Source organism: Aeromonas sp. QDB23, from assembly GCF_027707745.1.
Lineage (GTDB): Bacteria > Pseudomonadota > Gammaproteobacteria > Enterobacterales > Aeromonadaceae > Aeromonas > Aeromonas allosaccharophila.
The window spans coordinates 1-55,706 of sequence record NZ_JAPCJA010000033.1 but is presented as its reverse complement, the minus strand read 5'-3'; the positions used below and the strand labels follow the sequence as shown (position 1 = coordinate 55,706).

38 protein-coding genes, 3 tRNA genes and 2 pseudogenes are annotated in these 55,706 nt (G+C 60.7%); 21 read left to right on the top strand and 22 right to left on the bottom strand.

Going from position 1 to position 55,706, the window contains the following annotated elements; genetic code table 11:
- Positions 1-80: 80 nt before the first annotated feature.
- A pseudogene (locus PG888_RS14540) lies at positions 81-1,637 on the bottom strand (amidohydrolase); the annotation flags it as partial.
- Positions 1,638-1,854: 217 nt separating this feature from the next.
- Here PG888_RS14540 and PG888_RS14535 point away from each other — a divergent pair.
- Positions 1,855-2,550 (top strand): TetR/AcrR family transcriptional regulator, encoded by a 696-nt coding sequence (locus tag PG888_RS14535; protein WP_232093544.1) that lies wholly within the window; start codon positions 1,855-1,857, stop codon positions 2,548-2,550.
- A gap of 40 nt (positions 2,551-2,590) precedes the next feature.
- Here PG888_RS14535 and PG888_RS14530 read toward each other — a convergent pair whose 3' ends face one another.
- The 9 genes from PG888_RS14530 to nrfA all read right to left on the bottom strand — a co-directional run bounded on the left by PG888_RS14530 (position 2,591) and on the right by nrfA (position 11,732).
- Positions 2,591-3,043 (bottom strand): NUDIX hydrolase, encoded by a 453-nt coding sequence (locus tag PG888_RS14530; protein ID WP_182937597.1) that lies wholly within the window; start codon positions 3,041-3,043, stop codon positions 2,591-2,593.
- A 54-nt stretch (positions 3,044-3,097) separates the two neighbouring features.
- The gene (locus PG888_RS14525; RefSeq protein ID WP_182937596.1) at positions 3,098-3,727 is read right to left on the bottom strand and encodes a DUF2268 domain-containing putative Zn-dependent protease; all 630 of its coding nucleotides are present in this window, start codon (positions 3,725-3,727) and stop codon (positions 3,098-3,100) included.
- A 91-nt stretch (positions 3,728-3,818) separates the two neighbouring features.
- A complete protein-coding gene (gene nrfF / locus PG888_RS14520) occupies positions 3,819-5,024 on the bottom strand; it encodes a heme lyase NrfEFG subunit NrfF (protein ID WP_182937595.1) in 1,206 nt (401 codons plus the stop codon).
- Complete coding sequence (locus PG888_RS14515) at positions 5,021-5,635, bottom strand: DsbE family thiol:disulfide interchange protein (protein ID WP_182937594.1); 615 nt, start codon at positions 5,633-5,635, stop codon at positions 5,021-5,023. Before PG888_RS14515 ends, nrfF begins: the two co-directional genes overlap by 4 nt.
- The gene (gene nrfE, locus PG888_RS14510; RefSeq protein WP_270693625.1) at positions 5,632-7,581 is read right to left on the bottom strand and encodes a heme lyase NrfEFG subunit NrfE; all 1,950 of its coding nucleotides are present in this window, start codon (positions 7,579-7,581) and stop codon (positions 5,632-5,634) included. Before nrfE ends, PG888_RS14515 begins: the two co-directional genes overlap by 4 nt.
- 294 nt (positions 7,582-7,875) lie before the next feature.
- Entirely contained in the window at positions 7,876-8,829 is a 954-nt protein-coding gene (gene nrfD, locus PG888_RS14505) for a cytochrome c nitrite reductase subunit NrfD (RefSeq protein WP_270693626.1), read from the bottom strand.
- Between the two features lie 90 nt (positions 8,830-8,919).
- A complete protein-coding gene (nrfC, locus tag PG888_RS14500; protein ID WP_234662748.1) occupies positions 8,920-9,612 on the bottom strand; it encodes a cytochrome c nitrite reductase Fe-S protein in 693 nt (230 codons plus the stop codon).
- A complete protein-coding gene (gene nrfB / locus PG888_RS14495) occupies positions 9,609-10,244 on the bottom strand; it encodes a cytochrome c nitrite reductase pentaheme subunit (RefSeq protein WP_234662747.1) in 636 nt (211 codons plus the stop codon). The genes nrfC and nrfB overlap by 4 nt, the downstream gene beginning before the upstream one ends.
- Positions 10,245-10,295: 51 nt before the next feature.
- On the bottom strand, positions 10,296-11,732 hold the full coding sequence (nrfA, locus tag PG888_RS14490) for an ammonia-forming nitrite reductase cytochrome c552 subunit (RefSeq protein ID WP_408778243.1): 1,437 nt from the start codon (positions 11,730-11,732) through the stop codon (positions 10,296-10,298).
- Positions 11,733-12,562: 830 nt separating this feature from the next.
- Between nrfA and PG888_RS14485 the strand changes: the two genes are divergently transcribed.
- On the top strand, positions 12,563-23,104 hold the full coding sequence (locus tag PG888_RS14485) for a retention module-containing protein (RefSeq protein ID WP_270693613.1): 10,542 nt from the start codon (positions 12,563-12,565) through the stop codon (positions 23,102-23,104).
- 101 nt (positions 23,105-23,205) lie between these two features.
- Here the strand turns inward: PG888_RS14485 and glpC are convergent, their stop codons facing one another.
- The 4 genes from glpC to PG888_RS14465 all read right to left on the bottom strand — a co-directional run bounded on the left by glpC (position 23,206) and on the right by PG888_RS14465 (position 28,086).
- Positions 23,206-24,408, bottom strand: coding sequence for an anaerobic glycerol-3-phosphate dehydrogenase subunit GlpC (glpC, locus tag PG888_RS14480; protein WP_182937590.1), 1,203 nt, complete (start codon positions 24,406-24,408; stop codon positions 23,206-23,208).
- Between the two features lie 51 nt (positions 24,409-24,459).
- Positions 24,460-25,725 (bottom strand): glycerol-3-phosphate dehydrogenase subunit GlpB, encoded by a 1,266-nt coding sequence (gene glpB / locus PG888_RS14475; protein WP_270693614.1) that lies wholly within the window; start codon positions 25,723-25,725, stop codon positions 24,460-24,462.
- Positions 25,715-27,388, bottom strand: a complete 1,674-nt coding sequence (gene glpA / locus PG888_RS14470; RefSeq protein ID WP_182937588.1) for an anaerobic glycerol-3-phosphate dehydrogenase subunit A — start codon at positions 27,386-27,388, stop codon at positions 25,715-25,717. Before glpA ends, glpB begins: the two co-directional genes overlap by 11 nt.
- Before the next feature lie 242 nt (positions 27,389-27,630).
- Positions 27,631-28,086: a YchJ family protein gene (locus PG888_RS14465; RefSeq protein ID WP_182970936.1), complete on the bottom strand. Its 456-nt coding sequence runs from the start codon at positions 28,084-28,086 to the stop codon at positions 27,631-27,633.
- Positions 28,087-28,209: 123 nt separating this feature from the next.
- Between PG888_RS14465 and PG888_RS14460 the strand changes: the two genes are divergently transcribed.
- From PG888_RS14460 to PG888_RS14445, 4 genes are all read left to right on the top strand, one after another.
- Positions 28,210-29,877 (top strand): methyl-accepting chemotaxis protein, encoded by a 1,668-nt coding sequence (locus PG888_RS14460; RefSeq protein ID WP_075112129.1) that lies wholly within the window; start codon positions 28,210-28,212, stop codon positions 29,875-29,877.
- A 130-nt stretch (positions 29,878-30,007) separates the two neighbouring features.
- On the top strand, positions 30,008-31,219 hold the full coding sequence (locus tag PG888_RS14455) for an ROK family transcriptional regulator (protein WP_042060762.1): 1,212 nt from the start codon (positions 30,008-30,010) through the stop codon (positions 31,217-31,219).
- 173 nt (positions 31,220-31,392) lie between these two features.
- Positions 31,393-32,148 (top strand): tRNA-uridine aminocarboxypropyltransferase, encoded by a 756-nt coding sequence (locus tag PG888_RS14450; RefSeq protein WP_182937586.1) that lies wholly within the window; start codon positions 31,393-31,395, stop codon positions 32,146-32,148.
- Between the two features lie 203 nt (positions 32,149-32,351).
- Positions 32,352-33,128, top strand: coding sequence for a TSUP family transporter (locus PG888_RS14445; RefSeq protein WP_021231324.1), 777 nt, complete (start codon positions 32,352-32,354; stop codon positions 33,126-33,128).
- A gap of 75 nt (positions 33,129-33,203) precedes the next feature.
- Here the strand turns inward: PG888_RS14445 and PG888_RS14440 are convergent, their stop codons facing one another.
- Both PG888_RS14440 and PG888_RS14435 read right to left on the bottom strand, forming a co-directional pair.
- A complete protein-coding gene (locus PG888_RS14440; RefSeq protein WP_270693616.1) occupies positions 33,204-34,070 on the bottom strand; it encodes a LysR family transcriptional regulator in 867 nt (288 codons plus the stop codon).
- A gap of 60 nt (positions 34,071-34,130) precedes the next feature.
- Entirely contained in the window at positions 34,131-35,048 is a 918-nt protein-coding gene (locus tag PG888_RS14435; RefSeq protein ID WP_234605309.1) for a DMT family transporter, read from the bottom strand.
- A gap of 185 nt (positions 35,049-35,233) precedes the next feature.
- Here PG888_RS14435 and PG888_RS14430 point away from each other — a divergent pair, with 185 nt between their 5' ends.
- The 3 genes from PG888_RS14430 to PG888_RS14420 all read left to right on the top strand — a co-directional run bounded on the left by PG888_RS14430 (position 35,234) and on the right by PG888_RS14420 (position 38,930).
- On the top strand, positions 35,234-36,112 hold the full coding sequence (locus PG888_RS14430) for a helix-turn-helix domain-containing protein (protein WP_270693618.1): 879 nt from the start codon (positions 35,234-35,236) through the stop codon (positions 36,110-36,112).
- A 262-nt stretch (positions 36,113-36,374) separates the two neighbouring features.
- Positions 36,375-38,012: an ATP-dependent endonuclease gene (locus tag PG888_RS14425; RefSeq protein ID WP_042657190.1), complete on the top strand. Its 1,638-nt coding sequence runs from the start codon at positions 36,375-36,377 to the stop codon at positions 38,010-38,012.
- Between the two features lie 198 nt (positions 38,013-38,210).
- Complete coding sequence (locus tag PG888_RS14420; RefSeq protein WP_234605295.1) at positions 38,211-38,930, top strand: hypothetical protein; 720 nt, start codon at positions 38,211-38,213, stop codon at positions 38,928-38,930.
- A 122-nt stretch (positions 38,931-39,052) separates the two neighbouring features.
- Here the strand turns inward: PG888_RS14420 and glgX are convergent, their stop codons facing one another.
- Positions 39,053-41,116 carry a glycogen debranching protein GlgX gene (glgX, locus tag PG888_RS14415; RefSeq protein ID WP_234605293.1) on the bottom strand — a complete coding sequence of 688 codons (2,064 nt, stop codon included), beginning with the start codon at positions 41,114-41,116 and terminating at the stop codon, positions 39,053-39,055.
- 196 nt (positions 41,117-41,312) lie between these two features.
- Here glgX and PG888_RS14410 point away from each other — a divergent pair.
- The 5 genes from PG888_RS14410 (at position 41,313) to yjjG (ending at position 44,179) form a co-directional block, all read left to right on the top strand.
- Positions 41,313-41,389, top strand: a tRNA-Met gene (locus PG888_RS14410).
- A gap of 88 nt (positions 41,390-41,477) precedes the next feature.
- Positions 41,478-41,554: transfer RNA gene (locus PG888_RS14405), tRNA-Met, on the top strand.
- A gap of 175 nt (positions 41,555-41,729) precedes the next feature.
- Positions 41,730-41,806, top strand: a tRNA-Met gene (locus PG888_RS14400).
- Between the two features lie 178 nt (positions 41,807-41,984).
- Positions 41,985-43,484, top strand: coding sequence for a M17 family metallopeptidase (locus PG888_RS14395; RefSeq protein WP_234605291.1), 1,500 nt, complete (start codon positions 41,985-41,987; stop codon positions 43,482-43,484).
- Positions 43,485-43,498: 14 nt separating this feature from the next.
- Positions 43,499-44,179, top strand: coding sequence for a pyrimidine 5'-nucleotidase (yjjG, locus tag PG888_RS14390; protein ID WP_270693619.1), 681 nt, complete (start codon positions 43,499-43,501; stop codon positions 44,177-44,179).
- A gap of 93 nt (positions 44,180-44,272) precedes the next feature.
- Here yjjG and PG888_RS14385 read toward each other — a convergent pair whose 3' ends face one another.
- From PG888_RS14385 to dusC, 3 genes are all read right to left on the bottom strand, one after another.
- Complete coding sequence (locus PG888_RS14385; protein ID WP_270693629.1) at positions 44,273-45,028, bottom strand: substrate-binding periplasmic protein; 756 nt, start codon at positions 45,026-45,028, stop codon at positions 44,273-44,275.
- Between the two features lie 125 nt (positions 45,029-45,153).
- Complete coding sequence (locus tag PG888_RS14380; protein ID WP_042657497.1) at positions 45,154-45,522, bottom strand: TraR/DksA family transcriptional regulator; 369 nt, start codon at positions 45,520-45,522, stop codon at positions 45,154-45,156.
- A gap of 97 nt (positions 45,523-45,619) precedes the next feature.
- Positions 45,620-46,564 carry a tRNA dihydrouridine(16) synthase DusC gene (gene dusC / locus PG888_RS14375; protein WP_270693620.1) on the bottom strand — a complete coding sequence of 315 codons (945 nt, stop codon included), beginning with the start codon at positions 46,562-46,564 and terminating at the stop codon, positions 45,620-45,622.
- A 123-nt stretch (positions 46,565-46,687) separates the two neighbouring features.
- On the opposite strand from dusC, the gene PG888_RS14370 reads away from it, so the two are divergent.
- The 5 genes from PG888_RS14370 (at position 46,688) to PG888_RS14350 (ending at position 51,434) form a co-directional block, all read left to right on the top strand.
- On the top strand, positions 46,688-47,065 hold the full coding sequence (locus PG888_RS14370) for a YbaN family protein (protein WP_019445809.1): 378 nt from the start codon (positions 46,688-46,690) through the stop codon (positions 47,063-47,065).
- 134 nt (positions 47,066-47,199) lie between these two features.
- Positions 47,200-47,745: an adenine phosphoribosyltransferase gene (gene apt / locus PG888_RS14365; RefSeq protein WP_042058966.1), complete on the top strand. Its 546-nt coding sequence runs from the start codon at positions 47,200-47,202 to the stop codon at positions 47,743-47,745.
- Positions 47,746-47,917: 172 nt separating this feature from the next.
- The gene (dnaX, locus tag PG888_RS14360; protein WP_182937580.1) at positions 47,918-50,470 is read left to right on the top strand and encodes a DNA polymerase III subunit gamma/tau; all 2,553 of its coding nucleotides are present in this window, start codon (positions 47,918-47,920) and stop codon (positions 50,468-50,470) included.
- 114 nt (positions 50,471-50,584) lie between these two features.
- Positions 50,585-50,914 (top strand): YbaB/EbfC family nucleoid-associated protein, encoded by a 330-nt coding sequence (locus tag PG888_RS14355; RefSeq protein ID WP_033113565.1) that lies wholly within the window; start codon positions 50,585-50,587, stop codon positions 50,912-50,914.
- A 301-nt stretch (positions 50,915-51,215) separates the two neighbouring features.
- Positions 51,216-51,434 (top strand): DUF3955 domain-containing protein, encoded by a 219-nt coding sequence (locus PG888_RS14350; RefSeq protein WP_270693621.1) that lies wholly within the window; start codon positions 51,216-51,218, stop codon positions 51,432-51,434.
- A gap of 177 nt (positions 51,435-51,611) precedes the next feature.
- Here the strand turns inward: PG888_RS14350 and PG888_RS14345 are convergent, their stop codons facing one another.
- Positions 51,612-51,890 (bottom strand): hypothetical protein, encoded by a 279-nt coding sequence (locus PG888_RS14345; RefSeq protein WP_128821717.1) that lies wholly within the window; start codon positions 51,888-51,890, stop codon positions 51,612-51,614.
- A 154-nt stretch (positions 51,891-52,044) separates the two neighbouring features.
- On the opposite strand from PG888_RS14345, the gene nfo reads away from it, so the two are divergent.
- Together nfo and PG888_RS14335 are read left to right on the top strand one after the other, a co-directional pair.
- On the top strand, positions 52,045-52,887 hold the full coding sequence (gene nfo, locus PG888_RS14340; protein ID WP_270693622.1) for a deoxyribonuclease IV: 843 nt from the start codon (positions 52,045-52,047) through the stop codon (positions 52,885-52,887).
- A gap of 165 nt (positions 52,888-53,052) precedes the next feature.
- A pseudogene (locus tag PG888_RS14335) lies at positions 53,053-53,300 on the top strand (IS4 family transposase); the annotation flags it as partial.
- 148 nt (positions 53,301-53,448) lie between these two features.
- On the opposite strand, the gene kup reads toward PG888_RS14335, so the two are convergent.
- Positions 53,449-55,317, bottom strand: a complete 1,869-nt coding sequence (kup, locus tag PG888_RS14330) for a low affinity potassium transporter Kup (RefSeq protein ID WP_270693623.1) — start codon at positions 55,315-55,317, stop codon at positions 53,449-53,451.
- Positions 55,318-55,706: the final 389 nt, after the last annotated feature.

Sequence of the window (55,706 nt, the reverse complement as noted above, 5' to 3'; positions counted from 1 at the left end):
AGACCAGCAGATCATTTTGGAGGTATTGGGTGAGCGCTATCGGCAAATTTATTCCTAAATCAGGTGCGGAATGTCGGCTTGAGATACCCCTTGGGATCGTACATCGCCTCATGCAGGTGCTGTCCCTTGCTGGTCGGCTGGATAAAGGGGGTGACCAGCATGTCGTATTCGGGCTGCGGGTTGGTCCAGGCGTAGGTGAAGGTGAGGTAGAGGCCAAGCTGGCCGAGTCGCTGCTGATCGTCCGGATGCACCACCTGCAGATGGGCGAGGGTATGGGGGATGCCGTGATCGCCGTTGCTGGCGCGGGCCGCCTCCAGCGCATCGAGGGCCATGCGGGTAGTGCGATCGCCGATGCTGTGCATATGGATGCCAAAACCCGCCTTGTCGAGTTCCCCTACGTAGCGGGTGAGATCGGCGGCGCGGTAGTTGACCAGCCCATTGCTGCCGGCATCCTCGCTGTTGGCGGTGATGGTGACCTGCTCGCCTGCCTGATCCATGGCGAGGTGGGGGGTCTGGTAGTTGGCCAGCATACCGGCGTTGGGCAGGAAGGGGGGCGTGCTGAAGGGATCCCCTTCCAGTACCCCGTCGAGGAAGATCTTGACCGCATCGGCCTTGATCAGGGGATCGCTAGCGAACTGGTCGCGCACCCGGTTCGCCTTGGCCAGATGGCCGCCGATATCGAGCTTGCCGCTGTAGTCATCCTCGTGAAAACAGGTGGCGGCGGTGACCCGCATATTGAGCAGCCCCTTATCTTCCATCTCCCGCAGGCGATCGCGGATAAAGTCGGTGGCACAGGCATCCTGAATACTGGTGATGCCGCGCGAGGCCATCAGGGTCGAGACGGCGGGCAGGATCTGGCGATACTGGCTCGCCGCCTGCTCGTCATGGGCGCTGAGCAGGCCGCTGTCGGGGGAGGGAATGGCGCTGCGGGCCCCTTCGCGAATGACGCCGCTATTGAGATCCACATAGGGTTTGAAGGGGGCAAAGAGGCCGCCCGGTGCCAGGGTGGCGGCGGTGAAGCCCGCCGGTTTGCCGCTCTGGTCGGTCGCCTGCGCCAATGCTCGCGAGTTGTAGGCGCTGGCGTGGCCATCGACCCCAGCCAGCACCACCGGATTGTCGGGCGCTGCGGCATCGAGGGCTGCCAGCACGGTTTTATACGCGGCGGTGGGAGTGTTGCCCTCGTAGGGGGACCACTGGTTGATCACCAGCCAGTCGCCTGCCTTGGGGGCGTAGCGGGGCAGGCAGCTCTTCACCTTGGCCGCCAGCTCGCCGAGATTGACCGGCTTGCCGTCGAGATCGCACATATCGAGCGCCACCGTGCCAAACAGGTGGATATGGTTGTCGTGCAGCCCCGGCAGCACCATCTTGCCCTGCAGATCGACCACTTGGGTGTCGGGCGTTCTGAGTGCCTCGGCCCCTTGCCGGTTGCCGACATAGAGGAACTGGTCGCCGCTCACCACCATGGCCTCAGCCACCTGACGCTGGCCATCCTGGGTGTGGATCTTGCCGTTGAGGTAGAGGGTGCGCGTGGCGGTGGGCGGTTGCGTCTGTTGGCAGCCCGCCAGTGTGGCGGCCAGCAGCGGCGTGAGCAGCAAAAATGAGCGAGAGAAAGAACGATGTGATGCCTTGCAATCCATGCAGTGATCTCCTTGAGGGGCGGGTTTTGTGCAGTTTTTACTGCACATTGTGCGATCTCTTTATGGTTGCTTGGTCAAAAAATGCCAGCAATCGCTGCAAATATTTAACGTTTTGTTTACCATGTCACATCAATCGGTGGCGAGTGAGGCGCAGATCACGCTTGTTGATGCACACACAAGTCAAGTTGCCGATGGGCCAACAAATCAGGGAGAAGGTATGTCAGAGGAGTCTGTGACAGAGGGGCCGTTACCCCGGGCGTTTGCCATGCGCCGTCAACCCAAACAGCAGCGCAGCCAGGCGGTGGCCAGCCGTATCGAGGAGGCGACCCTGAGCCTGTTGCAGGAGCAGGGTTTTACTGCTCTCAATACCAACGCCATCGCCGATCGGGCGGGGGTGGGGATCAAGTCGCTCTACCACCTCTATCCCAACAAGGAGGCGATCATCTGCCGCCTTGCCATGGGGTGGCTGGCGGCGGTCTGTGAGGCGCAACAACAGATCCGTATCGAGGCAACGAGTTGGCCGCAGGCGCTGGTGCTGCTGGATGAGGCGCTGGAGGAACTGGATCGCCGCTTTGTCGGCTATGGCGCCTTGTGGCACGCCATGGATCTCATCCCCGATCTTCAAATTGTCGAGCAGCAACATGAGCGGGGACAGGTGCTGTTCTGGTCAGCCTTGCTGCGTGATTTTGGCTGCCGCTGGCCCGAGCCGGAGCTCACGACTCTGGTGCGCTATTTCTATCGCACTGCCGATGTCACCAAGCAGTGTACCAAGGCAGACGGCGAGGTGGGCCAGCGGATGTGGTTGCTGCATCGTCGCTGGAGCGAGCAGTTGATCGCCGCCGCCATTGCCGAGCTTGACCCCGAACGGGTGTGGCAGGCAATGCCTGCGCTGCTGGTTGGGACCAACGAGTAATACCGCAAGCATCCACCATGCCGCGCAGCTCCGGCATGCGTCAGCCGAGCGCGACCCGCATCAGGGGAGAGGGGGCATTGTCGACAAAATGGTGCCAGATATGGTCGTAGAGCGCCTGCTGGCCGGGAAAACTCACCAGCGCCTTGGCCTCGGCCAGGGAACACCAGCGGTATTCGGTGTGCTCGTCGTTGAGGGTCACCGCCTGATTGGGCGGGCAATAGACTACAAAGACCGGCACCACCTCCACCGTATTCAAGGTGGCATCGTAAAACTGCTCCAGATACTGGCCGTTGTAGAGTTCGGTGACCCTGATCCCCGTCTCTTCGCCAAACTCCCGAATAATGGTCTGCCAGCCGGTCTCACCCGCCTCCACCGTGCCCGCCACATGGCACCAGAAGCCCCCCTTGACCCGTTTCATCACCAGCAATTTTGTTTCGCCATCGACAGTGGTAAGGGCAACGCCGGAGACGGCCTTGCAGCGAATGGGGATCATGATCTTCTCTCCGGGTTTGGGCTCTGTGATAGCCACGAACAGTGTGACAGTGTGTTAATTGAAATACGCTTCGGCGGGTAGGCCCATGACCTCTATTTCATTTAGGCCGCTCTTGGCCAGATAGTTGGCCACCAGATTGAACCCCACCCAGTAACCGGCATATTTGGGAAATGGCCGGTTATCACGGCAGTAGAAAAAGTCTAAATAGTTGAACTGCTTGCTGGATAGATGGGGTGTCATCTCTGCCAGGAGCGATTGCCAGTCATGGTGATGAGACTCCTTGAACAGCGAGGGGAGTGTGCCACCATTGAACCGCTGCTCAAAGTAGCAGGCCAGCCCTTCAAAAATCAGGTTTTCGGCCAGTGTTTCTGCTTCCACCTTATTCTTCTTTTGCACGATATGGTGGACTTCGTGAGCCAGCACGGCAGGCAATTCGGTGATGATCACCTCTTTGATATCAGGCCGTTCCAGATCAAGCTGGAGTTCTATTCGATACATGTTGATGGCCCAGCCACCGATACCCGAGTCGGGGGCATCCCCCTCGGCAAAAGGGCTGAAGGTGACATCCAGTTGGGAGAGATCGAACAAGGCATTCAATTTGTTCGCCGTCTCGGCAAAAACGTGCGTAATGGTGTCATCGAGCCCATCGAATTTGCCCGAGTCGTTTAACAGGGTGAGTTGCATCCAGACATCCTTGTCTATTGAAAGAGGGGGCTGAGCCACTTGCGTGGTCGCGGCGCCATATCACCACGATTACCCTCTTTCAATCAAGGGGTTACCCGCCCATTATGCTTGCCGTCTGGATCGCCTCGATCAGCGCGGCCCGGTTGATGCGAGGGCGCTCGCCATCGAGCAGTTGCTGCCACAGGGCAATGGCCTGACTGTAGCGACCATGCAGGAAGTGATCGGAGGCGAGCAGCATCAGGGCGCTCACTTCCCCCGCGTCCTGCTTGAGGGCACTCTCCAGCAGGCGGGTTGCCTCGGGAGTCAGCTGCTGGCCCGCCTGATAGTAGAGCACGGTGGCTTGGGCGGCCTGGGTCGCCGCGCTGGCGCCCCCCTCCAGCAGAGCAAGACGCTGATAGGCGAGCAGGGCGTTGTCGTACTCGCCCCGATAGAGATAGATCTGGCCGAGCGCCGCCCAGCTGTCGAGATCGGCGGGGTTGCGCTGAAGTTTCTGATGCAGACTCCCCAGCTCCTTGTCCTGCAGATCCCGCGGGCTCAACCCCGCCAGCGGATCGGGGCGCGACTGATAAGCCTGCCATGCCTGATAGCGGTCGGTGCTGAGATACACAGCGGCCACGGCCGTGATGGCCATGATGCCAAGCAGCAACAAGGCCAGCCCGTGTCGGCTATTGCGGCCGCGATTGTTATGCTGGCTGGCCAGTTGTGCGCGCAGGGCCAGCTCAGCTCCCGGGATGGCGTTGGCCAGGCGGGCGGCGCTCAGCTCACTGTAGAGTGGCTGGTCTAGGGAGAGGCCTGCCTGCTCCCTGAGCATGATCTGCAAATTCAATTTGCTGCGCGGATCGGCGGCGGGCTGAGGGGGGGCCTCAACGATGGCCTTAACGGCAGGGATGGGTTGCACCTTTGTGCGCGTCAGGCGGCGAAACAGGATCAACAGCGCCAGCCCCAACAGCAGCAGGGGACCGCCCCACAGTAGCGCCGTGCTGCTCTTGAAGGGAGGATCGTAGCGGACGAAATCGCCAAAGCGCTCCGTCATGCGGGCGATCACCTGCTCATCAGACTGCCCCTCGTCCACCCAGCGGTAGACTTCGAGTCGCAGATCCCGCGCGATGGGGGAGTTGGACTCCACCAGATTCTGGTTCTGGCACTGGGGGCAGCGCAGGGCGCGGGCCACTTCCTGAGCGCGGGTCTGCAGCTCGGGGTGGCGAAACTGATAGGTATCGACCCCGCTGGAATATGCCGTTGCACTCAGCAGCATGCCGAAGGCCAGCAGGGCGCAGGCAAGAAAACGGCACATCATGGCTGTGTCTCCCGAGCTGATGTTGCAATAGACGGCGCAATAGATGGCGCAATCGCGGGTGCCGTTGTGGCGGCCTTGATCTGCCCATCTGCTCGAGCCTTGTCGAGCAGGGGGGCAAACTGGCGTTGCCAGATGTCCCGGGTGAGCAGGCCGGTATGACGGGTCAGCAGGGTGCCGTCGCCGGCGAAGAGATAGGTTTCTGGCGTGCCATAGACGCCGAGCTCCAGTGCGAGTCGGCCGTCGGGATCCGCCAGCACGGCGCGATAGGGGTTGCCCGCCTGAATAAGCCAGGCGCGGGCGGCATCGCCCTTGTCCCGGTAGTTGAGGCCGTAGAGGGGCACGGTGCTTGCCAGCTCGCTGAGCAGCGGATGTTCGGCGCGGCAGTTGGCGCACCAGCTGGCCCAGACGTTGAGCACGAAGGGCTCCCCCTTGAGCGTCTCGGTATGGATGGGGTCGCCGCCAAACAAACTCTCGCTTTGCCAGCCCGGCAAACTGCGGCCCAGGGTCGCCTCATCCTGGCTGTAGGGATTATTGCCAAGGCCGAGCCAGAGCAGGGTGCCGAGGCTCAGGGTCAGCAGCAGTGGAAGAAAGAGGCGAAGACGGGATCTCATAACGCCTCCTGTTCGAGCCGGTGATGGGAGGCGCCAACCGCAACGGAACGGGAGGCAAGCAAGGGGCGACGGGCGAGCAGGCGCAGGGTGCCGCCCGCGATCATCAACAGGCCGCCGAGCCAGATCCAGCGCACCAGCGGCTTGTAGTGCAGCCGCATGGCATAGGCATCTGGCCCCATCTTCTCACCGAGCACCACGTAGAGATCTCCGAGCATTCCCCACGCGATACCCGGCTCGTTCATGTTCATGGTGCGCACGCTGTAGTGACGTCGCTCCGGCGTGAGCCGCGCCACCTCTTTACCGTCCTTATGCACGCTAAGCGTGATGCGCTCGGCGGTGTAGTTGGGGCCGATCACCGGCTCGCGCCCCTCATAACGAAACTCGAACGCGCCTAGCTGGTAGGGCTGGTTGACACCAAGCACTGTGCCCCCCTCCTGACTGTGGTGACTCACCTGATTGATCCCGAGGGCGCACACCGCCACCCCGAGGTGGGCGAGCAGGCTGCCTAGTCGATTTAGGGTCAGCTCGCGCCATGGGGTATTGAGCAGCAGGCTGGCCATTAGCCAGAGGCTCAGCACGTTGGCCGCAAGCCCCAGCCAGCTTGCCCGCAGCGGCTCGGGATAGGCGAGGCTCAGCAAGGCGCCCCCCAGCAGGCCGAACAGGCATGGGAGCAGCACCTTGATGCGGCGCTGAGCTGCCAGATGCTGCCAGCGCAGGCGCGGCAGCTGGGTCATCAGCGCCATCAGGCAGAGGGTCAGCGGCACGAAGATGGTATTGAAATAGGGGGCGCCCACCGAGAGCGAGCCCAGATGCAGGGACTGGAACACCATGGGGTAGAAGGTGCCGAGCAGCACGCTGGCGCAGGCCACGCTGAGCAGCAGGATGGTGGAACCGAGCAGCCCCTCTTTTGACAGCAAGCCAAAGCGGGCATAGGGTGCGCGAATGTCCGCCCGCAGGGCAAACAAGGTGAGGGCGCAGGTCAATAGCAAGCCGAGCAGCAGCAATAGGGTGAGGCCGCTGCTGGGGTCGACCGCAAAGGCGTGTACTGAGGTGAGCACCCCCGAGCGCACCACAAAGGTGCCGAGCAGGCTCAGCGAAAAGGTAAAGATGGAGAGCAGCAGCACGGCGTGGCCGTAAGCGCCGCGTTTCTCGCAGACCACCAGAGCGTGCAGCAGGGCGGTGCCGAGCAGCCAGGGCAAGAGGGAGGCGTTTTCTACCGGATCCCAGAACCACCAGCCGCCCCAGCCGAGCTCGTAATAGGCCCACCAGGAGCCCAGCACGATGCCAGCGGTAAGAAACACCCAGGAGCCGAGTGCCCAGGGGCGGCTCCAGTGGGCAACGGCGCCATCGAGCCGACCCGAGTGCAGCGCCGCCATGGCGAAGGCGAAGTTGACCGCAAAGCCGACGTAGCCGAGATAGAGCAGGGGCGGGTGGATGATGAGGCCGATGTCCTGCAGCATGGGGTTGAGATCACGCCCCTCCAGCGGCCCCGGGAACTGGCGGTCAAACGGGCTGGAGAAGATCAGGGTGTAGAGGCCGAACAGCCCGACGATCAGCCCCATGATGGCCAAGACCCGGGTTGTAATGAGCGGATCGACCGGCTTCGAGCAAAGGGCCACCAGGGCGCCCCACAGCCCCAGCGCAAAGACGAAGAACAGCATGGAGCCTTCATGGCCGCCCCATACCGCAGCCAGCTTGAAACCAAGGGGCAGGGCGCTGTTAGCGTGCTGGGCCACATAGACCAGGGTGAAGTCATCGAGGCCAAAACAGCTGGCGAGCAGCAGCAGGGCGGCCCCGAGCAGGATCGCGACCAGGAGGGCCAGCGGTGTTGCGCAGCCGAGCAGCGGGCGTGAGGCGAGCCGAAGCCCCAGCCAGGGCAAGGTGCCTTGCAGCAGGGCGAGCCCGGTCGCCAGCAACAGTGAGAGATAGCCGAGCTCCGCCAGCACATAACCTCCAGTCAATCATTCGTCTATGTTATGCCGCAGCGTCTGCACCGTACCGGCGCTGGGGGATAACATCCACATTCCTAGCAACAACCAATCGCCACAAATAAGCGCCAGTCACCCGAAGGGCGGCTGGCGCTTATCCCCAGCTTTCAATAACCGGTTCACGATCCGTCGTGAGAGGTCGTCAGCAAGGTAAAGAGCAGCGCAGGAACCGGAGTGTATGTGAATACATGAGGATTCCGAGCAGCACATGAGCCTTGATCACGGCCTCGCAACAGGAGCGTGAACCGGTTTTTAAACTACCGTCATCTGGCCGGCGTAGAGCACGAAGTAGCGCAGCAGCAGGATCCCCACCAGGGTCAGGCTGCAGACCAGCACCAGATAGCCGTTTTTGGCCCGCAGCGGTGCGGGAGCAAGCAGGGCCAGCAACTGGGGCAGCAGCATGCCGATGCCCACCACCCCGAGCCAGAACACCTGAGCCCAGAAGCCGCTGCCGATGGCGGCCCACATGGCGGCCTCCTTCTGGCCGCCACCGAAGTAGAGGCCGGTAAAGAAGCAGACCAGCAGCAACACTTCCACCGCCAGCACCGGCCGCTCGAAGCGATGCACAAAGCTCACCCCCTGGCTGTGATGGTTCTCCTTGAACAGGGTGACCGCCAGCAAGATGGTGGAGGCGATGCCGGAGCTGACGCCGGAGATAAGGAACAGCACCGGCAGCACCGGGTTGTTCAACAGCGGATAGGTCTTGAGCGCCGAGAGCAGAAAGCCGGTGTAGGCTCCCAGCAGCACGGCAAGCAGCAGCAACAGCGGCGCCAGCAGCCGCTCGATGCGGGCAAGCCAAGCGATCAGACCATCCACAAAGGCGAACTTTTCTTGCAGCAGGTGACTGCGCAAGGTCTCAATTTCGGAGCGAAACACCACCGCCAGCCAGGCGAACAGCACCGCCATGTAGACCTGGAACAGCATGACCCCCATCGACATCACGGAGTCGAACTGGTAGTGGAACATCAGCTTCCAGAAGGTCCAGGGGCGGGCCAGATGGAAGATAAGGATCAGTAACCCCAGCACCACGCTCACCGGCGCCAGAATGGCGGTCGCCTTGATGATGCCGCTCTCGCTGCCGGCTCCCTTGCGGCGCAGCAGCACCGAGAGGGAGGTGGCCCCGGCGGAGATGCCGAGCAGAAAGAGATAGATGGCGATTGGCCAGTCCCAGACCAGTGAAGGGAAGTGAAATGCGTCATGCCACATGGTCATTCCCTCCATCGATTATTGCCGGGGTAGATGGCGATGGGGCAAATCCCCAGACAAGGGAAGGGAAGTGAAACGCCTCTTGCATCGTCATGACTTTATCTCCCCTTTGGGCACGCGGTACATCTTGGGCGAAGTGCCGAGTGCCTGCTTGTAGCGATAGGTGGTCTCCTTCACCAGCCGTTTGGCGATGGGGCTGTCCGGGTCATCCAGATTGCCGAACACCAGCGCCTTGGTGGGACAGGATTCCACGCAGGCCGGCTCCTTGCCCGCCGCCAGGTTGGTCTTGCGGCAAAAGTCGCACTTGTCGGCAACCTTGGTCACTGGGTTGATAAAGCGCACCTGATAGGGGCAGGCGGCCAGACAGTACATGCAGCCGACGCAGAGATCCGGGTTGACGTCGACGATGCCATCCTCCTTGCGGATATGGGAGGCACCGGTGGGGCAGACGTGCACGCAGGGAGCGTTGTCGCAGTGCTGGCAGGACTTGCGAAAGAAGTGGTATTCGGCATCGGGGAAGGTGCCGATGGGGCCGGAGCGGATGATCTCGAGCCGCGAGACCCCCTCTGGCACCTGATTCACCTCCCGGCAGGCATCCATGCAGGCGGTACAGCCGATGCAGGCCGTCTCGTCGTGGATCATTCCGTAGCGGATCCCGTCGATGGTCTGGCTGTGGGCGAGGGGGGTGGCAAGGGAGCGGGTGTTGGCACGAGCAGTCCCTGTCATCATGATAAGGGCCCCCGCGCTCATCCCCGCCATAAAGTGACGGCGAGAGCAGCTCATTGTGCCTCCTTGCCCGAGGTGGTGTTCGCCTTGGCCGCCTTGACGGCTTCATGCTGCTTGCTGTGGCAGTCGACGCAGAGCTTGATGCGGGACTTCTCCGGGATCGCCACCATGGGCTCCTTGGCAGGGTGCAGCTGGTGGCAGCTGGTGCAGGTGAGCTTGGTGGCGTGCACGTCGTGGGCCCAGAGCGCCTCGCGCAGCGGTTTGGGCTCGTGACAGCTCATGCAGACCCCGTTCTGCTCGGCGATGGGGTAGCTCTCGGTGCTCTGCTTCTCTGCCAAGCCGCTTTGCTTGTCTGCCAGGGCGCTTTGCTTGTCATTGAAGCTGTCGCTAAAGCGCATCACATCCTTGACCCCTTCCCTGTGTTGGGGGGAGGGTTGACCGTGGCAGTTGGTGCAGGTGACCGGCGCCAGGTTGTTGGGGTTGGTCGCCTGGCCGTGTTTACCGTGCATGCCTTCGACCTGCTCCTTGTGGCAGTCGGTGCAGGCCTTGTCGGCACTGCGCAGAAATTCCACTTCATGTGTAGTCGGTGCAGGGGCGGTTGCCGCATCGGCCGCCTGGCCCTGCAGGCTGGTGAGCAGCATGGCTGCCATCAGCATCAGTCGTAAGAAATCCATTGTTAAATCACCCATAGGAAGCCTCCATCCGGCTGCGGGCCCGACACTGCGGGCCCGCATGCCTCGTCATTGTGCGAGCCGTCCGGCCGCTTTGGCCTCGGCATCCCAGGCGGGGACTGTGGTCTTGAGGAACTGGGCCTTGTCGCTGTTCATCTGCTTCATGTCCATGCCAAGGGCGGCCTGGGCCTTCTCCTTGCTGGAGATGTCAGGGATGGCGATCTCGTGGCTGATCCCCTTGGTGGCCAGCAGGCGCACCAGCTTGGTACGGGCATCGGCGGCCTTGTCCAGCGCGCTGCCAAGGACCTTGAGGGCCACTTCGGGGGCGTGCATCTGCACCCCGTGGGAGGCGATGGCGTAGTCCCAGCGCCACTGGGCGTGACGGATGTCCTGCAGAATATCCTTCATCTCGGTCTCGGTGGCGCCGGCATCCCAGGCGGCCTTGGCTTCAAAGTGGGCGTGCACCAGCTGCTTCTCGACCTTCAGCTTGGTTTCGATCACTGCCTCTTTGCGCTGCTTGACGATCCCTTGCAGCATATCCTTGCTCTGGGTGTGGCAGTTGCGGCAGGTCTGGTCGAAGCGATCGAAGGGGTTGCCCACCTTGTGATCGGTGTAGACCTTGCCCTGCTCGTTCTGCACCTTGGGCATGTGGCAGTCGACGCAGGCGACGTTGTTCTGGCCGTGAATGCCGGCGCGCCAGGTCTCGTACTCGGGGTGCTGGGCTTTGAGCATGGGGGTCCTGGAGAGGGCATGGGTCCAGTCGGCAAAGCCTATTTCATCGTAATACTGCTCCATCTGCTCAACTGTGGTGCCCTTGTCCCAGGGGAATTTCACCGCCTTGGTGGGGCCGCTGAAGTAGTACTCCACGTGGCACTGGCCGCACACCTGGGACTGCTGATCGAAGCGCCCCTGCTCCTTGAACGGCTTGCCGATGGCGGTCATGGCCCGGTCGGCATAGGGACGGGAGAGGTGCAGGGCGGGTTTCCCCTCATTGAACTCTTTCGAGGCGGTGTCGTGGCAGTCGGCGCAGCCGATGGTGTTGACTATCTCGGGGCCGCCTTTTGCCCACATCCCCTTGAAGTAGCCATCCTCACCCTTCTCGTCGATGACGCGGGCCACGTCCGGGCCTTTGCAGCTCCAGCAGGCCATGGGCAGCGGACCGTCTTCGGCGGTCTTGGGGGCGCCGGTACGCAGGGTTTCCCGCACGTCGGTCAGCGCATAGAAGTGGCCGCGCGGCTTGTTGTAATCCTTGGCAAAGGGGTAACCGCCCCAGAGCACCACCATCTGTGGATCTTCCGCCAGGGCGTCGGTGCGCTCGCGGCTCTCGCTGGTGCCTTTCCAGCTGGTGAACTGATCGGCGTGATCCTTGGCGAACAGCTCGCTGCGCGCCTCTATCTTGCTCTTGGTGGTTGCTTCATCAGCCTGTGCCCAGTCGCTGGCGCCAAGCCAGCTGGTCAGCAGCAGGGCGGCGAGGCCCAATTTGGTCTGTCTGTGTTGTGAACCCACGTTTATCACTCCCAGATAAATGTCCTGAACTGCCCAATTCCATCTTGTTGCGTGGATTTCATCCCCATTGGGCGGGGTGGGCAGATGTCTGATTGGCGGTGAATAAAACCGCGTAATATGTGATTACTCGAGATCTACCCTAACAAATAGGTAAATTTAATGATGATTTATCGGAGGGAGAGTTGTGCCAGATCAATTGGTACGCAGGATTGATCGTTGAAATGAGATCTGGATTAAATTTTATGAAAACTCAACTCCTTGTTAACGGCTGAACATATGATGGCGGGTGTTTGATGGATACCGTCACGAATGTGCCATTTTGCTACGTATCCTGGTTGTTACCGGTATGATTCAGAATGCCTGGCAATTACCCATGCATTTAACTGTCTATATATATGCAAAATCACAGTGTTGCAGTATGGGCTTTTCTGGTCTTCGGATTATGGTTCGCTCATCGAGGTTCTAAGCAGATTTCTCGTCAAATGACAGAAATGGTCACATGGTGGCTGACAGACATGTTAATAAAGGTGATGTGATTGGGGTCATCCAAATCTCATTTCGTTTAGAAAAGCCGGTGAGATGCACAATGTTGTAAGTAATGGCCATTTTATGGCGATTTTTGTCGAAAATAGCGAAAAGACCCACGCAGTCTGGTGCGGTATGATTATTGAACAGACAAGTATCCTGTGGGTACTGATGTTGGTAGTTACGGTTTTGCTGGAGGTTGTATGGCTGAGTTGCAAATTGAAAAGTCCACGGTGATCACCCAACTCGAGGGCTCCGTGTTTGTCATCAGTGCAGATGGATCTGTCATATGAGCAAAGGTGGGGATGGCGTTGCAGCCGGGGGACCGCCTGCAAACCGCTCAAGGGGGTCATTTTCAGCTAGCCGAGCCGGGCAGTGATACCGCAGGCGAGCAAGCGGTTGCCGCCAAACCTGAGCCAGCCACACTGGCTGCTGTTGGACAACTAGCTGATCCGGAATTGGCCTCGTTGCAAGAGGCAATCCGTCAGGGGATTGACCCGACCGAATTGTTCCAGGAGACCGCAGCCGGCAACGCAGCCGCAGCAGCGGGTAATATCGGTGGTGTGGCCGGTTCAAGCTCGGGTGGTTTTGTGGTGGTCGACCGTACCAATGATGCCACCCTGGCCGAGGCCGGGTTTGATACTGATCACGCCGTTCAGCCAGCAGGTGACGAGCAGCTGTTTGCTGAAGAGCGCGATTTCTTTGCCGCCATCACCATCACCGAACCCCAAACCAGCGACAACATCATCAACGCCGATGAAGCGGTGGGCGTCATCATTCGTGGTGTGGTGGATGATGTGGAGGTGGGCCAACCGATCACAGTCACCCTTATCGATCAGGCGGGCAATTCATTGACGGTGACGACAGTGGTGCTGCCCGGTCTGGTGTGGGAAGCGAATTTTGGCGATGTGACCGGCAAGCTGGTGGATGGCCCGTTGCAGATTGTGGCCAATACTCAGGATCAGGAGGGCAACAACGCCAGCGACACCGGACAGACCCTGCTCGATACCATCACCACCATTACCCTGGATCTTGCCGATGAGAGCGACACCGGTGCCAGCCAGACCGATGATCTGACCCGTGACAATACCCCGCTGTTGCAAGGGAAGGGGGAGCCCGGCGCCACCGTGACCCTGAGCCTTGGCGGCAGCGTGCTCACCGTCCTGACGGTGGATGCCGCCGGTAACTGGCAATATCAGCTGCCGCAGACCCTGGCCGATGGCCAGTACCAGTTTCAGGTCAATTCCGTGGATATTGCCGGCAACCGCGCCAGCGATACCCTCGTTATCAATGTCGATACCCGGGCCTTCATCGATATCGATGATCTCGATGCCACCGCCCTGTTTGGTAACGGCAGTGCCACCCTGAGCGGCTCCACCAGCAATGTGGAAGCGGGTCAAAGCGTCACCATTACGCTTGTCGACAGCAATGGCCAGCCGCTGCTGACCACCTCTGCACTGGTGGGGGCCGATGGCCGCTGGCAGGTGAGCGGCCTTGATCTCTCCGGCATCAAGCAATCCTTTGAAGTGCGAGCCAGCGTCACCGATCTGGCGGGCAACAGTGCCAGCGATGGTGCGCCGCTGATCGGTCAGAGCGAGACCCTGACGCTCTCCGAAGCCGGATTGGCCGATGGGCCGATCACCGCGACCGGCAGCCTCAATACCGGGGCCGGTCAGGATGGCAATCTGCAAGTCCAGTTCGCCGCTGATCAGAGTGCCTTGGAAGGGATGGGGCTCGTCAGCCATGGTGCACCCCTTGGCTACACCATCAATGGTCAGACCCTGACCGCCACCGCCGGTGGGGCGACTGTCTTTACCCTGACCCTCAACAATGACGGCAGCTACCGCATCGTCTGGAGTCAGAGTCTGGATCACGGCCAGGACGCGTTGCGTCTGCCGTTCAACCTCGAATATCGCGATAGCGACGGCGATCTGGTGAAGGCTCCGCTGGTGATCAATCTGGTGGACAGCAATCCGCCCAGCTTCGAGATCCCGGCCATTCCCCTGACCGAAGATGCCTTTACCAACGGCGCCGCCGTGGTGGGCGAGAGCGGCTTTGTGGTCAAACACACCGCCGATCCCCTGCTGGTGGATTCGCTGGTGTTCAGCAACCAGAGCCAGACCCTGGCCACTCTCAACGGTGCCGGGCTGGGTAGTGATGGCCATCCGCTGACGTTCGAGTTTGCCGATGATCGCACCTTGGTGGGTTACTACCAGAATGGCAGTGGCCAACGGGTGGAGGTGCTGCGCGCCGAGCTGACGGCGGAGCAGCAGGGCAGCGATCTGGCTGGTCGGGTGGTGGTCACCCTCACCGGCCCGCTCGATCATCAGGGTAGCGACACGCTTTCCCTCGGTTTGCAGGTGAGCGCCAAAGAGATCGATGGCGACAGCACCAGCGCCAACCTGACGCTGACCGTCAATGATGGCAGTGATCCCGCATTGGGCATCGACAAGGGGGTCGCCCTGCAAGAAGGCGACAACCAGAGCATCGATGGTCAGCTACCGGTGACGGTGGGCAGCGATCGTCTGGTCTCCCTCAACTTTGAGGCCAACCAACCTGCGCTGGCGGGGCTCACCAGCCAGGGCAAGGCGACAACCTATGAGGTTCAAGATAACCAGCTGATCGTCAAGGATTGGCAGGGCAAGCCGATCCTCGCCGTTACCATCGGGCTGGATGGCAAATACAGCGTCTCCCTGACCGGTGTGTTTGACGAGCCGGAGGCGACCAACAGCCTCAACCTTGGCTTGAAGGTACAGGGCTCCGATTTTGACGGGGACAAGAGCAATCTCGGCACCCTCAATATCACCATTACCGATGGTGCCTTGCCGCAGGTAAGCCCTGTCTCCCTCACCTTGACCGAAGATAGCAACTGGCAGCATGGCCAGACTCTGTCGGGCGATCTGGCCATCACGGCGGGCAGCGATCCGCTAGCCAACATCACCTTCGATGCCAATCAGCCGGATCTGCAAGGGTTCACCTCGGGCAAGCAGGTCGTGACCATCACGGTGGCCGATCATCGTATCGAGGGGCATACCCCCGATGGCACGCTGGTGTTTGAGCTGACCCTCGGTAGCGATGGCAAATACAGTTTTACCCTCCATCAACCGCTGGATCAGGGCAGTGCCAACAGCCTGCTCAAGGCGGGCTTTACCCTGCTCGACAGCGATGGCGACAAGGTCCACTCCACCATGACCGTGGCGGTAGGTGATGGCGCCAACCCGACCATCTCCGCCGTGACCGGCACCATGATGACCGAGATAGCGCAAGGGGAGGCGGCCGCCGTCAGTACCATGAGTTTCTCGGTCGCGCACGGCAGCGATGCCCTCGACGCCAGTTCCCTTGGCTTTGACATCGCCAAAATCCAGAGCACTCTGACTGGACTCACCAGTCACGGCAACCCGGTCACTTTCGCCGTTGACCCCGCAACCGGCCAGCTGGTCGGAACCGCCGGTGGGCAGGTGGTGCTGCGCGCCGAACTGAGTCTGGGCGACAACAACGGTAACTGGAGCGTGACTGCCAAGGTCACCCTGAGCGGCGAGCTGGATCACAAGGGGAGCGAATCCCTCAACCTGCCGCTTGCCATTACCCTTGCCGACAAGGATGGCGATCGTATCGGTACCACGCTGCCGCTCACCATTGCGGATGGCAAGGCACCGAGCTTTATCCCGGGTGCTGGTGTGACCCTGGATGAGGGGAACCTCACCGGCAGCAATAGCCTGAGCCAAACCGGTCACTTTGACGTGCAAGCTGGGTCGGACCGGGTCGTTGAGGTGGCGTTTGCCGATGCCAACGAACAGCCTGCGCTGACTGCCTTGGGTAAACCGGTGCAGTACGAGCTGGTTGATGGCAATAGCGCTATCCCCGGTAGCCAGCTGATCAAGGGCTATGTGATGGTGGATGGCCTGCGGGTCGAGGTGTTCGAGGTCAAGCTGGTTGGCAGCCTAGATCAGGCGGGCAAGAACGGCTTTGACTATCAGGTCACCCTCTATCAAGGGCTCCATCAAGGCGGCAACGCCGTGACCGAACTGCCCATCAAGGTGAGCGTCAACGATTACGACAAGGCGGGCGGTAATAACGACAGCACCAGTGGTACCCTCAATATCCAGATAGGGGAAGGGGAGAAACCTACCCTCACCCTGACAGGCGTCACCTTAAGCGAAGGGCGCTTCGATGGCGCCAACTCGGCGGGCGATGATCAACAGGCGAGCGGCAAGATCACTATCAAAGCCGACTCGGATCCGGTGACTGATGTGCGACTGACGCTCTCCGGTCAGGTCATGGATGCCAGCGGCAAGCCCATCACCCATAACGGCGAAACCCTGACCTGGAAAGCGGTTGGCACGGATGGTCACACCTTCCAGGCAGTGACCAGCGGCGGTCTGGTAGTGATGACGGTGTCCATCCCGACCGTCCCCGCCAACATCGCCGCTCACACTAGCGCGACTATCGATTATCAGGTCACTGTGCATACCAACCTGGATCATGGTGCCGACAACAAGCTGGAACTGACCTTGCCGGTCAAGGTGACCGACAGCGACGGCAGCGTGATTACTGGCAGTACTACCGCCGTGATTACCGATGCCGCCGATCCCGTGATCACTTCTATCGAGAGGGTCACCGTCAAGGAGTCGGATCTCGATGCAGTGAACGGTCAGCATCCGGGGACCACACCAGCAGAGAGTGGAGAAACCGATGGCGGTAAGGTGACCATCACTGCCGGTTCGGATCGGGTTGCCTCCCTTGAACTGGATGTGGTTGCGTTCAATCAGGCCAATCACCTCACGTCGGGTAGCAAAGCGGTTACGCTGGCTGCACATAGCACCGGCTGGTATCTGGCTACGGCCGAGGGGGGCAAGCCCGTTTTCTGGGTCCACCTCGAAGTTAACGGCAGTTACAGCGTCTATCTGGTCGGCCAGCTTGATCACGGTGCACAGGGCAAGGATGAGTTGGCCATCGAAGTGCCGCTTTTTGTCACCGATCATGACGGCGATCGCAGCCCAAACGTCAGTGTGACCGTGACCGTGCAGGATGACATGCCTATCGGCACTGTACTGGCTCATACCCTGAGCGAGGGGAGCAGTGCCGTGACCGGCGATCTGCTGCCTACCGTCAATGAAAGTGCGGATGGTGCCCGTGTCGAGTCGATCACCATCAATGGCCAGACGTACGTCATCAATGGCTCTTTGACACAAGATGTGATGAGCCCAGATGGCAAGCAGGTGATGGGGTCACTGACCATCTCCGCCGATGGCTCTTATACCTTCGGTCCTGCAGCTGGTTTCAATCACGACGAAAGCCAGCTCAGTCAGGTGGTGACAGCTCATCTGGTGGATGGCGATGGCGATCGTGCAGACAGCACCCTGACCCTCAATCTGCAGGATGAAGCGGTGCACTTTACCGTCACGGCGGCGATTGGCAATGAGGATCAGGGGGCGCAAGACCATAGGCAGGGTATACCTATCGACATGCAGCTCGATATTGGCGATTTCGATCGCGGCGAGCATGTGGATCAGCTCCTGATTCAGGCGCCCCCCAATGCCCATGGCACCTTCTATTACAACGGCGTTGCCCTCACCACCACGGCTGATGGCCTGTGGTTTATCGTGCCGCCAGCGGCCATGGTGACCAGTGACAATGTTCACTACACCACTCAGGGGGTGACCTTTGTGCCCTCAAGCAACTGGTCGAGCTGGAGCAATGGCAGTCAACCACTGCACTTCCAGGTGCAGCTGCAGGTCGGCGTCACCGAAGGCGCGGCACCTGCGGCCGTAACGGGCGAGCTGGCTGTGACGGTGCGCGGTGTGGCCGACAAGCCGATATGGGACACAACCAACACCACTCGCCACTATGACACCAATGAAGACAGCACAGGTATCAAGCTGGACGTCAAGGCGAGCCTGACTGACACCGACAACTCCGAGACGTTGACCTACCAGATCAAGCTGGAAGCGGGCAAGGGAACCCTGATGCTCAACGGTGCCGAGCTCAAGCCAAATAGCAGTGGCATCTACACCGTTTCGGCCGGCAACATCAACAAGGTGACTGTGGTTCCGGGCAAGGATTTCAGTGGTGACATTAAGCTGTCGGTGACGCCGATCAGCACCGAGAAGAACCCGATCGCTCAGGGTCAGGGCACGGCGCAGGGAGACAAAATTGATCTGGTGATCAACGTCAATCCGGTGGCAGATGACACCAAGCTGACCATTCGTGATATTCAGGGCAAGGAAGACACCAAGCTCGATCTGGGTAGCAAGATCTCCCTTGCCCATTTGGGCGACAAACTCGATGGCTCCGAGAGCATGTTCGTGCGCATCAGCGGCCTGCCGGCCGGTGCAACCTTGTTGCTGGGTGGCGCCGCCGTGGCGCAGAACGCGGCGGGTTACTATGAGGTTCCTTTTGATCGTATTGGCGAACTCACGCTGCAACCACCGAAAAACAGCAACGTCGATTTTGATCTCACCATCAAGGGGGTGGTGAAAGACACGGCGACGTTGACCGATGCCAGTGGCCAGACCCATACCGTGGTCAACGAGAAAGAGACCGCTGGTCAGACACTTCATGTGGATCTGGTGGGGGTGGTCGATCAACCTCACTTTGAACTGGGTGGTACAGGCTGGGTGTCTGAAGGCGCTGGCTATGCCATTACGGTGGCCGAGGATGGCAAAGCGCCGCTCAACTTCAAGCTGGTGTCCGGTGAACTGGCGGAGACCCCGTTAGACAGCTCGGAAAGCCTTAACCTGGTGCTGAGTGGCCTGCCGGAAGGGGCCAGGGTATTTGATGCCAGCGGCAAGGAGCTGATGCTCACCTTTGCCGGACTCGATGCTCATGGCAAGCCGACCTATCAGGTCGATGTGTCGGATCTTGGCAATCTGGTGATCCAGCCGCCCCACAATAGCACGGCGGATTTGAACCTGATCGCCAAGGTGGTGGTGACTGAAAACGACGGCGACAGCAAGAGCTTCGATGTGCCGCTGCATATCAAGATTGAGCCCGAGATCGACGCCACCGATTACAGCAAGACCAGCCATGGCCTTGAAGATCAGTTTGTGGTGCTGGACTGGCATCCGGTGTTGAGCGATGGCGCCGAGAAGGTGACGCACCTCAGCCTCTCAGGCATCGAGCCCGGTTACGAGATCTGGATCCGGGTGGGCGGGGTCGATACCCAGCTCACCGTGAACAGCGGTACGGTGGACTTGAGTGACACAGATCTGCGGAGCCTGTTAAACGGCGGCCAACTGCTGGTGAAAGCGCCGGAAGATAGCGACAGGGACACCACCATCCAGAGCCATGTCACCGTGACCCAGCATGATGTGGATTCGGGGGCCGTGGCCCAGAAGGTGATCGACGGCAATCTGCACGTCGATATTCAGGCGGTGGTCGAACCCGATGGCGAGTTGCAGATAGACAACCCCCTCCTCTTTGGCTTCCTCGATCAACCGGTGGATCTGGTTGGGGCATTCAGTTTTGACGACCGCGATCCCAGCAGCAGTGAGCGGATCGACTATCTGGTGATCAGCGATTTGCCCCCGGGATTTGTCGTTAATGGTGGTATCAGTGATGGTAAGGGCAACTGGACTGTTCCGGCAGGCAATCTGGGCAATTACAGCTTGCAGGCGCCGGATGGCTTTACCGGCCGGGTTAATTTCAAGGTCAGTGCTCGGATTCTGGACTACAGCGATGACGGAGATATCAGTGTTCCCGTGGTTCGTGAAATGCCCGTGTCGGCAATCTTCATCTTTGCCAATGCGACCGATGAGAAGGCAGCCCAGATCATATTCCAACCTGCTGCCGTAGTCGGGGTTGAGGATCATGTTGTCGATCTCGGGGCTCAGCTCAAGTCGCAGATTGTGATTGCGAGCCAGGACAGTAACCACGATGAAGTGAGTATTGTCATCACAGGGCTCCCGCCGGGAGTCACTCTGCAGGGGCTCAATTACGACTTCGTCAATGGCGAATACCTGATCAAACTGCCGACCAGTCTGAGTGGTCTGGAGAATTTGACATTGGGGTTACCCACTGATTACGCCGGCACACTCAATCTGAACGTGCGAGTCGTTAATACCGATACCACCAGCGGCGATACCAAGCTGGTCGAGAAGCAAGTCACTCTCTCCATCACTCCGGAAGTAGATATCAATGGTGGCCAGGATGGTCAGCCCGAGCTGACGCTGCAGGTCAAGGATGTGAACGGTCAGCCCAGCAACCTGGAAGACACCGAGATCCACCTCGATCTCTCGGTCAAACTGGCTGATATCAGTCCTAGCGTGGCTGACGGCGGTCTCGAGACGGTGGAGGCGGTGACCATCACCGTCGATCCCAAGTTCGGCTATTTCCTGGTCGGCAACCAGCCACTGACCACCCTGGTGGTCAACGAAGTGTCGGCGCTTAAAGATCTGGTGTTTGTGCCCAAAGAGCACTTTAGCGGCAAGGTGCCGCTCGATATCCAGGTCGATATTCTCGATACCGCCACCACCGGCACGGCGCAAGCCAGCTGGAACGGGCATGCAGAATTTGAGATCAAACCGGTCAACGATCCGGCCCAGCTCACGTTGCACAGTGTCACGGGGAGCGAGGATGGCACAGTCAACCTCGGCGGGCTAGGCGCGACCCTGATCGACAATGATGGCTCCGAGCAGATAGTGGCGCTGCAGATCAAGGGGGTACCGGATGGCTTCACCCTGTCTGCTCCGGCGGTCAACAATGGCGGCGGCGTCTGGCAGATCCCGGTGGGGACTGATTTCTCCAAGCTTACCCTGATCCCGCCAGCTGACTTCAGCGGCACCGTGGAGCTGTCGCTGAGTGCATTTACCCTGGACAAGGGGCTCACCATTCCGCTCGAAACCAGTGGCAGCTTTACCGTCACCGTGACGCCGGTGGGGGATGCCATCATCGCCGATATTCAGGATCAGGCGAGTGGCACCGAGGGGGATGTGATCACCCTGGATCTGGGGCTGGAGACCCGGGATACCCAGCCAACCGGCGGCAGTGCGGGTAATGTGCATGAGAACAAGCCCGAGCAGGTGCGGGTCACCATCGAAGGGGTGCCTGATGGTGCCCAGATCCGCTTGCCAAATGGCGTGGCGGGGACGGTTATTGATCTGGGTGGCGGTCGCTGGCAGGTGACCACCGAGGGGGGCAAGCTTGGCGCTGTCGAGTTGGTGACCAATGATGCCAACGGTGCGCTGGATCTCAAGATCACGGCCCAGAGCCTCGACAACGGCGCCCTTGGCCCCGAGGTCAATGGCACCATCCGTGTGGATGTGAGCCCGGTCAACGATGCGCCAATCAACGTATTGCCAACGACCCCACTAGTTGCAGTGGAAGATCAGCCCTTCGTCATCCACGGCTTGCAGGTGAAAGATGTGGATGCGGGCAGCAGTCCCATCGAAGTTCGTCTCTCGGTCGAGCATGGCACCCTCAACCTGATGGCGGGCAGCGGGGTGACGGTGACCGGCAACGGGAGCGGGATGCTGGTGCTCAGCGGTCCGCTGGATGCCATCAATGCGCTGCTGTCCGGTGGGGTGACCTATCAGGGTGAACAGGACTTCAATGGTCAGGATCAGCTCACCATGGTGACCAATGATCTTGGCAATAGTGGTAGCGGCGGCGCGCTGAGCGATACCGACGTGGTAGCTATCGAAGTGCAGCCGGTCAACGATGCCCCGGTCAATCAGCTGCCTGGCAGCATGACGGTGAAGGAGGATGGCTCCCTGTCGCTCTCCGGCGTCAGCGTGAAGGATGTGGATGCAGGCAGTGCGCCAGTCTCCATGGTGCTGCGGGTCGAGCATGGTGTGCTGACCCTGCTGGGCGCGACGGGGGCCGTGGTGGTGCAGGGGGCGGGTACCAGCGAGATCTCCCTGGTGGGGTCGCTGGCCGATCTCAACCAGTTGCTGGCAAGCAACCTGCACTATGAACCGGCCAACGATTTCTGGGGGCAGGACACGCTCACTGTCACTACCTCTGATCAAGGCAACAGCGGTGCTGGTGGCCCGCTGAGTGACACCGATCAGGTGGCCATCACGGTCACGGCTGAGCCGGATATGCCGAATCTGACTGTGGATCAACATGCGTTCCATGCCTTGCAGGGGGCCGTTATCCCTCTTGGCATCAACGCCAGCGTGGTGAATCCGGCCACCGGTGAGCTCTCCATCCGCATCAGCGGTCTGGATGGGGCACAGGTGCAGGACGAGCATGGCCAGAGCGTCGGTCATGCCGATGGCAATGGTGACTGGCTGATCCCGGCCGATCACTCGGTTCCGCTCTTCTTCAGCGGTTTTGGTGACGGTGAGCATGTGTTGGGGATCAGTGCCGAGTCGAGTGTTGGCGGTTCAACCGTCAGCACGCCCCTTGAGACCATCACGGTGCACGGCCAGAGTGGTAATGAGCTGGTCGGTTCCGATCAGGGGGATTGGTTGTTTGGCTCCTCCGGTGATGACCGTCTGCTGGGGGGCCATGGCAACGACATCCTCACCGGCGAGGCTGGCAGCGATCTCTTCGTTTGGCAGCACGGGGATGAGGGGAGTGAAAGTCAGCCAGCGATCGATACCATCACCGACTTCCATCCGGAACAGGGGGACAAGATCGATCTGGCCGACATGCTGCAAGGGGTGAGCGGCAGCCATGTCGATGATCTGCTCAATCACCTCTCTGCCTCGGTGACCACGGGGAGCAATGGCCTGAGCGATGTGAACCTCTCGGTGGCGCCAGCCGGGGATGGTCATGTGACCCAGCAGATCACTCTGAAGGATGTGGATTTGACCAGCTGGAATCTTAGCGGTACTTCGTCCCACGATATCCTGCAGAGCATGCTGGAAGATCAACATAGCCTGATCATCCAGCACCCCTGATAGTGGGTGTGAAGCGTAAAAAAAGAAGAGCCGGCAATTTGCCGGCTCTTTGTTTATCTCTGCATGGATTGTTTTTTATACGGCCGCAAGGGCCGGGGGAGTCAGGCCAGCGCCTGGGCCAGCAGGTGGATCGGATGTTCACAGCGGAAGCTGGTGCTCATCTCGATCTGCCATTTGCAGGTCTCGCAATCGGTGATCACCAGATCGGGGGCCAGGCGGTTGATTTGATCAAACAGCCCTTCGCCGATGGTCTGGCTGGTTTCGTAGTTCTCCGACTTGAAGCCGTAGGTGCCGGCGATACCGCAGCACTGGGACTCCAGTACTGTCACCTTGACCCCGGGAATGGCGCGCAGCAATTCGAGGGTGTAGATGACGCCCCCCATCTTCTCCATGTGGCAGGGGGTGTGGTAGGCGATGTGCAGATTGAGCGGCTTCATCGCCGGTTTGTTGCCCTTGTAGAACTCGTTCCACAGGAAGCGGGTCACCAGCGAGATGCGATCGCGCACCTTGTGGTTGTCCTGTTCCAGCAGGTGGGGATATTCATCGCGCAGGGTGAAGCCACAGGTGGAGGAGGTGGCCAGCAGTGGCATCTCGTTGCCGAGCAGGGAGTTCTCCATCTGCTGGATGTTGAAGGCTGCCTGCTGTTTGGCCTTGTCCATGAAGCCGTTGGCAATCAGCGGCACGCCGCAGCACTTCTCCCGCTCCAGCAACTGCACGCCGATGTTCATGGCGTTGAGCACCTGCACCAGCTCCTTGCCGAGCTGCGGGTGGTTGTAGTTAACGTAGCAGCCGTGGAAGTAGGCGATCTGGCGCGCATAACAGGCCTGAGTCTCTTTCTGCTTCTTGTACCAGCCGCGGAAGGTGCCCTGGGAGTACTTGGGCAGGTCGCGGTGGGAGGAGACCCCCAGCGCCTTGTCCAGCACCAGTTTCATCGGCTTGAGGCCGGTGGTGAAGTTGACCACGGGGGCCATCAGGGTAGACATGCTGCCCATCAGGTCGGTGTGGGAGAGTACGAACTCGCGGATCCCCGGTTTGAAACCGCTGTACTGGTGCTTGGCCTTGGCGATGATGTCGCCGATGCGCACCCCGCTCGGGCAGGCTACTTCACAGCGTTTGCAGTTAGTGCAGTGCTTGAGGGCGCTGTCGAACAGCTCCGGGCTTTTGATCCGCAGCCGCTCCCCATCCGGGCCCGCCTGTTTCGGGCCAGGGTAGGCGGGGTTGGCCTTGGCCACCGGGCAGTAGGCGGTACAGACGGTGCATTTGATGCACTGATCGAAAGTTTGGTTGGCGTGATCCAGTAGCATGTCAGTTCTCCTCCCGGCGATGATGAAGACACGGGATATGGGACAAAGTAATCATTGGGCCGCGCCCAGAATATGGCCGGCAGCCTGCCAGCCGGTGGCAACGGCGACACCGGAACCTGACCCCTCTTTGATGGGGTCATAGTGCGCCAGCACGCTGCCAGCGCCGTAGAGGTTGACCAGCGGCTTGCCACCGTGCAGCACTCTGAGCTTGTCGTCAGTCTTGACCCCGAAGCCCATGAAGGGGTGGTGGTCAAACAGGCGTCGACCGGCCCAGGCATCACGCTCTTCCAGACTCAGCACATCGGCATCGAAGATGGGCTCGCGGATGCCGCGCAGACGGGACTCCAGCCCGCGACTGAAGAAGCTGCCGGAGGCGAGCACGAAGTGGTCCGCTTCAAACAGCTGATCATCGCCATTCTGGCTGTGCACGCCGATGACGCGATCACCCTCGTAGCGGGCGCCCAGCACCCGTTCACTGGTGAGGAAGGTGCCGCCAAGGGCCATGAAGCGGCGCTTGAGTGCCTCCTGCATCCGCATGCCGATCAGCGACGGCGGCATGGTGGCCACCTCCTTGATGGTGCAGCCGGTGCGCTGCTCCAGCTCCGCCAGACGCGGGCCGACCAAGCCAAGGGACAGGCAAGCAGGCAGCACGATATGGCGGCAGCCCGGTTCACCACACTCCAGTACCATGCGGCTGATCTCGCGGGCCAGGTCCGCCACCAGATGGTGCTTGTCACAGAGACGGGCGATATCGGCGGAGCGAAACTCGTGGGGGTTGCGGCTGAATTCCGCCAGCTGGGGCAGGCGTACTTCGCCGGTCAGAATGCGGCAGTGGGCGAAGCGGGGATGGGTCGCCAGATTGGCGGCCGCCAGCGCCGGATGAAAGTCGCGAAAGCCCTCGAGGGTGGCCAGCAGCAGTACATCCGGGATCGGCGTATCGGTGACGCAGGCACAGGTATCGGGGGAGAGCCAGGTGCGTTTGAGGGTGCCGATGGGGGTCAGGCGCTGGTGGTTGGTCTCGTGGCGCACCAGCGGCAGCCCCTGCTCGGCGCAGTGGCGCTGCAGATCGGCGAGGCTCGCTTCGATATTTTGCATCCCCACCTTGCTATAGGGGTGATCCGGATGGGCTGCCATAAAGGCGGGCAGGGCGGCGCGGGGATCTCCCTCGCTCTCCAGCAGATCGATCGAGCCGGAGGAGAAGTGCAGCGCACTCTGGCCGGAGGCCATCAGCAGGGTCTTCTGGCCCGCCTCTACCAGCCGCAGGGCGGCCGAGAGTCCCGCCATGCCACCGCCGATAACGATATTGTCAAACTTCATGACGGCTCTCCTTGTGAGTGGTCTCGCTGGTTGGGCCGCGAGGCGTATCGGCAACCAACTGCGGCGCCGTCCATTCTCCCAGGCCAAACAGCCCTTCGTAGATCCAGTAGGTGAACTCGGCCTCGCGCAGGGCATCGCCCCACAGGACGGGGCGGGTCCCCTTGTAACGCTCCTCGAGGAACTGGCGCAGCATGACGCAGGCCTGACGACCGTCAGCCTTGCCATACTCCTGCATCAGACCAGCGGCGCGATAGGCACACAGCTCGCCCTGACAGGGCCCCATCCCCAGACGGGTGCGGCGGCGCAGGTCGATGAGGTTGTCCACATCCAGCTCGCGCAGGGCATATTCGATTTCGCCCGCGGTGACCATTTCGCACTCGCAGATGAGGGCGTTGGCCTTGGGGTTGTCACGGAAGAAGGCGATAACCCGCTCGCCGTGGCGGTATTGGGCAGAGCCTTCGACCGGCACCGAGAGGCCGGGAGCGGAGACCTTTTCCGGATCCCGTGAGCCGGGCAGGCTCAGTTCGGCGGTCTGGCAGTGCTTGCTGTTGCCGAGCTTCTTGGCCAGCAGATCGGTGGCCCACTCAGCCATCAGGCGGTAGGTCATCAGCTTGCCGCCGGTGATGGTGTTGAAGCCCTTGAGGCCATCGCGCTCGGCGTGATCCAGCAGCACGATACCGCGGCTGATGTTGCGGCCGGTGTCGTCACCGTCCACCGCCACCAGCGGGCGTACCCCAGCGTAGGCGCGTAGCAGACGGGTGCGGGCCATAATGGGAGCGAGCTTGATCCCTTCGCGCAGCAGCACCTCGACCTCTTCGGGTTCGACGGTGAGCTGGTCAATCTTGTTGTAATCGATGCGACTCGACGTTGTACCGATCAGGGAGATGGTATCGCCCGGCACCAGAATGTCGGCATCCGCCGGTTTACGGGCGCGGTTGAGCACCAACTGGTTGATGCGGTAATCCATGATGAGCAGGGAGCCCTTGGCCGGGAACATGCGGATGCCGAGATCGGCGTATTCGCAAATTTGCTGGCCCCAGATGCCGGCGGCGTTGATCACCTCCTGACACTCCACCTCGAACGCTTCGCCGGTGCGGGTGTTGATGGCTTTGACCCCGTGCACCCGATCCTGCGTGCGCAGCAGCCCCAGCACCTTGCTGTGGGTGAAGATACGGGCGCCATGTTCTTTCGCGTCCAGCACGTTGGCAGCGGCGAGGCGGAATGGGTCGACCGTGCCATCCGGCACATGGATGGCGCCGATCATCGCCGGGTTGGCGTTGGGTTCGAGCAGCAACGCTTCGCGGGGATCGAGCTGGCGGGTGTCGATACCGGCCAGGGCGCAGGCATCCATAAAGGTGCGTTGGAAATTGATGTCATCTTCCGGCAGGGTGAGGAAGAGGCCGCCCGTGTCCTCGACACAGTGGCTGGCAATCCGCTTGAGGATGCGGTTTTCCTGGATGCATTCGCGGGCGGACTCCTGATCCGTCACCGCGTAGCGAGCACCGGAGTGCAGCAGGCCGTGGTTGCGGCCGGTGGTGCCAGCGGCGATATCATCGCGCTCGAGCAGGATGCAGTCGATGCCGCGCAGTGCGCAATCGCGCATGATGCCAGCCCCTGTGGCACCGCCGCCTATGATGACGACTTGTGTGGTTATTCTTTTCATTGTTGCCCGTCTCATCTCTTCCAGATGAGGCCAGTGTGGCGCACTTCTGAGTGAAAATGTTTGATATGGGCCAAATTTGCGCTCGCAAACGCTCATTCGCTCGCGCGTTAATGAGCATTATGTGACATTTGTCACGCTTGCCATCGCATCGATTTGTCGGCCGGTGGCGAATGACAGGTACAAAAAAGGGGCATCGGATGCCCCTTGCCGCTGTTTGACGAGTCTGGTGGGTGTGTTACGCGTCAGCCACAGCACTTCTTGTGCTTTTTGCCGCTGCCACAGGGGCAGGGATCGTTGCGGCCGGTTTTGAGCGGCAGGGGATCGATCTCCCCTTCGGTGTAGACCCAGCGCCCCTGATAACGCACGAAGCGGGAGCGCTCATGCAGGCAGTGGCGCTTATCCCCCTCCAGAAACCAGGCTTTGAACTCCACTATCCCGGTTTCATCTTGCGGGCCGCCCTGGCTGGTGATGAGCTCGAGACCGTCCCAGCGGGTGTCGATGCGTGAAAGCTCTTCGGCGGTGAGGCCGCCGAGGTGGGCCGGATGCCAGCTATGGACCAGATACTCCCCCAGCCCGAGCACGAAGGCGCTGTAGCGCGAGCGCATCAGCTGCTCCGGGGTGTCAGCCACAGCGCCACTGTGAAGTGAGCCACAGCACAATTCGAGAGAAAGGGTTGAACTGCAAGGACAAAGATTCATGATTTTCACATTCTGGCCGATTTGTTTAAGTGAATTGTAACGAAAGGGGGGTTCGCCCTGCCAGCACCTATACTGATGAGTAGGCTAGGAATTCCAATAAAAACAGCTGCAAGGATGTGAAAGATGACGCTAAAACAGAAAATCCTGTTACTGGGTGCAGTACCCGTACTGCTGATGGCCCTGGTGGTCAACCTCAGTAACTACATGGTCTCCAAGAGCGCTCTGGAGTCTGAGCTGGTGGTGGCGAGGGAAGATGCCATCAAGGAGCGCAAGGCGCTGCTCAGCAGTTACATCATGATGGCCAAAACCGCCGTCGATGCCGTATATGCCCTGCCGGATTCACCGGAAAATCGTCAGAAGGTCAAAGAGTTGCTCAGGCCACTGCGTTACAGCAGTGACGGCTACTTCTTTGTCTATGACTTTGAGGGCAACACAGTACTGCTGCCGACCCGTGCCGAGCTGGAGGGGAAAAACCGCTGGAACGACAAGGATGCCAAGGGCAAGTTGCTGATCCAGGACATTCTCAAGGTGGCCCGTCAGGGGGATGGCTTCTCCGAGTACTGGACGGCCAAACCCTCCATCGGTCGCGATGCCCCCAAGCTGGCCTTCAACATGGTGCTGGACAAGTATCAGTGGGTCATCGGTACCGGTTTCTATATCGATGATATCGACAACGATTTGGCCGCCCTGCGCGCAGAGCGCGAGAGCAACATGTATGCGTCGCTGCAGAGCAGCGTGCTGGTGATCCTGCTGATCCTCGGTATCACCCTGGTCGTGACGGTGATCGTGGGTAACCGGGTGACCAAACCGCTGGCGGATGCGGTGTCGGCGCTCAATGACATTGCCGACGGGGAGGGGGATCTGACCCAGCGCCTCAAGGTGCAGAGTCAGGACGAGATTGGTCAACTGGCCAGCGCCTTCAATCGCTTCGTCGAGCGGATCCAGTCGGTGGTGAGCCAGGTGGGCGAGACCAGCAATCACCTCTTTAGCGCAGTTGAGAAGCTGCACAATCTGAGCGAACACTACGATCATCAGATGCAGGGCCATAGCCGCGAGACCGATCAGGTGGTGACTGCGGTGACCGAGATGAGCTCCACCGCGCAGGAGGTGGCGGCCAGCGCCTCCAATGCCGCGACAGCAACCAGCGATGCGGCCCGTGAGTCTGACGCGGCGCGCGGTGTGGTAAGTGGGGCCATCAACAGTATCAACCGGCTGGTGGGGGAGGTGCATACCGCCTCCGGTGTTATCGAGCAGCTGGCGCAAGAAACCGCCAAGATTGGCTCCGTGGTAGAGGTCATTCGTGGCATTGCCGAGCAGACCAACCTGTTGGCGCTCAATGCCGCCATCGAGGCGGCCCGGGCTGGTGAACAGGGGCGTGGCTTTGCGGTGGTGGCGGACGAAGTGCGCTCGCTGGCCGGTCGTACCCAGCAGAGCACCAAGGAGATCAACGAGATGCTGCAACGGCTGCAGGGCGGGGTGAAGCAGGCGGTGGATGTGATGCAGGCGAGCGAGGATCGCAGCCAGGAGACGGTGCAGGAAGCGGGACACATCGCCAGCTCCCTCGACAGCATGGTGATGGCGGTCAGTACCATCAACGACATGAACATCCAGATCGCCACCGCCGCCGAGGAGCAGCATGCGGTGTCGGAGGAGATCAACAAGAACCTGGTAGCCATTCAGCAGATCGTCAGCGAGCTGACCGATGCGGCGGTGGAATCCAACAGCACCACTCGCGATCTGGCCAATACCGGCGACAAATTGCGCAAACTGGTCTCCCAGTTCCGTTATTGATCCTGTCAGGGCCCGTGATGACAACCACAAGATGTGGTCTGAACTCCGGTTCAGGCCGCACTTTATTTGGGGATTGCACAATAATGTGTGAAAATTGGCGGCCCCTGTGTCAGCCCTTAATCCATATCCTATGAATGAGATCGTGAAAGGCAGTATCGACTTGATCCGGCAGCTCAACTACGGCCTGGTGTACGCCAGTCTGGAGGAGCACAAGGAGCTGTCACGTACCGATCTCTCCCGCCTGACCGGCCTCTCCCCTGCCAGCATCACCAAGATCACCCGTGAACTGCTCGATGGCGGTCTGGTGGTGACCTGTGGCGAAAGTTCGGTGGGGCGCGGCCGTCGCCAGACCCTGCTGCGCATCAACGAGCGCCGCTTCCAGTTTCTCTCCATGCGTCTTGGTCGTGGCTACGTGGATATGGCGCTGTTCGACTTTTCCGGTCGCTCACTGGCTCGCCAGCGCCACCTCTTTACCGAAGAAGAGCGGGCCGATCTGTTGGGCAGTCTGGTACACGCCATCAAGGTGTTTCTGCCGAAAAAGTCCCTCAGTCTGGCCTGTATCGCCCTCTGTCTGCCGGGTCAGGTGGAGCGTCACTCCGGCATGGTCAAGCACTTCCCCTTCTACGATCTGCGCAACTGGCCGCTGGGGCCCACGCTGCAACAGGCGTTTGCCGTGCCGGTGCTGGTGAGCGGTGACGTGCGTACCTGGATCCAGGCCGAGCGGGAGTGGGGGGCTGCCAAGAATTGCGCCGATGCGGTGCTGGTGTTTGTCCACAACGACATCGGGGTCGGCATGGTGGTCAACGGCCAGCTCATCGAGAGCGAGAATGCGCTGCTCGGGGATCTCAGCCACCTGCAGCTCGAGCCCTATGGCCAGCGCTGCTACTGCGGCGGCTTTGGCTGTGCCTGCACCCTGGTGACCAATCAGGCGCTGGAGGCGCAATACCGGGATCTGCGCGAGCGGATGCAGGAGCACGACTTGCCCGAGAGCGTCACCATCCGCGAGCTGTGCGAGCTGGCGCTGGCGGGCAACAGCCTCTGTCAGGATATTCTCCATCAGGCGGCGGGCCGCCTCTCCAAGGTGCTATCCAACCTCATCTGCCTGCTCAATCCGGGCAAGCTGCTGCTGGGGGGCGAGATCACCCGCGCCGATCGGCTGCTGTTCCCCATGCTGCACCAGTCGCTGGCCAGCCAGTTGCCCGCCGAATATCTGGTTCGGCTGCAGATTGAATCCACCCACTTCTACGAAGATCCCACCAAGCCCACCTCGGTGCAGGTGCACAAGGCGCTGCGCGATGGCAGCCTGTTGCTGGAGCTGCTGCGCAGCTGTCAGGAGTCGTAAGGCAAGAGAGTTTGGCACTGTGTCTGGCGAAAGGGGCAGGGATTGCTGTTCCGCCAGCGCGTAACTGGGTACAATCTTGCGCTTTTCCGGCAGCGCCCCTGTTATCGGGGCCTGTGGCCCGTGACATGTTGGCACTGCCGCCGTTCCTGTTTTGACTCCAGTTGTGAACCTAAATGAAGCCTGTTCCTGATCACGCCGTCAACCGCCTGCGGGCCTGGCGCAAGAGTATCTCTACCCGACCGTTTCTTGCCCGTGGCGGCACCCTGGCCCGCTGTCCGGCCTGTCAGCTGCGCGAGGACTGGTGTGCCTGCGAGTGGCGCCCCGAGCTCAAAGCCGAGGCCGGTTTCTGCCTGCTGATGTATGACAGCGAGCCGATGAAGCCCTCCAACACCGGTCGCCTCATCGCCGATGTGTTGCCGGATACCACCTGGGCGTTTCTCTGGTCACGTACCCAGCCCCATCCCGAGTTGCTGGCCTTGCTGGCCGATCCTGCCTGGCAGCCCTATGTGGTCTTTCCCGCCTGCGAGAAGGAGCCTGCCCGCCTGACCGGTGAGGTGACGTTGGCACCGGGCAAGAAGCCGCTCTTTATCCTGCTCGACGGCACCTGGCCGGAGGCGCGCAAGATGTTCAACAAGAGCCCCTATCTCGACGGATTTCCGGTGCTCGCCATCAAGCCCGATGCGCTCTCCACCTACGGGATGCGAGTGGCCAACTGCGATGAGCACCTCTGCACCGCCGAAGTGGCGGCCTGTGTGCTGGAAGTTGCGGGGGAGCTCAAGGCGGGGCAGGCGCTGCAACACTGGTTCAATCTGTTCAGCAGCCGCTACATGGCCGGTCGGGTCAGCCGTTTCCCCAGTGCCGATGAGGATCATCTGTGTGAGGCGCTGGCGGCCATCAAGGAAGCGGAAGTCCCGTCCCCCGCGCTTTAACGGGCCCTCTGAGGGTTGGGGCAGGGGCGTGGCAGCGCACATCAATGAAAATCAGGAATCAATTGGCTGCCACTGTTTTGTTAGATTCATGGTCAGTGGCCCGCTAGGATAGCTGACAGTCTGTGCAGCCCCTGCACAACGTCGTTTTGGTTATCTCCGGTTGTCCGGCCCCTTCGGGCAACCCACTCTCGTGAGGTCTATGGATGGAATTGGAACTGGTTACCCTGTTTGCCCTGTTTGGTGTGGCGCTCGTCGCCGGCTTTATCGATGCCATCGCCGGTGGCGGCGGCCTGCTGACGGTGCCAGCGCTGCTCGCCACCGGTATGCCGCCCGCGCTGGTGCTCGGCACCAACAAGCTGCAGAGCAGTTTCGGCTCCTTCTCCGCCACCTGGTTCTATGCCCGCAAGGGGCTGTTGGAGTGGGCCATGATCTGGCCTGCGGTGATCTGCACCTTTATCGGTGCGGCCATCGGCACGCTGGCGGTGCAGACCATCGATGCTGCCATTCTCGAGCGCCTGCTCCCTTTCCTGCTGATGGCTTTTGCCTGCTACTTCTACTTCTCGCCGCGGGTGAGCGATGCCGAGAGCTCCCGCCGTCTCACCCCCATGCTGTTTGCGCTGCTGGTGGGGGGCGGTGTCGGCTTCTATGACGGCTTCTTCGGGCCGGGCACAGGATCGTTTTTTGCCATCGGTTTCGTGGCGCTGGCAGGTTTTGGCATGGCGCGTGCCACCGCTCACACCAAGTTGCTCAACTTCACCTCCAACATAGCCTCCCTGCTGTTCTTTGCCCTTGGTGGCAAGGTGGTGTGGAGTGTCGGTTTTTGCATGGCGCTGGGGCAGTTTATCGGCGCCCGTTTTGGCTCCAAAATGGTGCTCAAACAAGGGGTGAAGCTGATCAAGCCGCTGCTGGTGACCGTCTCGTTGCTGATGTCTGCCAAGCTGGTCTGGAGCCAGTATCCCGAGCTGTTTGCCTGGATCTGAACCGCGGGGAGTGGGCAACAAATTGGATGTTTACGGGGCCCTTGGGCCCCGTAAACATCTGGCGGGTTTACACAGTTAGCGCGGCGTGTCGCTGCAGTGGCGAAAGTGTTGCTGCAGGGCGCTGACCAGCTGGGCAATCCGCTTGCGCTTGAGACTGCTCTGCCGGTAGACCAGATGAAGGGGGCGGCCCAGTCCGGGCAGTGGGCGGGCCATCTCCCCCTGTTCTCCTATCAGCCCCAGCAGGCCAGCGGGCAGCAGCACAGGGCCAATGCCTGCCTTGGCGAGTTCGATGAGCGCCAGATAGGAGTCGAGCTCCATGGCGGGCTCCAGCCCCATCTCTGCCAGCGGTTCGCGCAGGTAGCGGTTGGAGGGGTTCTCCAGATCCATGGCGAGGATCTTGCGCCTGCTCCCTGAGCTGGCTGGCGGCAGGCTCTGCTGCGCCTCGCCAACCAGATAGAAGGGCTCTTCCATTAGCAAATCGGCGCCGAGGCCGTGGCCGGGAGGGAGCCGACCGGCGCAGATGCCGAGCAGGGCATCACCGCTGCGCACCCGCGCCAGAATGACCGGAGTGTGGTGGGTGGAGAGGGCAAGATGGGGATCGCGGCCCAGATGGTCGCGCATAAAGTGGGCGAGGTAGCCCGCCAGCAGGGTTTCGGAGCAGGCGATGGGGAGGGGGCTGTGATCCGCCAGATCCTGGCTATCTGCCAGCACCCCCTTCATTTCGGCCAGACTCGGGGCCACTCGCTCAAGCAGCTCATGGGCCTGCGGGGTGAGCCGGATCTGGCGCCCCTCCGGCTCGATCAGCTTCTTGCCAAGGCGCAGCTCCAGCTGGGCAATCCGCTTGCTCACCGCCGACTGGCTGATATAGAGGCGACTGGCCACCTTGGCCATGGTCCCTTCGCTCGCCAGCAGGCTCAGCGTCTCCAGCCCTTCCAGTAACATCTCGCCCTCTCGTGTCGCCATCATGCATATCGAATGGCGCTACCTTAGGGGCTGACGGCCTCAGGAGCAAGGGTCGTTCGCTGCCTTGACCGGGCGAATGTGCCATTCGCTTAAGGGCGGCGCGAAGATCACCAGATTGCCAATGAGGCTCACCACCACCCCGACCACCGAGACCGGCTGCCAGACAAAGCCTTCGTAGAAGGTGGAGAGAGTGAGCGCCACCAACGGAAAGAGCACGGTGGCGTAGGAGGCCTTGCTGGCGCCGATGCGCCCCACCAGGGTCAGGTAGGCAGTAAAGGCGATCACTGAGCCAAACAGCGCGAGATAGACCATGGCCGCCAGATAGTGGCTGTCGGTCGGCACTACCAGTTGCTGGCCGAGCAATGTGACCCAGCCCAGCAACAGCACCACGCCGTAAACCATGCCCCAGGGCACCAGTTGCAGTACGTGATAGCCGTGGCGCTGGCCCCGGGCCGAGACCAGATTGCCCAGCGAAAAGCAGAGGGTGCCGCCGCAGGCGAGCAGCAGCCCCTTCCAGCCGTTTGCACCCAGTTGCGCATCCGCCAGCACCGGCCAGAACAGCAGCAGGGTGCCCAGGAGCCCCAACAGGGAGCCTTGCAGCCAGCGCAGGGTGGGGCGCTTGCGCTCGAACAGCCAGAGGTTGAGGCCGTTGAAGATGCTGGCACTGGCGAAGATCACCGCCGACATGCCACTCGGGATGTAACGGGTGGCGTGGTAGAAGCAGAGAAAGTTGGTGGAAAAGAGCAGGGCACCGAGCAGTGCGGCGTAACGCTGGCCGTGCCAGGGGAGGCGTGGGAAGCGGCCGCTGGCGGTGAGCAGGGCAAACAGTGCCACCGCCGCCAGCAGGAAGCGGTAGAGCACCGACACCTCGATGGGGATGGGGCCAAGTTGCCAGGCGATGGCAATCCAGGTACTGCCCCAGATAAGCACGGTAGCAAGATAGAGCATCAGGTTCATCATAGTTCCGGTACAGTTCCGGTGAGTCAGGGAGGATATGACCCACTATGGGGCGAGTCCTGATGGCTGGATTGCACCATCTTGCGGTTTTTCATCGTCCTGCGCTGTCATCTGCGGGCACGGTCGGTAAGATGGATGGCAGGCGGGAGAGCCGCGCAAATAACCGGAACAGGTGGCAGGGGCGAATGAAAACAGCAGGGGTATTTGATGCACTGGTCAGCACCGGCGCCCGGCTGGAGGACGCCTGCTGGCTCGAACCCGGGCTCGGGGTGGCCAGCTGGCGCAACTGCTATGACCAGACCCGCTATCACAAGCCGGGTCACCACACCCTGAGCGTCTATCTGCAAGGGGGCGAGCAGACCGAGCGGCTTGATGGACCGGGTGGCCACGGCGGCACCGGCAAGGTGTGCATCATGCCGGATCACCACAGATCCGAGTGGCTGGTGCGTGAAGAGTTTCGCTTCTTTCATCTCTACTTCACCCCGGCTCACCTCACCCGTATCGCCGAGGAGGTGTGTGACAAGGAGGGGCGCCACCTGCAACTGGTGGACAAGACCTTTATCGACGATCCGCAGGCGGCCGGGTTGGTACAGCGTCAGCTGATGCAGCTGGAGTGGCAGCACGGGGTCGATCGGCTGGCGCTTTCCCACGGCGCCTGGATGTTGATCCTCCACGCCTATCGTCACCACACCGAGGAAGCTCCCGGTTTGCCGCCTCTACGCGGCGGGCTGGCGCCCGTGGTGATCAAGCGGGTGCAGGAGTATCTGCAGGCCCATCTGGCCGATTCGGTGACACTGGCAGAGCTGGCCCAGCAAGCAGGGCTGAGCGAGTACCACTTCGCCCGCATGTTCGGCCAGAGTCTCGGTTGCCCGCCTCACCGTTATTTGCTGGGGCTGCGGCTCAAACGGGCCAAACAACTGCTGGTTGGCCCGGAGCCGCTGGCCAGCATCGCCAGTCAGTGCGGCTTCTCTTCCCAGGCCCATTTTGGCAACCGTTTTCGCGAGGCGTTTGGTTTGACGCCGGGGCAGTGGCGGGCGCAATTGTCATCTTCCTGTCACAGATAACCCTGAGACTTTGGGCAAAAGAGGTGTACTCTCTACCACTTATCCATTGAAAGGAATGCCCATTGAATTATCGCAAACGTCAAACTCGTACTCGTCACCTCTGGTTTAGCCACTGGAATGCTCCGCAAGATCGCACCGCTGTTGTTACCCCTCCCGAACCTGCAGTGCCTCACAGTTCACGTTGAAATCCCCCCGCCTGCGATAGGATTTTTCCGGTAATTTTGCCACTATTGCCCTATCACAATGATGTGGACATGGCCGGATGTTTCTGGAACGTATTGAAGTCAAAGGTTTTCGCGGCATAAATCGCCTGTCGCTCGGGCTGGATCACACCACAGTGCTGATCGGCGAGAACACCTGGGGTAAATCGAGCCTGCTGCGCGCCCTCTGGTGCCTGCTGGGGCAAAATGCCGAGCCCTATCAGTTCACCGCCGAGGATTTTCACCAACCGGAAGATCCCGAACTGGCGCCGGCGCGCCACCTGCAACTGGTGCTCACCTTCAGTGAGCACAGACCCCAGATGTGCCAGCACTCCCGTCGCCTGGCTCGTCTCAGCCCCTCCTGGGTGCTGCATAAAGACAAATTCCACCGTATTCACTATCGCGCCAGCGCCGAGCTGCAGGCGGATGGTTCTGTGCTCACCATGCACGATTTTCTCGACGGGGTGGGCAAGAGCCTGCCCATCGCCAATGCACATGAGCTGGTCTCCATGCTGATCACCATGAACCCGGTGTTCCGGCTGCGGGATGCCCGCAGTGCCCGCAACGGGGTGGAGACCCTGCAGTGGGGAGATCTCTCCGAACATCGCCTGAGCGAGCTGGCGGACAAGCTGATCGACGAACCCCAGCGCATCGGCGAGCCGGAGCTCAAAGAGGCGCTGCAGGCGGTGCGCCAGCTGATGGATCACTACTTCAACGCATTGGCCCCCATCAAGAACAAGCCGCGCAGTCAGCGCGACATCATCAATCGCCCCATGACGTTGCGCAATCCGGGCAACCTGCATACCCTGCTACGCCGCGCCGACAACCGCGCGTTGCAACTGGCGATGGCGGGGATGGCGGCCACCCTGCTGCAAGCGCGTGGCAACCGGGAGCTGGAGGAGGGGGCCCGTCCCATCATGATCCTGGAGGATCCGGAGAGCCGGCTGCATCCGACCATGCTGGCGCTGGCGTGGGGGCTGCTGGAACAACTGCCGGGCCAGAAGCTGCTCACCACCAACTCGGGAGACTTGCTCTCTTCCCTGCCGCTCAATCAGGTGCGGCGGCTGGTGCGCCGTCAGCAGGATATCCTCTGTCACCAGCTGGGGGGCGAGCGCTACAGCAGCGACGATCTGCGCAAGATCGCCTTCCATGTGCGGATCAACCGCCCCATGTCGCTGTTTGCCCGCTGCTGGCTGCTGGTGGAGGGGGAGACCGAGATCTGGCTGCTCTCCGAGCTGGCCCAGATCTGCGGTTACAGTCTGCGGGCCGAAGGGGTGCGGATCATCGAGTTTGCCCAGTGCGGCCAGTCGCCGCTGATCAAGGTAGCGCGGGACTTTGGCATCGAGTGGCACCTGCTGACCGATGGCGACGAGGCGGGGCTCAAGTATGCCGCCTCGGCCCGTGGCCAGCTCAAGGGCGAGCGGGAGCGGGACCGACTGACCCAGCTTCCTGCCGCCGACATCGAGCACTACCTCTATCACAACGGCTTTGAAGCTGTGTTTCGCCGCGAGGCCGGGGTGGGCGGGCGCGCCATGTGGAGTGCCAGTCACATCATCAACAAGGCGATCCATCACCGCAGCAAGCCGGGGATGGCGCTGGCGGTGGTGGAAGAGGCGGAGCGGCTCGGTGCCGAGCATATTCCGCCGGTGATCCGCCAGATGTTTGCCCGGGTGGTGGCGCTGGCCCGCGGTCAGGGCTGAAGCCTGCGCCGCATCCCGGCACTATGGGTATGGCTGCCAGCAGGGCGCCCTTCAAGGTGCATTGTGCTGGCGGCCAGTGCCCCGGATTGTTTGCCTACGATTGTTTGTCGTGATTGGGGATAGCAGCCGGTTTGGGTATACTCGCCCCCTCTCTGGCGCCCCGGTGGCGCACCTCGAATCTTTACTGCTGGAGGCGTCGTGTTCGTCCAACTCCCTTTTTGGCTCTTTCCCCTCACCGGATTGATGGCGCTTGGCGCCCTGATCGCCCTCGGTATCGTGCTGTGGCGCGGTGATATCTGCCCCGGCCAGCGCTCGCGCATTAGTCAGCAGATCTTCTCCATCTGGGTCATTACCGCGCTCTCCTTGATGCTGGCGGTCGAGGCCAAGGCGGCCAGCTGGCTGATCTGGAGTGGTGGTGTAGCACTGGTGCTCGGGGTCGGCTTGTCGCTGGCCCAGTCACGGCTGGAGGGTAAGCGTTCAGTCCCCTCAACGCTGCTCTGGCTACCGGCGTTGCCGCTCGCTGTCTATGGCTTCGGGCTGCTGCAACTGCAAGGCTGGGTGAGCGGTCTGCTGCAGATGGCGATGCTGGGGGCGGCCTTTGCCCACCTGATGCTGCTACGGGCCCGTCATCGCCTCAAGGCATTCAACACCCTGTTGCCGCTGGCCGGTCTGGTGGGGGCGATGGCCAGCCTTGTCTGGCTGGCGGTGCTGGTGGGCTGGCAAGGGGGCGAGGCCAATCTCGATGCGCTGATCCCGGCTGTGGTGACCCAGGCTGCCCTGCTGGTGGCCTCCCTGCTGCTCTGGTTCAGTCCGCTCTACTTGCAGCGTGATACCGCGCCAGTGGTGGTCTCCACCTCCCTGTGTGGCCTGCTGATCGCCCAGATTGCCGCCACCAGCGTGTTGCATCAGCTGGTCTGATACCTGCGCTGAAAAGAGAAAGCCCCGAGCCTTTGCTCGGGGCTTTTGCCTATCTGGCTTGCCGGTATCGCAGCCATCCATTAGCAGCAATCCATTAGCAGCAATCAAGCCGCAGTTATCTATCAATAGAAGTCGTCGGCCCCACAGATAAAGAGGCAGCTGCTGCGCGGTTGGGCGAGATACTCCCGGGTCAGCCCTTCTAGCGGCATGCCGAAGGTGCAGATATCTTGCGGCGAGGGGAGGGCCGTATCGAGGATCCGCCGCCAGTAGCCGCCAACCCCCTTGGGCGGGCTCGGCAGATTGAAGGTGAGGGGCTCCCAGTAGGCGTTGAACAGCACATAGAGTGCCAGCTTGGTTTCGCTCGACAGCGCCGACATCGCGATGGCGTGGGAGTGGGGGCTGAAGTCCGGTTGTCCGGCGTTGACCCCGTGCCAGCAGATCTCGCTGTGGCGCAGGATCTCGGTGAGCGACAGCGGCATGCTCTCCTGCTCCGGGCGCTGGAACAGGTGTTTGCGGTACTGGATCAGCTCCTTCATGAAGCGGAACATCTCCTGACCGCGGGTGCTGGGTAGCCAGTTCATCCAGCAGGTGGCGTTATCCTGACAGTAACCGTTGTTGTTGCCCCGCTGGGTGCGCAGCAGCTCGTCTCCCATCAGCAGCATGGGGGATCCCACCGAGAGCAGGGTCGCCACCATCATGTTCTTGGCCTGCCGCATCCGTAGGGCGTTGATCTGGGGATCTTCGGTGATCCCTTCATGGCCGTGATTCCAGCTGAAGTTGTGATCACAGCCGTCGCGGTTCTCCTCCCCGTTGGCCTCGTTGTGCTTGCCGTTGTAACTGGCCCAGTCCCACAGGGTAAAGCCATCGTGGCAGGTGACGAAGTTGATGCTCTTCTCGGGATCGGCGTGGTGATAGTGGTAGATGTCGGGGCTGCCGCACAGCCGCTCGACAAAGGTAGTGACGCTGTTGTCATCGCCGCGCAGGAAGCGGCGCACATCATCCCGGAACTGGCCGTTCCACTCACGCCAGCGGGCGCCGGCGAGCGACCCCACCTGGTAGAGTCCCCCCGCATCCCAGGCTTCGGCAATCAGCTTGATGTCGGCAATGTTCGGATCGGTATCTATGGTGCGCAGGGTGGGCGCATTGGCCTGCGGCTGGCCCGATTCGTCCCGCGACAGGATGGCGGCCAGATCGAACCGGAAGCCATCGACGTGCATCTCCTGACGCCAGAAGTGGAGGCTGTCCATGATCATCCGCAGTACCACCGGATGGGCGCCGTTGAAGGTGTTGCCGCAGCCCGAATAGTTGGTGTCTTTCTGGTTGTTGTCGAGGATGTAGTAGGCCTCGTTATCGATGCCGCGAAACGAGAAGACGGGACCATCATCACCCCCCTCGGCGGTGTGGTTGTAGACCACATCCAGGATCACCTCGATATTGGCGCGGTGCAGCGCCTTGACCATATCGCGAAACTCGGTGAGAGGGTCATCGCCGCAGGCGTATTGTGCGTGCGGGGCAAAAAAGGACATGGGGCTGTAACCCCAGTAGTTGGAGAGCCCCTTTGGCGCATCCTGGGGATCGAACTGGAACACCGGCAGCAGCTCGACGGCGGTGACGCCGAGGGATTGCAGATAGGGGATCTTTTCGATAAGCCCGAGATAGGTGCCGCGCAGCGCCGGATCAACCCCGGAGCTGGGGGATTTGGTAAACCCCCCCAGATGCAGCTCATAGATCACCGAGCGGGAGAGAGAGTGGGCGGGCAGCTTGTCTCCTTCCCAGTTGTAGTGACGGGTATCGACCACCCGATTCTTGGCGCAGCAGGCCAGATTGCTGCCGGGCCGGGCCGCCGCCCAGCGGTCGTAGTTGGCGCCCAGCTCGATGCTGCGGCCATACGGGTCGAGCAGCACCTTGTCGGCATCGAAGCGGGTGCCGCAGTAAGGGCGCCACGGGCCCTGAATGCGATAGGCGTAGCGTTGACCGACAGGTAGCCCTTCAATATGGATATGCCAGTAGTAGGCGGTGCGGTTGAAGCGGGGCGAGAGCGGGATCACCTCTGGCGTGCTGTCCTCGGCGCTGGCGAAGAGCAGCAGTTCCACCCGGCTGGCCAGGCGGGCCCAGATCGCGAAGTTGACGCCGTGGCTGTCGGGTGTGGCCCCCAACTGACGGCAATGACCGGCGGAGATGCGCATATTTTACCTACCCAAAATGAGGAGAGTTCAGCTTATTGAGTGTAGTGCCGGATGCCCTGCAAGGACTCGATTGCCTGAAAAAACAGCATGATGCTGCTAATGACCGCACTCTTTGTCCGATTAATCTACGAATAAACTTTTTTTGAGATATTTACTTGCAATCTGTGCGCTGGCGCCTATTATTGGCGACCTCAGACGCGGGGTGGAGCAGCTCGGTAGCTCGTCGGGCTCATAACCCGAAGGTCGTCAGTTCAAATCTGGCCCCCGCAACCAACTTTTTCGTCAGCAGGCGATTGTGCAAACAATCGAAAGCAGACAAACGCCATCAAGCTACTGCTCGGCTTGGGGGTGACAATTCGGACGCGGGGTGGAGCAGCTCGGTAGCTCGTCGGGCTCATAACCCGAAGGTCGTCAGTTCAAATCTGGCCCCCGCAACCAACTTTTTCGTCAGCAGGCNNNNCAGGTCGGTAGCTCGTCGGGCTCATAACCCGAAGGTCGTCAGTTCAAATCTGGCCCCCGCAACCAACTTTTTCGTCAGCATGGGATTGTGCAAACAATCGAAAGCAGACAAACGCCACCAAGCTACTGCTCGGCTTGAGGGTGACAATTCGGACGCGGGGTGGAGCAGCTCGGTAGCTCGTCGGGCTCATAACCCGAAGGTCGTCGGTTCAAATCCGGCCCCCGCAACCAACTTCTGATCGTTCCCTTCTTGTATTGCTACTCTTTCTTTCATTGAACAATCATCCTTGATGCCCGTCGCCTGCTGGTGATTGCTGCTATTTCTGACGCTTTTTCAAGACCAAAACTGGTCGCATCAACCATTTGTTAGGTATCATCAGGTATCTCTTCATGGATGAGGCGCTCTCCTGTGATCACACCCTTCACCTATCTTCCCCCCGCTATCGAGAGTCAGGATGCCACCCTGGCCGAGGCCCTTGCCATGGGATTGCCGCTGCAGTTGCTGGTGATCGCCGAAGAGCAGAAAGAGGCGTTATTGGCACAGCCCCAGTTTGCCGATGTCAAAACCCTGCTTGCCCTCGGACAAAAGTCCCCCTTTACCCTGATGCATGGCAATACCCTGTTGCAGGTGGTGTTTGTGGCCAGCAGTGTGACGCGGGATCACCGTCTCTATAAGCAGGTAAGAAACTGGATAGCACCGCTGTCGGGGCTAAAACTGGAGCGGTTCGGTCTGCATCTGGAGGGATTTTCCCCTGCTGAACGAGTGATGCTGGCCGAGTTGCTACTCTCTGCCCTGTTGGCCGCCAATGTGCCGCTGCCGACCAGCAAGAGTCGCAACGAGAGCGGTTGGACCTACCAGCAGATCATTGTCTCTCCCGCGGTGGTGCTTGATCTGGCGCGCCTTTACAGCGAGGCGGGGGGCAATGGATTGGCTCGTCATCTGGCGGTGTTGCCCGCCTCCGAGCTCACTGCCGCCAGCTATCGCGAGTTCGTCAGCCAACTGGCGCAAGATGAGGGGTGGCTGTGTCAGCATTATGATCAGGCGCAGTTGGCCGAGCTGGGGGCGGGGGCGTTTCTGGCGGTCGCCCGTGGCTCGGAAGACAATCAGGGGGCCATGGTCAAGCTCAGCTACTACCCGCCCAAGCCGGTGCGCCGCATTGCGCTGGTGGGCAAGGGGATCTGCCACGACTCCGGTGGCTATAACCTCAAGGTCTCCGGCAGCATGTATGGCATGCATCTGGACATGGGGGGCAGCGCGGTGGCGCTGGGGGCCCTCTACGCCATCAGTCGAGCCCAGCTACCCTACGAGGTACACTGCTGGCTGGCCATTGCCGAGAACCATATCGGTCCTCACGCCTATCGCCCCGGCGAGGTGGTGACCGCCATCAATGGCACCTCCATCGAGGTGGTCGATACCGATGCAGAAGGGCGCATGGTATTGGCCGACACCCTGGCGATGGCCGTGCAGGATACCCCGGATCTGTTGATCGACTATGCGACCCTGACCGGTGCCTGCAAGCGGGCGCTGGGTAGCCGCTACAGCGGCGTTTTTACCAACCGCAGTGAGTGGCTGGTCTCGCTGGTCAATCTGGGTCAGCGCAGCGGCGAGCGGATCTGGCCCTTCCCGCTCGATGACGATTATGACGACAACATCGAGAGTGAATGGGCTGATCTGCTGCAATGCGCGCCGGGCAGTTCGCCGGATCATATCGATGCGGCCCGTTTTCTCGCTCACTTCGTGCCCGAGCAGACCCCCTGGCTGCATTTTGATTTGAGCGGTTTTCGCAACAAGGGGGGCAATGGGGTGGTCTCCAGCGAAGTGACCGGTTTTGGCGTGCGCCTCACTCTGGATCTGCTGGCCAGCCCGCTGGGTCGCATCGGCCGACATACCACTGATCCATCTGACTGATAACAAGGAGTTCTGTGAAACAACCAAGCTATGACTGGGTGCTGTTCGATTTGGATGAAACCCTGCTCGATTTCCCGGTCGCCGAGGCGCTGGCCCGAACGCTAACGATCTATGGTGTTGAGGCCGATGACGCCGCCATGGCGCAGTATCACACCATTAACCACGGGCTCTGGCAGCAGTACAACGACGGCGAGATCGATGCAACTGCGCTGCAGCAGACCCGCTTTGCCCTCTTTGCCCAGCAGGTTGACGCCGATCCCATGGCGATGAACAACACCTTTCTGGCGCAGATTGTCGCCCTGAGCATGCCCCTTGAGGGCGTGCTTGATACCCTGCGGCAACTGCGCAGCAAGGTGCGGATGGGGATCATCACCAATGGCTTCAGCGTGCCCCAGCGCGGGCGGCTCGGCAAACTGGGCTGGAGCGAGTGGTTCGAGCCGCTGGTGATCTCCGACGAGATCCGGGTGACCAAGCCTGATCCCGCCATTTTCCAGCACACTCTCTCCCTGATGGGACAGCCGGATCCGGCCAGAGTGCTGATGGTGGGTGACAACCCGAAAACCGATATCGCCGGTGCGGCGGCGCAGGGGCTGGCGACCTGCTGGTACAACCCCGAGCGGCAAGCGGGCGACAGTGGGGCAACCCACGAAATTCACCACTTTTCCCATCTTGCCGGGATTGTATTGGGGCACTGAGTGCCGTGGTGTCTGATGGAATAAGGGTCTGTCGCGAGAAGCGGCAAGCGTGTGGCAGACAGAAACAGAGAGGGGAGCCGAGGCTCCCCTCTCTTATGGATGTTGAGGGGCTGATAGATGTTGGGGGGTGAACTGGTAGCGATCGAGGATCTGCCGATAGTCGGGGCTCTGTTTCAACTGATCGATAGCCTGATTGAGCCGTTGCAGGTGCGTCTCTGTGGTGCTCTCTTTGCTCAGTATCAGGTGAACCGGTGTCAGTTCGATACGCAGCAGAATATGCAGATCATCCGGTAGCTTCCCCTGATTGCGCCACTCCTGTAGCCCGTGGGGATCGAGAATAAATCCCTGGATCCGCCCCCCCTGCAACATTTTCAGTAGCTGCTCCAGCCGCAAGCGCATCTGCAAGCGGGGCTGCATGTCGGGTTGGGTCATCAATTGGCGGAAGGAGTCGCCGTAATCAAAACCTTTGAGCAGTCCGAGATGAAAGTCAGGGGTATTGGCAAGTTGGTCGAGGGTGGTGATCCCGCGCCAGCGTTCGGCATCCTGGCGGCGGACGACGATGACCGTCTCCTCTTCCCGATAGGGGTGGCTGAAGCGGGCGTATTGTTGCCGCTCGGCGGTCATATTGGCAGACATGCCAACCTGTATCGTGCCAAATTGCAGCTCGTGCAGCACGCGAGCCCAGGGCATTTCACTGAATCGTGCCTGATAACCGGCGCGCTGGAAGATGGCGTCGAGCAGTTCCACATCCAGTCCGCGAAGCTGCTGCTGTTCGTTGCGAAAGCTGAAGGGCTGCCAGTTGACCCAGCCGACGACCAATGACTCCTGTGCCAGCGCCTGGCAACACAAACACCATAACAACAAGAGTCGGTACACAACGCATCCCCTCGGGCAGGCTGATACGGTTGAGTATTGGACAGGAATGACGGAGTAACCAGTGCTGAGGGTTGAGCGGATGCACAGATGTGCATCCCTCACAGTTCGTGGGCGTGGAATCCCTTGCGATAGCGGGTTTCGCAGCGCGGGCAGCGTTGCAGGGTCGGATCCTGTTCCAGCTGTTCGATGGCCAGCGGCTCTTCACAATCTGAGCAGAGGCCGTAGATGCCCAGATCCATCTGGCAGAGTGCCGCGTCGATCCGCTTGAGGCGGGCCACGCTCTGCTCTACCTTCGGCAGATCCAGGCGGCTGGTCAGTTCAACCAGTTGATCCTGATCGCAGTGACCGACCTGCTCGGCCCACTCGTCACGGCGGCAGGCTTTCAGTTGACCGATCAGCGTTTCTCGTACTTGGGCCCAGTCGGACAGCAGGCGATTACGCCAGACAGTCAACTGTGCTTGCGTCATTTCACACACATTATCCCCCACAGGACAGACGACAGATTCGGGGCAGTATAGGGACCCGATAACTCTATCAAGATGATATGCGTCAAGTTAAACGTGGTTAGCCGTGGCTTTTGGCCGCTTGCAACAGGGCATCGCGGATGGGGTCGGTCTCTTTGAGTACCCTGATCTCCTGAAACAGCAGATCCGCTTCGGGATATTCCCGCTTGAGGTAGCTGAACCACTGCTTGATGCGGCTGGGGTAGTAGTCGGCTTTTTCGCTGGCCAGATCCTGCTCGGTGTAGCTCACCATCAACTGCAGCACCTCGGCCCAGCTCATGTGCGGGCAGCCGGTTTTCATCACGTTAGCCAGATTGGGCAGGGAGATGGCGCCGCGCCCGACCATCAGGGCATCGCAGCCGGAGACGCTGGCGCAGGTGAGGGCATCCTGATGATCCCAAATCTCGCCGTTGGCGGTGACCGGGATGGGCAGGGCGCGGCGAATGGCGTCCACATACTCCCAGTGGGCGGGGGCTTTGTAGCCTTCGCGCTTGGTGCGGGCATGGACGGCCAGCTCGTTGGCGCCCCCCTGGAAGACCGCCTGGGCGTTCTCCAGATAGAGCTCCTTGTCATCGTAACCGAGGCGAATTTTGGCGCTCACCGGCAGATGGGCGGGCACTGCCTCGCGTACCGCCTTGACGATGCGGTAGATGGTCTCGGGCTCTTTGAGCAGCACCGCGCCACCCTTGCTCTTGTTGACCGTGGGGGCGGGGCAGCCGAAGTTGAGATCGACGCCGGGGGAGCCCAGCTCGATGGCGCGCACCGCGTTCTCGGCCAGCCACTCGGGGTGTTGCCCCAGCAACTGCACCCGCACCGGAGTGCCTGCGCGGGTTTTTCCATCTTGCAGCAGTTCAGGGCAGAGGCGGTAAAACACCTTGGCGGGCAGCAGCTGATCGACGATCCGGATAAACTCGCTCACGCAGAGATCGTAATCATTGACGGAGGTGAGAACCTCCCGCATCAGGTGATCCAGTACCCCCTGCATGGGGGCCAAAATAACGCGCATAACGGCTTTCCGACGAGAGTGGGGAGAAAAAAGAGCGCAGATTGTAGTGGGGTTGCGCCCCGCTGTCAGCACCCGCTCAAACTCTGTTAGGCTAGAGGGAGATAAATCACGCAAGGAGAAGGAATGAAGCGTTGGTGTCTGATGGCGCTCGGGTGGCTGGCATTTGCCACCGGTATCGTGGGCATTGTGCTGCCGCTGCTGCCAACTACCCCCTTCATGTTGCTGGCTGCCGCCCTGTTTGCCCGCTCGTCGCCCCGTTTTCATCGCTGGCTGCTGACCCATCCCTGGTTCGGCCCGCCCATCGTCGATTGGCAGCAGTATCGCGGTATTCGTCGTCAGGCCAGACGGCGTGCCATTATCTTCATTTTGCTCACTTTCTCGGTGTCGCTGGCGGTGGTGCCACTGCTGTGGGTCAAGGGGCTGCTGGTTGTCATAATGGTGATCCTGCTCACCTGGTTAATGCGGCTGCCGGTGCTGGAGCCAGTTGCAATGGCGAAGTGAAGTCCCTAAGCTATTGCAGCAATAATGCTATGGAGTCGGCCTGTCATTTTTGCGTGACAGGCTTTTTTATTTCCCGCAGAAGGGAATTGAGAAAAAATGGCCACCCCTGGGTCAAAAAAATAAGCGGTCAACACATGAATCCGGAAACCCTGAAATTTATCGAAGCAAGCATCAAGACCATTCCCGACTATCCGAAGCCGGGCATTCTGTTTCGTGACATCACCAGCCTGATCGAGAACGCCGAAGCCTTCAAGGCCACCATCGATCTGCTGGCCAATCATTATCGTGATCAAGGGATCACCAAGATTGTTGGTACCGAAGCCCGTGGCTTCATTTTCGGTGCACCGGTTGCCTTCGCCATGGGACTGGGCTTCGTGCCGGTCCGCAAGCCGGGCAAGCTGCCGCGCGACGTGATCGAGGAGTCCTATGCCCTCGAATACGGCACCGACACCCTGCAACTGCACACCGATGCCATCGTGCCCGGTGACAAGGTGCTGGTAGTGGACGATCTGCTGGCGACCGGCGGTACCGTCGATGCGACCGTCAAGCTGATCCGCCGCGCCGGTGGTGAGGTGGCCGATGCGGCCTTCATCATCTCCCTGCCGTCTCTGGGTGGCGATGCCCGCCTGACTGCCGCTGGCATCAAGGTGCTCTCACTGGTTGAACTGGCCGGCGAGTAATGCCTCTTCGGCCCGATCCTCTGCATCGGGCCAGCATGCAACCGATGCCCTTGCGGGCATCGGTTTGAAAATCAAGCGATCCCTCCCGCTCTGACCGATAGCCGATACAGCCAGCCCGCCATTTGTGTTAGCATCCGGCCTCAATGCCTTGTCTTCCCTGCATGATGGATTTATGAGCTATCAGGTTCTGGCGCGTAAATGGCGCCCCCATACGTTTGAACAAGTGGTAGGCCAGCAACATGTGCTGACCGCCTTGACCAACGCCCTGGATCAGGGACGGCTGCATCACGCCTATCTGCTGAGCGGTACCCGTGGGGTCGGCAAGACCACCATCGCCCGTATTCTGGCCAAGAGCCTCAACTGCGAGCAGGGGATCAGCAGTCACCCGTGCGGTGTCTGCGATACCTGCCGCGAGATCGATCAGGGCAACTTTGTCGACCTGCTGGAGATTGACGCGGCGTCCCGCACCAAGGTGGAAGATACCCGCGAGCTGCTCGACAACGTGCAGTACCGTCCGGCCCGCGGCCGCTTCAAGGTCTACCTCATCGATGAAGTGCACATGTTGTCGCGCCACAGCTTCAACGCGTTGCTGAAAACCCTGGAAGAGCCGCCTCCCTATGTGAAGTTTCTGCTGGCTACCACGGATCCGCAGAAGCTGCCCATTACCATCCTCTCGCGCTGTCTGCAGTTTCATCTGAAGAGTCTGGATCAGACCCAGATCGCCAAGCAGCTCGAATGGGTGCTGGATCAGGAGGGGCAACCCTTCGAGCCGCGCGCCCTGCTGGCACTGGCCAAAGCCGCCGACGGCAGTATGCGCGATGCCTTGAGCCTGACCGATCAGGCGCTGGCCCACGGCAACGGCAGCGTGCGCCTCGAGAGCGTGCTGGCGATGCTGGGCACGCTCGATCACCGCCATCTGCACCAGCTGCTGGAAGCCATTTTGCGGCAAGATGCCCCTGCGACCATGGCCAAGATCACCGAGATCGCCACCCTGGGCCCCGATTTTGATCAGCTCCACGCCGAGCTGGAAGGCTTGCTCCATCGCATCGCCATGGCGCAGCTGCTGCCTGCCAGCGTGCAGGAGCAGGGGGCGGATGCCGATTCCCTGCTGCAACTGGCCAAGGCGATGAGCCCGGAAGAGGTGCAGCTCTGCTACCAGATCGTGCTGGGTGGTCGTAAAGATCTGCCCTGGGCCCCCGATGGCCGCACCGCGCTGGAGATGACCTGCCTGCGGATGCTCGCCTTCTCGCCACGGCGCGATGCCCTGCATCCGGCCAGTCTCACAGCATTGCCCCCGTCAATGACGAGCAGTGCCGCGCCGGTAGCCTCCTTGCCGGGAAAGCGCCCGGCCGCTGAATCGGCCGCACTGGCACCGATCAGCGGCGCCGTGCCCGCGGTTGATGCCTCCCTGCCTGCGATGGTGGATGACACTGCTAACGCTGCCAACAGCGAGGAGGAGGCGCAAGCCGCCGAGCTGTTCAGTCAGCAGGATGAGCTGCTGCGCGAAGCGGCGGGCATGGGTTATCAACCCGAACCAGCTCTGCCAAATGTGCAGCACGATGTACTTGCGCACTCAGCCGCACAGCCTGCGGATGATGGCGAGCGTGCCGCAGCCGATACTGACTATTCCCGTGGCGACTCGCTGACCGCCCCCTTCGATCCCGCGCTCGAATCGATAGCCGAACTGACAGTCGAGCCGGTCGCTGCCCCTGAAGCCGTTTCTGCGGTATCGAGCATGCAGAGCCTGCTGGGCAAGCGAAATATGCTGCGCAGCCGCCAGCGTGGTCAGGATGCGCCGGCGGCGGCCGCGCCGCGCGCGGTGCCGGTTGTCCCTGCTCGCCCTGTAGCGCCCGCTGCTGCTCCGGTCGTCACCCAACAGCCAGCCCCAGTCAGCCAACCGGCCGGGCAGGGGATGGCGGCGATGGGTCACTATGATGATCTGCCGCCGGTGGATCTCTATGGCGACGGTTACGAGCCACAGGGTGACAACGGGGAATACGAAGAGTACCTCAATCAGGGCTTTGCCGAGCAGGCACCGGTGATGAGCCACGCGCCCGTCACGGCTTCGGCCCAGCCAACCGATCTGCCACCCTGGGATCTCGACGGGCAGCCCAGCTATCGACCCGGCGAGCGCAGCGCCACGGCGCCTGCGGTGACGCCCGCCCCAGTGCCCCAGCCGGTCGCCCCCGTTGCGACCACTGCGGTGGCTGCTGCCCCGGTGGCGCAGAGCGAGCCCGCCCAGCCAGTGATGGAGACCATCGACTGGGATGAGCTCGAGAGCGATGAGGAGCCGCAAGAGGGGGAGGCGACCCGTCTTATCCCTTCGTCACTGCTCAATGGTTGTGGCGACCCTTGGGCCGAGTTGATTGCTCACACTCAGGTGGGTGGGCGGCTACGCCAGCTGGCCATCAACTCGGTGATGACGCAGGAGGGGGATAAGGTACTGCTGACCCTCAAACCCGAGCAGCGCCATCTGGTGAGCGACAAGGCGCGCGCCGATCTGGCCGAGATCATAGGGCCAGCGCTGGGGCAACCGGTGCAGGTCGAGGTGACGCTCGGCGTGGTGCCTGACAAGGAGACCCCCCTCGAGATCGAACACCGCCTCTATCTCGGGGTGCGCGAGCAGGTGACCCGGGATCTGGAGCAGGATCCCAACGTACAGTTTTTAGTTCAGCGGTTTGGTGCCGTGCTTCATCACGAGAGCATCGAGCCCCTCAACCGCTAAATTCCGTGGCCGGGAGCTCGCTTCCGGTTGAAAAGTAGTTTGGCTGTCCCCATCTAGGACAGACAAGCCCACAGCCCGGCGCTGGATGCCGGATTTCAAGACGAGAGACGACATATGTTTGGTAAAGGTGGAATGGGGAACCTGATGAAACAGGCCCAACAGATGCAAGAGCGTATGCAGAAGGCGCAGGAGCAGCTGGCTCAGATGGAAGTGACCGGTGAAGCCGGTGCTGGCATGGTCAAGGTCACCATGACCGGTAGCCACAGCGTCCGTCGCATCGAGATCGACCCCTCCCTGATGGAAGATGACAAGGAGCTGCTGGAAGATCTGGTCGCCGCCGCGTGCAACGATGCCGTGCGTCGTGTGGAAGAGCAGAACAAGACCAAGATGGGCGAACTGACCGGTGGCATGCAACTGCCGCCAGGCTTCAAAATGCCCTTCTAAAGCGACTCTCCCCGCGCATTCTTGCTCCCTTGTCGCTGGCCATTCGGGCCACGGCAAGGGGGACGGCAGAGAGACTTAAAGACGCAGCCGTTATCGCCCAGGCGATACGCTGCGTTTTTTTATGGGCGCCGCTCAAGCCCTTGCCTGCCTGCTATTGCTCACCCGCCACCGAGCGCCGTCTTTTGTCGATCGCATCTGGTCGCCCGTCCTTAATCGAAAAGCCTTGTTCACTTCACCCTCCCTTCACATCGGGATGGAGAATGGGTGGCTCGTTCAAGATGAAAAGGAGTGCTTGAGGATCATGACAATCATGATGCGTACCGGTGCCGTGCTGGCGGCCATGGGCGTGTGCTGTCTGGTGGCTTTTGAACTGATTGGTTCTACCGTCGGTGAAGATGGCACTTTGCATGAACCCTTCGGCTTGATCCCCATCGGTTTGTTGCTGCTCGGTGTGGCGATCTTGTTGCTGCTGGCCGGGGTAGTCAAGGGAGTGTGGCTGCGCCATCACGGCCGCACATAACGCCTTGGGATGGTGGACGAGGCTGCGGGATGCCTGATCCAGGCATCCCGCTGACTACCACTGCGCAGGAGGGAGGCAACCGTACATCGAGATGAGCAAAGGTGTGCTCGGTGATCTCATCGGTATGGGGTCTGGCCGGGCAACAGCCAGATGGGTTGTAAAAGGGGTGGCTTTCGCTTATTTGGCGTGCAGAAACAGCTCTTCAATGGACATCGGGGTGCTGAAGTAGTGCGTCACGGCATTGGCGAGATAGGGCAGCAAATCATCCCCCCGGATCTCGTCTGCCAGCCGGGTGTCCGGCTCGGCCTTGAAGCGGGGCGCATGCACGGTTTTGCCCTGATTTTCGAGGAATTGGGCAATCCCTGCCGCTGACGCCGTCGCCCACTGGCGATGGGGGGGCATGGAGGCAAATTTCAGCAAGGGTTCTTTGGTGTTGTCAATCATCGGCAGGTTCATCGCAAGCTCCTCGGTCATGGAGTGAATATCATACAGCTCGAACCTGAACGAATCCTTTTTAGCCCGCGAAAACGATCAGGCTTATCGACTATTCCGGTTTGGCGGGATTGGGCGGGATCGGCATAATGGCGGCTTGCCGTATTGAGGAGATTGTATGAAATATATCGGAGCCCATGTCAGTGCGGCCGGCGGGGTGGAGAATACCATCGCCCGCGCCCAGGCCATCGGGGCCAACGCGTTTGCCCTCTTTACCAAGAATCAGCGTCAGTGGCAGGCGGCCCCCTTGTCGGAGGCCACCATCCGCGCCTTCAAGGCCGCCTGTGACAAGGCCGGTTTTCTGCCAGAGCAGATCCTGCCCCACGACAGTTATCTCATCAATCTGGGCCACCCCGATCCCGATGGTCTGGCCAAATCCCGCGACGCGTTTCTCGACGAGATGAAGCGCTGCGAGCAGCTGGGGCTTTGTTATCTGAACTTCCACCCCGGCAGCCATCTCAAGCAAATTCCCGAATTGGCCAGCCTCAAGCTGGTGAGCGAGTCGATCAACTGGGCGCTGGAGCGCAGTGAGGGGGTGACGGCGGTGATCGAGAATACCGCCGGGCAGGGGACCAACCTCGGCTGGTCGTTCGAGCAGCTCGCCACCATCATCGAGGGGGTGGAGGACAAGAGCCGGGTCGGGATCTGTTTCGATACCTGCCACGCCTTTGCCGCCGGCTACGATCTGCGCACCGCCGAGAGCTGCGCCGCCGTCTTTGCCGAGTTCGACCGCACGGTGGGTTTTCACTATCTCAAGGGGATGCATATCAACGGCGCCAAGTGCACCTTCGGTAGCCGGGTCGATCGCCACCACAGCCTGCGGGAGGGCAATCTGGGGGAGGCGGTGTTCCACCACATCATGAATGATGATCGTTTCGATCGCATTCCGCTGATCCTCGAGACCATCGACGAGTCCATCTGGGGCGAGGAGATCAGCTGGTTGCGCAGTCTGGCAAAGTGATAGTCAGCGAGCTATGATAGTAAAACCAAAACAACTGTTGCCCCAGAATCCATATTATGGCTTCATGTACCGGATCTTTAGCGGCAACCAATTGAAATAGATATAAAAAAGGCTTCGTTTGTGATCTGATTTTATCGCCAAACAAAATCAACACGCGCGAAGCCTATGACCATTATTAATGCTAATCACTATCTGGAGCAACTCCTGGCTCCCGTCGTACTCGAGCGCATTGCTCGACTCTGCAAGTTTTGTCTGCGTCAGCGCGCCATTACCCCTGCCATGCTCGTCCCTGCACTGTTGCGGGCCATGGGGGCGACCAGGTCAATGACATCGCCGGTTTACACCGTCATTTCAATGCCTTGCAACTGGTGAACGCGCATCAGGTTTCCTACAAACCGTTTCACAATCAGCTGCACTGGTTTACTCCCTTCTCCCCTCGCGGGAGAAGGGCTGGGGATGAGGGGGCCGGTAACTGGGTTAACGGAAATAAGAGAGGGAGGACAATGCCTCCCTCTCTCTTGCTGAGGTTTTCTATGCCATTAAGAGGCCATCAACACGCCATCAGATATCCACCTGGGATCCCAGCTCGATGACCCGGTTGGGCGGGATCTCGAACTGATCCGGCGCGCGCAGGGCGTTGCGTTGCAGCAACATAAAGAGCTTGCCGCGCAGATAGAGATACCAGGGGCGGTCTTTCATGATGAGCGACTCGTGGGCCATAAAGAACGAGGTCTCCATCATCCGGCAGCTGAGCCCCTCGGCGTTGCAGCGGTGGAAGATCTCCTCCACGTTCGGAGTCTCGCGCCAGCCGTAGCTTGCCACCACCCGCCAGAAGGTGGGGGAGAGCTGCTCGATGCAGACCCGGCGCACATTGTGGACGTAGGGCACATCCTCCACCCGCAGGGTGAGCAGGATGATCCGCTCGTGCAGCACCTTGTTGTGCTTGAGGTTATGGAGCAGCGCATGGGGGATCACATTGACCACCCGCGACATATAGACGGCAGTGCCGGCCACCCGGGTCGGCGGGGATTTTTCCAGCGAGGCGATCATCGGCTCAAGGGAGTTGCCGTGCTCGTTCAGGCGGCGAATAAGCTGGAAACGCTCGCTCTTCCAGCTGGTCATCACGGTGAACATCACCGCGCCCAGGGTGAGCGGCAGCCAGCCGCCGGAGAAGATCTTGGCGAGGTTGGCGGCAAAGAGCGGCGCGTCGATTGCCAGCAGCGCGGCGAACAGCGCGGCCACCAGATACTTGTTCCAGTGCCAGCTGTTCTTGGCCACCGAGCAGGAGAGGATCGAGGTGAGCACCATGGTGCCGGTCACCGCGATGCCATAAGCGGCCGCCAGATTGCTGGAGTGCTCGAAGCTCATGATGACGATCACCACCGAGATATAGAGCATCCAGTTGATGACCGGAATATAGATCTGGCCGGACTCCTGCTCGGAGGTGTGCACGATGCGAATGGGTGAGAGATAACCGAGCCGCACCGCCTGCCGGGTCAGCGAAAAGACCCCGGAGATCACCGCCTGCGAGGCGATCACCGTCGCCATGGTCGCCAGTATCAGCAGCGGCAGCAGCGCCCATTTTGGCGCGAGCAGGAAGAAGGGATTGGCAATGGCCGCCGGATTATCCAGCAGCAGCGCCCCTTGCCCGAAGTAGTTGAGCACCAAGGAGGGCAGCACCACCATAAACCAGGCGAGGCGGATCGGGTTTTTGCCAAAGTGACCCATATCGGCGTAGAGCGCCTCCACCCCGGTGATGGCCAGCACCACGGCGCCGAGGGCAAAGAAGGAGGTGGTCTGGTACTGGATAAAGAAGCGCACCGCCCAGATGGGGTTGAGCGCACCCAGCACCTCGGGGTTGTGGATGATGCCGCGCAGCCCCAGCACTGCCAGCGTCATAAACCAGATCAGCATGATGGGGGCAAACAGCTTGCCCACCATGGCGGTGCCATGTTTCTGGATGGCAAACAGCAGGGTTAGCACCAGCACCGAGAGGGTGACGATATAGGGGTCGAGGGCGGGGGTGAGAATGCTCAGACCCTCGATGGCCGACATCACCGACATCGCCGGGGTGATCACCACCTCGCCATAGAAGAAGCTGCCGCCAATCAGGCCGAGGATGATCAGCAGCGGCGTCCAGCGGGTGGAGGCGTTGCGGGTCGCCAGCGACATCAGGGTGAGAATGCCACCCTCGCCGGCGTTGTCGGCCCGCATCACAAAGGAGAGGTACTTGACCGACACCACCAGGATCAGCAGCCAGAAGATCAGCGAGAGAAAGCCGAGAATGGAGGCCGGCTCGACGCCGAACCCGAATTGACCTGACAGGCACTCGCGCAAGGTATAGAGCGGGCTGGTGCCGATATCGCCATAGACTACGCCAATCGCCGCCAGCATAACGCCGGGAGTGGCTTGTTGTTTATCACAGTTCATGAGTTCATCTTGTCAGTTTGATGTTTACACGTTTGCCAACGCACAGTTGTCCGACCTATCAGGAAAGTCGTGATATTTAATCGGGAGAGAATTAATGGATTGCGATGGGAAAGGGCGCTAACGAAATAGTGATCTGCTTGTCATGGAACACAGTCTGTTCATCTGTCATTAAGCTTATAATGACACACACTCTGCGGGACTATGCTCAGTTATAAATAATCAAAAGTTCAATTTGAGTAAGAGAATTAATTATCCGGCGATTGAAATTGGCAGCGATAATGCAGGCAACTGTTTGTTTTATCTAGTGAAGTGTCATGTACAGGATCTTTAGCTACAACCAATTGAAATAGATAGAAAAAAGGCTTCGTTTGTGATCTGATTTAATCGCA

Bases quoted from the DNA above. Each gene is read 5' to 3' on its own strand.
- PG888_RS14535 (WP_232093544.1), top strand. From the start codon at position 1,855: ATGTCAGAGGAGTCTGTGACAGAGGGGCCGTTACCCCGGGCGTTTGCC.
- PG888_RS14530 (WP_182937597.1), bottom strand. From the start codon at position 3,043: ATGATCCCCATTCGCTGCAAGGCCGTCTCCGGCGTTGCCCTTACCACT.
- PG888_RS14525 (WP_182937596.1), bottom strand. From the start codon at position 3,727: ATGCAACTCACCCTGTTAAACGACTCGGGCAAATTCGATGGGCTCGAT.
- nrfF (WP_182937595.1), bottom strand. From the start codon at position 5,024: ATGATGTGCCGTTTTCTTGCCTGCGCCCTGCTGGCCTTCGGCATGCTG.
- PG888_RS14515 (WP_182937594.1), bottom strand. From the start codon at position 5,635: ATGAGATCCCGTCTTCGCCTCTTTCTTCCACTGCTGCTGACCCTGAGC.
- nrfD (WP_270693626.1), bottom strand. From the start codon at position 8,829: ATGTGGCATGACGCATTTCACTTCCCTTCACTGGTCTGGGACTGGCCA.
- nrfC (WP_234662748.1), bottom strand. From the start codon at position 9,612: ATGAGCTGCTCTCGCCGTCACTTTATGGCGGGGATGAGCGCGGGGGCC.
- nrfB (WP_234662747.1), bottom strand. From the start codon at position 10,244: ATGGGTGATTTAACAATGGATTTCTTACGACTGATGCTGATGGCAGCC.
- PG888_RS14485 (WP_270693613.1), top strand. From the start codon at position 12,563: ATGGCGTTGCAGCCGGGGGACCGCCTGCAAACCGCTCAAGGGGGTCAT.
- glpC (WP_182937590.1), bottom strand. From the start codon at position 24,408: ATGCTACTGGATCACGCCAACCAAACTTTCGATCAGTGCATCAAATGC.
- glpB (WP_270693614.1), bottom strand. From the start codon at position 25,725: ATGAAGTTTGACAATATCGTTATCGGCGGTGGCATGGCGGGACTCTCG.
- glpA (WP_182937588.1), bottom strand. From the start codon at position 27,388: ATGAAAAGAATAACCACACAAGTCGTCATCATAGGCGGCGGTGCCACA.
- PG888_RS14465 (WP_182970936.1), bottom strand. From the start codon at position 28,086: ATGAATCTTTGTCCTTGCAGTTCAACCCTTTCTCTCGAATTGTGCTGT.
- PG888_RS14460 (WP_075112129.1), top strand. From the start codon at position 28,210: ATGACGCTAAAACAGAAAATCCTGTTACTGGGTGCAGTACCCGTACTG.
- PG888_RS14455 (WP_042060762.1), top strand. From the start codon at position 30,008: ATGAATGAGATCGTGAAAGGCAGTATCGACTTGATCCGGCAGCTCAAC.
- PG888_RS14450 (WP_182937586.1), top strand. From the start codon at position 31,393: ATGAAGCCTGTTCCTGATCACGCCGTCAACCGCCTGCGGGCCTGGCGC.
- PG888_RS14445 (WP_021231324.1), top strand. From the start codon at position 32,352: ATGGAATTGGAACTGGTTACCCTGTTTGCCCTGTTTGGTGTGGCGCTC.
- PG888_RS14440 (WP_270693616.1), bottom strand. From the start codon at position 34,070: ATGTTACTGGAAGGGCTGGAGACGCTGAGCCTGCTGGCGAGCGAAGGG.
- PG888_RS14435 (WP_234605309.1), bottom strand. From the start codon at position 35,048: ATGAACCTGATGCTCTATCTTGCTACCGTGCTTATCTGGGGCAGTACC.
- PG888_RS14430 (WP_270693618.1), top strand. From the start codon at position 35,234: ATGAAAACAGCAGGGGTATTTGATGCACTGGTCAGCACCGGCGCCCGG.
- PG888_RS14425 (WP_042657190.1), top strand. From the start codon at position 36,375: ATGTTTCTGGAACGTATTGAAGTCAAAGGTTTTCGCGGCATAAATCGC.
- glgX (WP_234605293.1), bottom strand. From the start codon at position 41,116: ATGCGCATCTCCGCCGGTCATTGCCGTCAGTTGGGGGCCACACCCGAC.
- PG888_RS14380 (WP_042657497.1), bottom strand. From the start codon at position 45,522: ATGACGCAAGCACAGTTGACTGTCTGGCGTAATCGCCTGCTGTCCGAC.
- dusC (WP_270693620.1), bottom strand. From the start codon at position 46,564: ATGCGCGTTATTTTGGCCCCCATGCAGGGGGTACTGGATCACCTGATG.
- PG888_RS14370 (WP_019445809.1), top strand. From the start codon at position 46,688: ATGAAGCGTTGGTGTCTGATGGCGCTCGGGTGGCTGGCATTTGCCACC.
- apt (WP_042058966.1), top strand. From the start codon at position 47,200: ATGAATCCGGAAACCCTGAAATTTATCGAAGCAAGCATCAAGACCATT.
- dnaX (WP_182937580.1), top strand. From the start codon at position 47,918: ATGAGCTATCAGGTTCTGGCGCGTAAATGGCGCCCCCATACGTTTGAA.
- PG888_RS14355 (WP_033113565.1), top strand. From the start codon at position 50,585: ATGTTTGGTAAAGGTGGAATGGGGAACCTGATGAAACAGGCCCAACAG.
- PG888_RS14350 (WP_270693621.1), top strand. From the start codon at position 51,216: ATGACAATCATGATGCGTACCGGTGCCGTGCTGGCGGCCATGGGCGTG.
- PG888_RS14345 (WP_128821717.1), bottom strand. From the start codon at position 51,890: ATGAACCTGCCGATGATTGACAACACCAAAGAACCCTTGCTGAAATTT.
- nfo (WP_270693622.1), top strand. From the start codon at position 52,045: ATGAAATATATCGGAGCCCATGTCAGTGCGGCCGGCGGGGTGGAGAAT.
- kup (WP_270693623.1), bottom strand. From the start codon at position 55,317: ATGAACTGTGATAAACAACAAGCCACTCCCGGCGTTATGCTGGCGGCG.